The sequence below is a fragment of the Streptomyces olivaceus genome, from assembly GCF_000721235.1.
In the GTDB taxonomy this organism is placed as follows: domain Bacteria; phylum Actinomycetota; class Actinomycetes; order Streptomycetales; family Streptomycetaceae; genus Streptomyces; species Streptomyces olivaceus.
In genome coordinates, this window is record NZ_JOFH01000012.1 from 1 (window position 1) to 57085 (window position 57085).

The following is a 57085-nucleotide window of genomic DNA, read 5'->3' on the forward strand; positions in this document are numbered from 1 at the left end:
ACCCCGCCCCGCCCCGCGGCCCCGCCGCCTCCCGCCGTGCCTCCGCCTCCCGCGGCCCCGCCGACGGTGCCCGGCTCCCCGCCCGACGCCGGCGGGCCCGGCCGCCCCGGCGCTCCCACCGGGACCGGGGTGCCGCTTCCTCCCGACCCCGCCACCCGCGTCGAGCCGGACCCCGCGGCCCGGATCGAGCCCGGGTCCGGCCCCCGTGCCGACCTCGGGCCCGCCGCCCGTACCGGGCGAGTGCAGCGGGCCGATGTGCGGACGGGGACCGCCGCGCCGCTCCGTACCGGTGCCTTCCCGCCGGCCCCGGCTCCTGCGCCGTACCGCCCCGACGCGCCCGCGGGTACCGCCGCGCCGCAGCGTCCCGGGGCCGGTGCGGACCCCGGCCGCCCGGACTCCCCGCCGCGTCCGACGGCCCCGCCCCGGCCCGGCGTTCCGCCCCGCCCGGCACAGGCACCGACCGCGTACGGGACCGGCACGGCCGGCTCCGCGGAGGCCGGCCCGGATGCGTCGGACTGGTGGGCTCCCGCCGCCGACCGGCACCTCCGCGGCGAAGCGGACGCCGCCCGCCCCGGCGACGGCACCCGCGGCGGAGGACCGACGACGGACGGCGAGCCGTCGGACCGGGGACCCGGGAAGGCGGCCGGCGCCCCGCCGAACACCGAAGGCGGCGCCCGGCCCCCGTACCCGCGCTTCCGGCTCGGTCGTCCCCCCGCCACCGACGCCCCGCCGCCGCGGGCCTCCGCCCGCTTCCCGGACGGCCCACCGACCGTCGGCCGCGAGGCCACGGACGCCCGCGAAGCCCCCGCCGACCGCGCCACGGCCCCGGCCGCGCCGCCGCCCGCGCCCCGCACCGCCGGGGACCCCGCCGCTCCGGCGCCGGTCACCCCCTCCGCACCCGGCACACCCGGGCGCGCACGGGATGCCGCCGCGCCGCAGGGCCCCGGTCCGTCGGACCGGACCCCGCATCCGGCCGGCCCGCCCCGGACGCCCCCGCACCGCCCGGGCGCCCCCGCGCAGGCCGCCACCGAGACGACCCGGCGGCTGCGGCCCGTCCCGGCCGGGCCCGAGGACGAGGGCCGGTCCCGGGAGGAGGCCCCGCGGACGGACACCCCCGGGCGGCGGGCGGGCACCGGGCCCGACCCCGCGCTCTCGTGGGGCAGCGCGCCGACGGCGTACGGCGAGGGGCGGCCCCGTGTCTCGTTCGGCGAGCCCGAGGGATACGACGGGTCCGGCCGGCCCCGCCCGCTCGGCGGACGGCTGCGGCCCCAGGCCCTCGCCGCCGCGGTCTGCCTCGTACTGGGCGCCGGACTCCTCACCGGAGCCGTCACCGGCAGCTGGCTCGCCGGGGACTCCGGCGACGACGGCGCGCGCGGTGCGTTCGCCGAGGCCGGGGAGCTGTGGCACAGCGTGCCCGTCGACCAGCTCTTCCCGCCCACCGTGCAGGGCCGGGGCGCCGGACCCGGCGGAGCCGACCGCACCTGGACGCGGGTTGCCGTCGCCCCGGACGGCGGCTGCAAGGGGGCCTTCGACGGGCTGCTCGCCAAGGTGCTCGACCCGGTCGGCTGCTCGCGCCTGCTGCGCGCCACCTACACCGACGCCACCCGGAGCCACGTCACCACCGTGGGCCTGCTCTTCACCAAGGCCGACGCCGCCGCGATGACCGCCCTGGCGAACCGGTTCGAGAAGGAGGGGCTGGGCCGCCGCACCGACCTCATGCCGCTGCCGTACGCGGCCGAGGACACCGTCGCCGCCGGGTTCGGCGCGCGGCAGCGGGCCTCCTGGACCGTCTCCGTGCTCACCGACGCCCCCGTCGTCGTCTACGCCGTCTCCGGCTGGGCCGACGACCGCACCGTCGACGAGCCGGAACCCGCCGAGGAGGCCACGGAGTCCGGCGCCGCGTCGGCCCCCGCCCAGGCCGGCCTCGGCCACGAGGCGCAGGGACTCGCCGACCGCGTCGAACGCGCCCTGCGCAAGAACGTCGGCCAGGCCACGGAGCAGCCCTCGTGAACACCCACCGCGCCCGCCGGACGGGCGGCACTCTGAGCCTCCTGCTGGCCGCCACCCTCGTCCTCGTCCCCGTGCCCGCCGCGCACGCCGACGGCATCCGCGCCCAGCAGTGGGCCCTGGACGCCATGCACACCCAGGACGCCTGGCGGACCACCAAGGGCGCCGGCGTCACCGTCGCCGTCCTGGACACCGGCGTCGAGGCCGGCCACCCCGACCTCACCGGCAACGTCCTCGCCGGCAAGGACCTGGTCGGCTTCGGCGCGAGCGAGGGCGACCGCGCCTGGGCCCGGCACGGCACCGCGATGGCCGGGATCATCGCCGGTCACGGCCACGGCGCCGGCAACACCGACGGCGTCATGGGCATCGCACCGGAAGCGCGGATCATGCCCCTGCGCGTGATCCTGGAGGACGGCGACCCCTCCCGCGCCAAGGCCCGCAAGACCCGCGGCAACGCCCTCGCCGAAGGCATCCGCTGGGCCGCCGACAACGGCGCCGACATCATCAACCTCTCCCTCGGCGACGACTCCGCCTCCGCCCACCCCGAGCCCGCCGAGGACGAGGCCATCCAGTACGCCCTGCAGAAGGGCGTGATCGTCGTCGCCTCCGCCGGCAACGGCGGCGAGAAGGGCGACCACATCTCCTACCCGGCCGCCTACCCGGGCGTGATCGCCGCGACCGCCGTCGACCGCTACGGCACCCGCGCCTCCTTCTCCACCCGCCGCTGGTACGCCACGGTCAGCGCCCCCGGCGTCGACGTGATCATCGCCGACCCGGACCACCGCTACTACGAGGGCTGGGGCACCAGCGCCGCCTCGGCCTTCGTCTCCGGGGCCGCCGCCCTGGTGAAGGCGGCCCACCCGGACCTCACCCCGGCCCAGGTGAAGTCCCTCCTGGAGGACACCGCCCGCAACGCCCCGGCCGAGGGCCGCGACGACTCCCGCGGCTTCGGCTTCGTCGACCCCGCCGCCGCCATCGAGGCGGCCGGACGGCTGAAGCCGGAGGGCCTGAAGCCGGCGGCGTACGGCGACGAGTACTTCGGCCGGGGACCGGACGGCGACGCGGCCGGCGACGAGACGTCGGCCTGGGCCGCTCCGCTGGCCGGTGGCGCGGGCGGCGTCCTGGTGGTCGCGGCCGTCGTCCTGTGGCGGGGCCGCCGCGAACGCCACGACGGCGCGCCCGACGGAGCGGGCCGCTACGACGCCGGCCGCTACGACGCCTTCTGACCCGCGCCCGAGCCGCTGCCCCCGCTCCCGCTCCCGCCCTCGCCGGCGTCCGCGCCGACCGCGGAGACCGCCGCACGCGCCGCCGCCTCGGTCAGCGAGACCCCCTCCGCCTGGGTGGTACTGCCCCGCGACACCACCGCCACCAGGTACTCCCGGCCGCCCGAGGTGACCCGCCCGACGCTGTTGACCACCCACAGACCGGTGGTGCTGCGCCGCAGCCAGCCGTTCTTCAGCGCCCAGCCGGAGCCCTCGGCGCCGTCGTCCGCCGCCGCGGACACCCCCCACCGCTGATCCTCGGCGATCCGCCCCATCAGCCCCGTCGCATACGCCCGTGAGGCCCCGCTCAGCTCGGACCCGTCCGCCACGAACACCTGGCGCAGCAGCACCACCTGGTCCGCCGCCGTGGTCTGCGTCAGCCCCCACAGCGGGCCTGTGCCGCCCCGCGTGTCCGTGAGCCCGAACCGCTCGTTCGCGGCGTCGAGCCCCTCCGCCCGCCCGATCTCCCGCCACAGCGCCGACGCCGAGTCGTTGTCGCTGTCCTCGATCATCTCGACGGCGTACGCCTTCTCCGCCGCGGTCAGCGCGCGGTCCGCGTCCTGCGCCCGGAGCAGCAGCGCCGCCAGGATGTCGACCTTGACGATGCTCGCCGTGTCGAAGGCCCCCGTCCCGTAGGACGCGCGCACGCCGGAGCCGGGGTCGAGCACCGCGGCCGACACCTCGGCGCCCTCCGGCACGTCCACCGACGCCATGGCCGAGGCCAGCAGGGCGTCACGGTCCACGACCGGTTCGACCGTCTCCACCGATGCCTCCCCGCCCGACGGTGCCGAGGCCGACGACGATACGGCGCCGCCCGCACCCGGGCCCGCGTGCCCCTGCCAGTACACGGCGCCGGCGCCGGTGGCGGCCACGACGGCGAGTGCGGTCAGCGCGGACCGGACCGGGACGCGCCGCCGCCGGGCACGCCGGTCCCGCCGGCCTCCGGAGGACTCCATGACGGCGATGGTCCGGGCGGTACCTGTGCGGGGCGTTGGCCGGACGTTAAATCCGGGTCAGATCTGTCTGAGAGCGCGGTGAGACGAGCCGCGAGAGGGCGGCGGGGCGGCGGGCCTCAGGGCCGTGAACGGCGGGGAGAGGCGCCGTCCGCAGGCCGGCCGGACCCCGATAGGGTCGGGAACCGTGGCGAACAAGAACATCCCCGACTCCGCGTTCTCCGACGACGACGGTTCCGCCGACCCCGCACTGGGCGCGGCGCTCGCCGCCTGGGCCGAGGACCGCACCGCACTCGCCCCGGTACTGGCGGCGCTCAGGGAGGCCCGGCTGCTCGTCCCCGTCGTGGCCGTCCTCGGCGAGGCCGAGGAGGACGAGAAGGGGCTGCGCCGCGAGAAGACCAGCGACATGGCCGTACCCACCCTCAAGGCCGGCGGCCGCACCGCGCTGCCCGCCTTCACCTCCACCGCCTCGCTCGCCCGCTGGGACCCCGCGGCCCGCCCCGTCGCCGTCCCCGTGCACCAGGCGCTGCAGGCCGCCGCGCACGAGAAGGCGGACACGGTCGTACTGGACCTCGCCGGGCCGGTGCCGTTCGAGCTGAGCGGGCCGGTGCTGCTGGCCCTGGCCGAGGGCCGCGCGTCGACGGACCCGCTCACCGACCCGGCCGTCGCCGACGCCGTACGCGGCGTCCTGGCCGCCGAGCCCGCCGTGCTCCGGGCCCACCTCGGGCGGGGCCGGGCCGACGGCACCCTGGCGCTGGTCCTGGCCCCCGGGCACGACGACCCGGCCAAGGCCGCCCGCGCCGTCGCCGAGCGGCTGGCGGCCGACGAAACGCTGCGGGCCCGCCTGGTGCGCGGCCTCGACCTGGCACTGCTGCCGGCCGGGGCGACGCCGCCGGGCGAGCCCGTCTACGTACGGGGACAGGGTCAGCCGTAGACCGGCCCCGTGTACTTCTCGCCCGGACCCTGACCCGGCTCGTCCGCCACGAGCGAGGCCTCGCGGAAGGCCAGCTGGAGGGACTTCAGGCCGTCCCGCAGCGGGGCCGCGTGGAACGAGCTGATCTCGGTCGCGGTCGCGTCCAGCAGACCGGCCAGCGCGTGCACCAGCTTGCGGGCCTCGTCCAGGTCCTTGTGCGCCTCGCCCTCCTCGGTCAGGCCCAGCTTCACGGCGGCGGCGCTCATCAGGTTGACGGCGACCGTCACGATCACCTCGACCGCGGGGACCTCCGCGATGTCGCGGGTCATGGCGTCGAAGTCGGGCGTCTCAGGAGGGGTCTCACTCATGCCGCACACGATAGGGCCCCGCACCTCCCCTCTTGACAGCAGGAGGGGCGGGTGACACCGGGTTCGCGCACCGGTGGTGGAGCTGCTAACCTTGTGTAACGACCGGTCGGACACGCACGCTCACGGCAGCGGGTCCGGCCCACAAGTGGAGGCTTCGAACTCCCACCTGGCCGTCCTCAGGGCGGCGGGTCACCGGTCAGGCGGTCCCTCCTCAGCGGCGGTGACCGGCCCGAAAGCGCGCCCCGCGATCATCGCGACGGTGCTCCGGTAGCAGTTCGAGGAGCCCCGCCTGTGATCGGCCGGGGCATTTTTCGTGTGTCGGCGCGGTTAGGTCTATCGAACACAGACGTTACGCGGCTGTCCGCCAGACCGTCGCGTGGTGCTACCGAGGAGGATCCATCAGCGCCGAGCCCCGCATCAACGACCGGATTCGCGTTCCCGAGGTGCGACTTGTCGGTCCCAGTGGCGAGCAGGTCGGGATTGTCCCGCTTGCCAAGGCCCTGGAGCTTGCGCAGGAGTACGACCTCGATCTCGTCGAGGTCGCGGCGAACGCCCGTCCGCCCGTGTGCAAGCTCATGGACTACGGGAAGTTCAAGTACGAGTCGGCCATGAAGGCCCGTGAGGCGCGCAAGAACCAGGCGCACACGGTCATCAAGGAGATGAAGCTCCGGCCGAAGATCGACCCGCACGACTATGACACCAAGAAGGGTCACGTCGTCCGGTTCCTCAAGCAGGGCGACAAGGTCAAGATCACGATCATGTTCCGCGGCCGCGAGCAGTCCCGCCCCGAGCTGGGCTACCGACTGCTGCAGCGTCTCGCGGAGGACGTGGCCGACCTCGGGTTCGTGGAGTCGAACCCGAAGCAGGACGGCCGAAACATGATCATGGTCCTCGGTCCGCACAAGAAGAAGACCGAGGCGATGGCCGAGGCTCGCCAGGCGCAGGAAGCCCGCAAGGCGGACGCGAAGGCGAACCCCGGCAAGTCGCAGAACGCCGCGGAGGCCGACGCCGACGCCGACGTCGACACCGAGGTAGAGGCCCAGACCCCGGCCCCGGCCGAGGCGTGATCCCGGGGGACGTCAGTCCCAGGACATAACCGATACACAAGCGACGTTCCACCGTGCCCGGTTTCACGACCGGGCACCGGAACGCCACCGACGAGGAGAGAACGGCGCCATGCCGAAGAACAAGTCGCACAGCGGTGCCAGCAAGCGCTTCAAGGTCACCGGCTCCGGCAAGGTGCTCCGTGAGCGCGCCGGCAAGCGCCACCTGCTCGAGCACAAGTCGTCGCGCCTGACGCGTCGCCTCACCGGCAACGCCGAGATGGCCCCGGGCGACGCCAAGAAGATCAAGAAGCTTCTCGGCAAGTGAGGTACGGCGCCACCGAGCGCCGTACCTCAGGACCGGGACCCAATCGACACCGGGCCGCGTGAGGACCACCGCGGCCCCGCTACAAGGAGTTAACAAGTGGCACGCGTCAAGCGGGCAGTCAACGCCCACAAGAAGCGCCGGGCGATCCTCGAGCAGGCCTCCGGCTACCGCGGTCAGCGTTCGCGCCTGTACCGCAAGGCCAAGGAGCAGGTCACCCACTCGCTGGTCTACAACTACAACGACCGCAAGAAGCGCAAGGGTGACTTCCGCCAGCTGTGGATCCAGCGCATCAACGCCGCTGCCCGCGCCAACGGCATCACGTACAACCGCTTCATCCAGGGCCTGAAGGCCGCCAACGTCGAGGTCGACCGCAAGATCCTCGCCGAGCTGGCCGTCAACGAGCCGAACGCGTTCGCCGCGCTCGTCGAGGTCGCGCAGAAGGCTCTGCCGAGCGACGTGAACGCGCCGAAGGCGGCGTGACGCTGCGCCGGCTTCAGCCGGTTGTCGAAGGGACCCGCAGGCTTGGAGCCTGCGGGTCCCTTCGGTTGCCGCCCGGTCCGGTCCGTTCTCGGCTGCGGGTTCGTTGCGGCTGGTCGCGCCCACGCGGCGGAGCCGCACATGTCGGAGTCCCGCGCCCCTTCGGGGCGCGTCGCAGTCCACGACGATTCAGATGTGAAGGTGAGCAAGAGTGCGTCCTGTCAGCCCCGAGCTGATCTCCCCCCGGTCTCCCCGTGTTGCTGCCGCGCGGCGGCTCGGGAAGCGGAACTTCCGGGGGAAGGAGCGGCTGTTCCTGGCTGAGGGGCCGCAGGCCGTGCGGGAGGCGGCGGGGCACGGGGAGACGCTCGTCGAGCTGTTCGCCACCGTGGACGCCGCCGAACGGTACGCCGACATCATCGGTGCCGCCCGGGACGCCGGGGCCCGCGTGCACCTCGCCGCCGAGCAGGTGATCGGGGACATCTCCACCACCGTCACCCCGCAGGGGCTGGTCGGCGTCTGCCGGTTCCTGGACACCCCGTTCGACGAGGTCCTCGCCGCTCGTCCCAAGCTCGTCGCCGTCCTCGCGCACGTCCGCGACCCCGGCAACGCCGGCACCGTACTGCGCTGCGCCGACGCCGCCGGCGCCGAGGCGGTGGTACTCACCGACGCCTCCGTCGACCTGTACAACCCCAAGGCCGTGCGCGCCTCCGTCGGCTCCCTCTTCCACCTGCCGGTCGCCGTGGGCGTCCCCGTCGAGCGGGCCGTCGCCGGGCTGCGGGAGACCGGCGTGCGGGTGCTGGCCGCCGACGGGGCGGGCGAGCACGATCTCGACGCCGAGCTGGACGCCGGGGCGATGGGCGGGCCCACGGCCTGGGTCTTCGGCAACGAGGCCTGGGGGCTGCCGGAGGAGACCCGCACCCTCACCGACGCCGTTCTGCGGGTTCCCATCCACGGAAAGGCCGAGAGTCTGAACCTGGCCACCGCCGCGGCCGTATGTCTCTATGCGTCGGCGCGTGCACAGCGCGCCGCCGGAGGGTGCCGCTCCGTCACCAACGCCTAGTAGGGTGACCAGCTCAAGGCCCCCGCGCGGCTGAGAGGTGGGATACGGGGATGGGCGTCGGCACGAGCAGCGCGCCGGGAGCACGGGGTGCGTCGCGTCCGCCCGCCCCCCGCACGCCGGGGGATTCCGCCGGCCTCGGCCTCGACCCGGACCAGCTGCCCGACGGCCTCGTGATCGCCGACGAGCACGGCCGCGTCGTCTGCTTCAACGCGGCCGCCGCCCGCATCACCGCCACCCCGGCCGCCTCGGCCCTCGGCCGGCGGCTGGAGAAGGTCCTCCCGTTAGAGGACCTGGAGGGCCGCCGCTGGTGGCAGCTGACCGACCCCTACGGCGGCCTCGCCATCCGGGTCGGCCAGCCCGAGCGCAACCTCCTCCTCCCCGGCGGCCGCGAGGTCCTCGCCGCCGCCCGCTACGTCCGCACCGAGCCCCTCGGCCCCGTCCACCGTGTCGTCGTCACCCTGCGCGACACCGAGGCCCGCCGCCGCACCGAGCGCAGCCACGCCGAGCTGATCGCCACCGTCGCCCACGAGCTGCGCTCCCCCCTCACCTCCGTCAAGGGCTTCACGGCGACGCTGCTGGCCAAGTGGGAGCGGTTCACCGACGACCAGAAGCGGCTGATGCTGGAGACCGTCGACGCCGACGCCGACCGCGTCACCCGGCTCATCGCCGAACTCCTCGACATCTCGCGGATCGACTCCGGCCGCCTTGAGGTGCGCCGCCAGCCCGTCGACCTCGGCGTGGCCGTCGGACGGCACATCCAGGCGTACGTCGCCGCCGGCCAGGAGGCCGACCGCTTCCTGCTCCGGCTCGCGCAGCCGCTGCCCGACCTGTGGGCCGACCCGGACAAGATCGACCAGGTGCTCAGCAACCTGCTGGAAAATGCCGTGCGGCACGGCGAGGGAACTGTCACCATCGACATCACGCCCACGGCGTCACCCCGGGAAGGGGAGGACGCCGGCACGTCGGTCACCGTGAGCGACGAGGGGGCGGGCATCCCGGAGGAATCCATGAACCGCGTCTTCACCCGCTTCTGGCGGGGCAGCAAGCGCGGTGGCACCGGCCTCGGGCTCTATATCGTCAAGGGCATCGTCGAAGCCCACGGCGGCACCATCACGGTCGGCCGCGCCCCCGGCGGGGGCGCCGAGTTCCGATTTACGTTGCCCGTGGCGGCCCCGGCCTACCTGGCCTGAGCACCGCGGGCGCATTCACCTTTCGCAACCCCGTTAGACTCGGCCTTCGGCACCTTTGTGTCCCGCGGACGGAACCGCCCACGGCGAGACGCTCCGTCCACGAGCCGGTGACCACGAGCCGGTGACGGGGACCATCAGCATGGGGGCACCTCCCAGCGTCAGCTGGGGGACAATCGGAAGCACGGGAAGAGATGTCGGCACCGAATAAGTCGTACGACCCTGTCGAGGTCGAGGCGTTGAAACCGGAAGAGATCGAGCGCATGCGGGACGAGGCGCTCGCCGCCTTCGCCGCCGCGGACTCGCTCGACGCGCTCCAGGAGGCCAAGGTCGCCCACACCGGCGGCGCCTCGCCGCTGGCGCTGGCCAACCGCGAGATCGGCGCCCTGCCCCCGCAGGCCAAGGCCGAGGCCGGCAAGCGGGTCGGCATGGCCCGCGGCGCCGTGAGCAAGGCGTTCGCCGCCCGCCAGGCCGAGCTGGAGGCCGAGCGCGACGCGCGCGTCCTGGTCGAGGAGGCTGTGGACGTCACGCTGCCCCACGACCGCGTGCCGGCCGGCGCCCGCCACCCGCTGACCACGCTCTCCGAGCGCATCGAGGACATCTTCGTCGCCATGGGCTACGAGGTCGCCGAGGGCCCCGAGGCCGAGGCCGAGTGGTTCAACTTCGACGCCCTCAACATCGGCCCGGACCACCCGGCCCGCGGCGAGGCCGACACCTTCTTCGTCGAGGGCCCCCGGGGCGGCACCGAGTCCGGCGTCGTGCTGCGCACCCACACCTCGCCCGTCCAGATCCGCTCCGCGCTCTCGCGCGAGCTGCCGGTCTACGTGATCTGCCCCGGCCGCGTGTACCGCACCGACGAGCTGGACGCCACGCACACCCCCGTCTTCCACCAGGTCGAGCTGCTCGCCGTCGACGAGGGCCTGACCATGGCGGACCTCAAGGGCACCCTGGACCACATGGTCCAGTCGCTGTTCGGCGCGGAGATGAAGACCCGGCTGCGGCCGAACTTCTTCCCCTTCACCGAGCCGTCCGCCGAGATGGACATGCTCTGCTACGTCTGCAAGGGCGCGTCCGTCGGCAACCCCGACCGGCCCTGCCGCACCTGCTCCAGCGAGGGCTGGATCGAACTGGGCGGCTGCGGCATGGTCAACCCGCGGGTGCTCACCGCCTGCGGCATCGACCCGGAGAAGTACAGCGGCTTCGCCTTCGGGTTCGGCATCGAGCGGATGCTGATGTTCCGCCACAACGTCGAGGACATGCGAGACATGGTCGAGGGCGACGTCCGGTTCACCCGGCCGTTCGGGATGGAGATCTGATGCGGGTCCCGCTTTCCTGGCTGCGGGAGTACGTCGACCTGCCGGCCACCGAGACCGGCCGCGACGTGCAGGCCAAGCTGATCTCGGCCGGCCTCGAGGTCGAGACCGTCGAGCACCTGGGCGCCGACCTCAAGGGCCCCCTCGTCGTCGGCCGGGTGCTGACCATCGAGGAGCTGGAGGGCTTCAAGAAGCCGATCCGCTTCTGCACCGTCGACGTCGGGCAGGCCAACGGCACCGGCGAGCCGCAGGAGATCGTCTGCGGCGCCCGGAACTTCGCCGTCGGCGACAAGGTCGTCGTGGTCCTCCCCGGCGCCACCCTGCCCGGCGGCTTCTCGATCAGCGCCCGCAAGACCTACGGCAAGGTCTCGCACGGCATGATCTGCTCCGGCGACGAGCTGGGCATGGGCGACGACGGCAGCCACGGCATCATCGTGCTGCCGCCGGAGACCGAGGTCGGCAAGGACGCGATCGAGCTGCTCGAACTGGTCGACGAGGTGCTGGACATCGCCGTCACCGCCAACCGCGGCGACTGCCTGTCCCTCCGCGGCGTCGCCCGCGAGACCGCCGTCGCCTACGGCCTGCCGCTGCGCGACCCGGCCCTGCTCGACGTGCCGGGACCCAACGCCTACGGCTACCCGGTGAAGATCTCCGACCCCGCCGGCTGCGACCGCTTCACCGCCCGCACGGTGACCGGCCTCAGCGCCGAGGCGCGCTCCCCGATCTGGCTCCAGCGCCGGTTGCAGAAGGTCGGCATGCGCCCGATCTCGCTGGCCGTCGACGTCACCAACTACGTGATGACGGAGCTGGGCCAGCCCCTGCACGCCTACGACCGCGGCCTCGTGCAGGGCACCATCGGCGTGCGCCGGGCCGAGGAGGGCGAGCGGATCGTCACCCTCGACGGCGTCGAGCGGAAGCTGCACGCCGAGGACCTGGTCGTCACCGACGACCGCGGACCCATCGGCCTCGCGGGCGTCATGGGCGGCGCCAACACGGAGATCGCCGACCACGGCGACACCGAGAAGGCCACCAGCGACGTGGTCATCGAGGCCGCCCACTTCGACCAGGTGTCCATCGCGCGCACCGCCCGCCGGCACAAGCTCTCCTCCGAGGCCTCCCGCCGCTTCGAACGCGGCGTCGACCCGCAGGCCGCCGCCGCGGCCGCGCAGCGCACCGTCGACCTGCTCGTACTGCTCGCGGGCGGCACCGCCGAGTCGGGCGTCACCGAGATCAGCGCGCCGCCCGTGCCGCACACGATCACCGTGGCGGCCGACCACCCGGACAAGGTCGCGGGCGTCGCCTACGGCCGCGAGACCGTCGTACGGCGCCTCCAGGAGGTCGGCTGCGACGTCTACGGCCAGGACGAGCTGATCGTCACTGTGCCGTCCTGGCGGCCCGACCTCACCGACCCGAACGACCTGGCCGAAGAGGTCATCCGCCTGGAGGGCTACGAGAACCTGCCCTCCACGCTGCCCAGGCCCCCGGCGGGCCGCGGCCTGACCTCCCGGCAGCGGCTGCACCGCCGCGTCGGGCGGGCGCTGGCCGGTGCCGGCTACGTCGAGGCGCTGAACTACCCGTTCCTCGGCGAGCAGGTCTTCGACCAGCTCGGTCTCGACGCCGACGACCCGGCCCGCCGCGTCGTCAAGCTGGTCAACCCGCTCAGCGACGAGGAGCCCGCGCTGCGGACCTCGCTGCTGCCGGGGCTGCTCGGCGCCCTGCGCCGCAACGACGGCCGGGGCGCGCACGACCTGGCGCTCTTCGAGACCGGCCTGGTCTTCCACCCCCGCGACGAGCAGCGCCCCGCCGCCGTCCTGCCCGTCGACCGGCGCCCCGGCGAGGACGACCTCGCCGCGCTGGACGCCGCACTGCCCGACCAGCCCCGGCACGTCGCCGTGGTCCTGGCCGGCGCCCGCGAGCAGGCCGGCTGGTGGGGCAGGGGCCGTCCGGCCGACTGGGCCGACGCGGTCGAGGCGGCGCGCCTCGTGGCCCGGGAAGCGGGGGCCGAGCTGATCCTGCGCAAGGGCCAGTACGGGCCCTGGCACCCCGGGCGCTGCGCCGAGCTGATCGTCGTGGTCGACGGTACGGAGCGCGTCGTCGGACACGCGGGTGAGCTGCACCCGCGGGTCGTCAAGGCGCTCGGGCTGCCCGCCCGGACCTGTGCCACGGAGCTGGACCTCGACGCCGTCGAGCGGGCCGGCGACGACACCCCGCAGGCGCCGGGCATCTCCACCTTCCCGGTCGCCACGCAGGACGTCGCGCTGGTCGTCGACGCGTTCGTCCCGGCCGCGGACGTCGAGGCCGCGCTGCGCGACGGCGCGGGTGAACTCCTCGAGTCCATCCGGCTGTTCGACGTCTACGACAACGCGGAGCAGCTCGGCGAGGGGCGCAGGTCCCTGGCGTACGCGCTGCGTTTCCGTGCGGGGGACCGGACGCTGACGGTCGACGAGGCGTCGGCGGCGCGGGACGCGGCGGTCGCCCTCGCGGGCGAGCGGGTGGGAGCAGTGCTCCGGAGCTGACGGTCCGCCCGAGGGGCGTGGGGTTTCCGCCGGTTGGCGGCTGCGGGTACGTCGTGGTCGCTCGCGCGGTTCCCCGCGCCCCTCGTCGGCGTCGGCGCAGCGTTCCTGAAGAGGCGCGAGCCGGTACGACGGCGCGAGCCGTCACGACGCGTCGCGGCCGAGAACGCACCGCACCCCTCCACGCGCCCGGCGGAGCCGTCCGCCCCGCCACGGAGTGTCGGGCAGGCGGCCGGGCGGACGGCGTGGACGCGGGCCGCCGCACTGTACGAGGGGGAGCCGGCGGCCCGGCCGGCCTCTTTCGAGGCCCTTCAGTCAACCGGCCCGGCACGCTCCGCGACAGCGCGCACACGCTGCGGATGCGCGTACTCCGTTCACACCCCGTGTGAAGTCACCGCCCCGCGCGGTGCCCGACGCACTACGCTGTCGGGCACCGAGTCACCGGGGGCACCCATGCAGCCCAACACCCTGCTCGACGCGATCCTCGACGAGGCCGGGATCTCCCACGCGGGACTGGCCGCGCACGTCAACCAGGCGGGACGCGCCCGCAGGCTCGCGTTGAGATACGAACACACCGCCGTCGCACGGTGGTTGAAGGGGCAGCGGCCGCGCGGCCAGGTGCCCGACCTGATCTGCGAGGTCCTCGCGGCCCGCCTGCACCGCCCCGTCACCCTCGACGACATCGGCCTCGGCGTGCCCGGCGAACCCGCCGCCCCGCACACCGGCTCGCTGTCCGGGTTCGTGGAGCGCGCGACCGCCCTGTGGCGCTCCGACCAGCAGCAGCGCCCGCACATCCTCGGCGCCCCCGCGCTCACCGGCACGCCCGCGGTGATGCCGGTCTGGGAGTGGGAGAACCCGCCCGAGGACACGGACGTCTCCCGCGGCGGGCGGCACCGGGTCACGGCGGCCGACCTGGAGATGGTGCGCTGCGCCCGTACGCACTACGAGCAGATGTACCGCAAGGCCGGCGGCATCGCGACCCGCGCCCGCATTGTCGGCTTCCTCAACTCCGAGGCCGCGCCGCTGCTGCGCGGCGGCTACACCGACGCGACCGGACGGCAGCTGCACCGGGCCACCGGGGGCCTGGTGGCGGTCGCCGGCATCTGCGCGTACGACTCCGACGCGCACGGTCTCGCGCAGCGCTACTTCCACCAGGCGCTCCGGCTCGCCAAGGCCAGCGGCGACCGCGGGCTCGGCGCGTACGTCATCGCGCTCCTGGTCAACCAGGCGCTGTTCATGCGGGAGTACCGGCAGGCGGTCGCCTTCGCCGAGGCCGCCCTGCGCACCGCGGGCCGGCACATCACCCCGGCGCTCGCCTCCGACCTGTACGCGATGCAGGCCAAGTCGTACGCGCATCTCGGCGACGGCACCAGCGCCCTGGCCCGCATCCGCCGGGCCGAGCAGGCCGCCGAGCGCATCCGGCGCGGGTACGAGCCGGACGAGACCGGCTACGTCCAGCCCGGCCTGGTCAACGTCCAGGTCGCCGAGGCCCTGCTGAGCCTCGGTGAGCTGGCGGCGGCCGGGGAGCACGCCGAGGCCGCCGTCGACAACCCCGCGCACGACCGGGGGCGCGTGCACCGGCTCGCCATGCTGAGCACCATCGAGCTGCGCCGGGGCAATGCCGACAAGGCGGTGGCCGTCGCGGTGCAGATGGCCGAGCAGGCCCGCGGGATGGAGTCCCAGCGCCTGCGCGACCGGCTCCGCGCGGTGCGCGAGCACCTGGTGCGCAGCGGCTGCGCCGGCACGGCCGAGGCCGCGGAACTCATCGACGGCGCCCTGCGCGTCCCCCTGTGAGGCGCCGCCCTGCGCCGTGAGCGGCCGCCGTGCGCCTGCTGCCTGTTCGCTGCTGCTGCGATATTGCCACCTACTCAAGGAAAGGTGGCAGAACCGTGCAGTGGACGAAGCAGAGCGAACAGAATGTGTACTCAAATCGCTGGTTCAGCGTCAATCTCGCCGACGTCGCTTTGCCGGACGGCCGGCATCTCGACCACTTCCTCATCCGGATGCGCCCGGTGGCCGTGGCCACGGTCGTCAACCACGCCGACGAGGTGCTCCTGCTCTGGCGGCACCGCTTCATCACCGACAGCTGGGGCTGGGAGCTCGCGGCCGGCGTCGTCGAGGACGGCGAGGGCATCGAGGCGGCGGCGGCCAGGGAACTGGAGGAGGAGACCGGCTGGCGACCGGGACCGCTGCGCCACCTCATGAGCGTGGAGCCGTCGAACGGGCTCACCGACGCCCGGCACCACGTCTACTGGGCCGACGAGGGCACGTACACCGGGCACCCCGTGGACGACTTCGAGTCGGACCGCCGGGAATGGATCTCGCTCAAACTCGTTCCCGACCTCGTCGCCCGGGGGGAGGTCCCGGCCGCCAACATGGCGGCCGCGTTACTCCTGCTGCACCACCTCAGGCTCGGACAGGACGCCCCGCCCGACCCGGGGCTCTAATGGCCGAGGGCCTGCCAGACGGCGACGGCGAGTGCGCCCAGGGCCGTGACGACCGCGACCGAGGGGAGGGGCCAGCGGGCGTGTTCCAGGGCGGTCAGGCGTGCGCTCAGTTCCGCCAGCTCCTTGGCGGTCTCCTCGGTGCGGTGGGAGAGCAGGGCCAGTCCGCCCTCGACGCGGGCGTAGGCCACATCCAGCCGGCGTCGTAACTCTGCGAGTTCTCCCTGGACGACGGAATGCTCGGGATCGGCGGTCACGAACCGCTCCTTTCCATCAGGCGTCTCACGTCCCTTGCATGTGCGTGCCGAGTCAACTCGCCTGGTGGACGTGTGGGGAGAGTGTGCGGGCGGCATATGCGAGCCCGGCGCGCACACGCCGTGCGAACGGCGCGGGCCCGGCACCTTCGAAGGTGCCGGGCCCGTCGGGCGTCGCTGCGCGTAACCGGCCGCAGGAGTGGGTCGCCTATCCGTGCCCGGTGTCCGCGCCGGCCCGGGCGCGCGGCAGGTCGCTGCCCGGAGGCGTGGTGAGTCCGTACTGGGCGGCCTGCGCCTGGAACATGGCGCGGTAGAGGCCGTCCCGCCGGGCCATGAGGTGGTCGTGATCGCCGTGTTCGGCGATGTGCCCGTGGTCGAGTACGTAGATGTGGTCGGCGGTGGCGGTCGCGGCGAGGCGGTGGGTGATGAGGACGACCGCGGTGCCGCCGTCGGCGAGGGTGCGCAGGCGTTCGAAGGCTTCGATCTCGGCGTGGGGGTCGAGGGCGGAGGTGGGTTCGTCGACCAGGAGGACGGGGGCGTCGCGGTAGCGGCTGCGGGCGTTGGCGAGCTTCTGCCACTGGCCGCCGGACAGTTGGACGCCGCGGTCGTAGCCCTTGAAGACGATGGAGTCCCAGCCGTGGGGGAGGCCCTCGACGAGTTTGCGGATGTCGGCGGCGTGCGCGGCCTCCTCGACGCGGGTCATGTCGCGGGGGCGGTCGCCCGCGCCGATGGCGATGTTGGTGGCGGCGGTCATCTGCCACTGGGGGTAGTCCTGGGCGAGGAGCCCGACGGAGCGGAAGATGCCCGCCCGGTCGGCGTCGCGGGCCCCGACGCGCTCGCCGTCGGGGCCCTCCCACCAGACGTCGCCGCCGGTGGGCAGCAGGAGGCCGGCGAGGATCTTGGCGAGGGTGGTCTTGCCGGAGCCGTTCGCGCCGACGAGCGCGGTCACCTGCCCGCGCTCCACGCGCACGCTCACGTCGCGGAGGGACGGGGTGGTGGCGCCCGGGTAGACGAAGGACACCTTCTCGACGGTGACGGCCCGGACGGGTTCCGGCAACGGCGTGCCGGTGGCGGGGATGGCGTGCCGGGCGGCGACCCGGGTGGCCTCCTCGGTGTCGCCGAGGTGCAGCATCTCCTCGTACATCCGGTTGACCTGCTGGACGAGGGAGCGCAGGCGGGCGGTGGAGGTCTGGATGGCGACCACGGCGGTGCCACCGACCGCCAGGGGAAGGCCGCCGCTGGTCAGCAGCCACCACAGCACCCCGTAGCAGCCGAGGGAGGCGATGCCGGAGAACGCGCCGGCGACCAGGTCGGTGTACGCCTGTGCGCGGGCCAGACGCCGCTGCTCACTCTCCATCAGGGAGGACATCTCCTCGTAGCCGTGCAGCAGCAGCCTGCCGGCCGAGTGGGCGCGGATCTCGCCCGCCGCGTGGGGGAGCGTCAGGTACTGCAGGAGCGTGGCGACCGCCCGCCGGTGGTCGACCCAGTGCCGGCGCGAGAAGTACTCCCGCCGGGCGGAGCGCACCGCGCCCCATCCCTTGGGCAGGGCGATGGCGAGCAGCATCGGCAGCAGCGCCCAGTGCAGCGAGGCGAGCACGACGGCGGAGGCCACCATGCTGATCAGTACGCCCGCCACACTCACCGAAAGACCCAGCATCCGCCGCGCCGAGTCGGTGCCGAACTTGCCCGCCTCCAGGATGCGCTGGACCTCCGGCTGTTCGGTGGCCGTCACCTCCACCCCGGTGACGGCCCGGTAGTAGTCGGTGGCGACGGCCCGCTCGACCTGCGGCTCCAGCCGCCCCGACATCGCCGTCGTCCACGCGGCCAGCAGCGCCGTGCCGACCGAGACCACCGCGAGCACGACCAGGGCGGGCAGCGACTGGCGAAGTTTGTCCGCGGTCGGGCCCTCCGCGAACAGTTCGGTCAGCACGCGGTTGACCGCCACCAGCCCCCACGCCGCGGTGACCCCCTGGCCGACCTGCGAGACCACCAGCCCGGACAGGGCCCTGCGGTCCACCGCCCACCCGGCCCGCAGCACCACGGCGACCATGCGGGGCAGCGCGGAGGCCATCTGCCCGAACGTCATGCGCGTCAGCGCGCCCTCGTGGTGGACGAAGGCATGGTTGTAGCGCAGGCGCCCGCCGAACAGCTCCTGCTCCGCCGCGGACACGCCACCGGCGGGAGGCGGCGACTTGCCGGGATCGGCATCGTCGTGCAGTGGGGACATCGTGCTCCTCCGATCGAAGTGGACGCGCACGCCGCACAGCATCCTCACGGTTCGGCGGAGGATCGGGGAGGGAGGAGAAGGGGCGCGCGGACGCGGTCACCGAGACCGGCCGTGCAGTGCGATGCGCCGGGAACCGGTGCTCGAAACAGCGCCCGCGAACTCCCGGGCCAGGCGGTCCCCAGCCAGGTCGCGGCCAGGGACTTCCCAGCCCGGGAACGACTGCGGGCTCCGAGCCGGCGTCCCGGCCCGGAGCCCGCAGTCGAAACGTCAGGCGTACGTGTAGAAGCCCGACCCCGTCTTGCGGCCGAGGCGGCCCGCGTCGACCATGCGCTGGAGCAGCGGCGGAGCGGCGTACAGCGGCTCCTTGTACTCCTCGTACATCGAGTACGCCACGGAGGCGACCGTGTCCAGGCCGATCAGGTCGGTCAGCTTCAGCGGGCCCATCGGGTGGGCGCAGCCCATCTCCATGCCGTTGTCGATGTCCTCGCGGCTGGCGATGCCCGACTCGAACATCCGGATCGCGGAGAGCAGGTACGGGATCAGCAGCCCGTTCACCACGAAGCCGGAGCGGTCCTGCGCGCGGATGGCGTGCTTGCCCAGCACCTTCTCGGTGAACAGCTGCGCCCGGCTGAGGGTGCCCTCGGAGGTGGTCAGCGCGGGGATCAGCTCGACCAGCTGCTGCACCGGGGCCGGGTTGAAGAAGTGGATGCCGATGACGTGGTCGGGGCGCGAGGTGGCGACGGCCAGCTTCACCAGCGGGATCGAGGAGGTGTTGGAGGCCAGGATCGCGTCCGGGCGGGTCACCACCTGGTCGAGGACCTGGAAGATCTCGGTCTTGACCTGCTCGCTCTCGACGACGGCCTCGATCACCAGGTCACGGTCGGCGAACTCGCCGAGGTCGGTGGTGAAACTGAGGCGCGCCTGCGTCGCGTCCCGCTCCTCCTCGGAGAGCTTGCCGCGCTCGGCGGCCTTGGTCAGCGAGTTGTACAGCCGGGTGCGGCCGATCTCCAGAGCCTCGCCCGTGGTCTCGGCGACCATGACCTCCAGGCCGGCGCGGGCGCACACCTCGGCGATGCCCGCCCCCATCTGACCGCAGCCCACCACGCCGACGCGTGCGATATCTCCCGAGATGGCGGTCACATCGTCCCTTTCGCTGACTCCACGGCTCGGTGCAGGCGCACCGGGGGCTCCGGTGCCTGCTCCGATCGAGCACGTTACCTCCGAATGGTCACGGATCCGTTCCCCGGGTCGGGCATGCTGAGGCCCCGTACACGATCCGTGACCGTGCGGATCCGCAGCGTTCAGGAGGTCTTCCCATGGGCGGTGTCTCGCGCCGTGCCTTCACGGTGGCGGCGTTGTCGGCGTTCACCATGGCGCCACGGGCGTCCGCGGCCCCGGGTCCGGCCGCCGCTTCGGAGGGGCCGTCGGCCGGGCGCAGCGCCGCCGCCGGGATGCGGGGCATGTGGCTCGCCACGGTGACCGGCCGCGACTGGCCGAGCCGCGCGGGGCTGCGGGCCGCCGAGCAGCGCGCGGAACTGGTCGCGCACCTCGACAGCGCGGTCCGCCACAACCTCAACACGGTCGTCTTCCAGGTGCGGCCGACGGCGGACGCCCTGTGGCCCTCGAACCACGAGCCCTGGTCGCAGTACCTGTCGGGCAGCCAGGGCCGCGACCCCGGCTGGGACCCGCTGGGCACGGCGGTGAAGGAGGCCCACGCCCGCGGCCTGCACCTGCACGCCTGGTTCAACCCGTACCGCGTCGCCCTGCGCGACGACCCGAGCCTGCTGGTGCCCGGGCACCCGGCGCGCAAGCACCCCGACTGGGTGGTGCCGTACGGCGGGCAGCTCTACTACAACCCCGGCCTGCCCCAGGTCAGGGCCTTCGTGCAGGACGCCATGATGGACGCGGTCGAGAAGTACGCCGTAGACGGCGTCCACTTCGACGACTACTTCTACCCCTATCCGGTGGCGGGCCGGAGCTTCGACGACGCCGGGGCGTACCGCACCTACGGCAGCGGCTTCGGCAGCCGCGCCGCCTGGCGGCGGGACAACGTCGACCGGCTGGTGCGCGAGATGGCGGAACGCGTCAGGAAGGCCAGGCCGTCCGCCCGGTTCGGGGTGAGCCCGTTCGGCGTGTGGCGCAACGCCGCCACCGACGAGCGCGGCTCGGACACCCGGGCCGGGGTGCAGACCTACGACGACCTGTACGCCGACACCCGCACCTGGGTGCGCGAGGGCTGGATCGACTACGTGGTGCCCCAGCTGTACTGGAGCATCGGCCAGGAAGCCGCCGACTACGCGAAGCTGCTCGCCTGGTGGAACGAGGTGGCCGAGGGCAGCCGGACACACCTGTACGTGGGGGAGGCGCTGTACAAGTCAGGTGACCCGGCGCAGTCCGCCGCCTGGCAGGACCCGGCCGAGGTCTCCCGGCACATCACACTGGCCGCGCGGTACCCGCAGGTGCGCGGACACGTCTACTTCTCCGCGAAGGACGTGGCCGAGGACCGGAGTGGCGCGATGGCGCGGGTGGCCGCCGACCACTACACCGGGCCGGCCGCCGTCCCGCGCTGAACGGCCGAGTACGCCGCCGTGCAGACGGGAATGTGACGACAGGCCCTACGGCCGGCGCTCCGGGTGCCGGATCTCGGAGTCCGGGCCGGGCGAGCAGACCGCCTCGTGCCCGTCCTCGAACCGGACCCGGTACGGGGGAGACCCCCGCTCGCCCATGACCTCGACGATCTCGGCGACCTTGTCGTGCTCTCCGACCACCCGTCCGTGCCGGACCAGCTGGTCGCCCTTGTTCGCGTGCATGCGTGAGGCCTCCTCACCTGTGTGCCGCCGGGCGGTCCTACCCCCGGGACCGCTGGGTGACCGCGATGCACACCAGTACGGCCGCGGCCGTCAGCGGAGCGGCCACCGTCAGGTGCTCGCCCAGGAGAAGTACCGACCACACCAGTGTGAGCAGCGGCTGGGCCAGCTGCAACTGGCTGGCCTTGGGGATGCCGATCGCGGCCATGCCCCGGTACCAGACCACCAGGCCCAGGAACTGCGAACCCGCCGCGACCCACAGCATCCCGGCCACACTGTGCGCCGTCAGGTGCACCGGCTCGTACGCCAGGGCCACCGCCGCCATCGGCACCGTCAGCGGCAGGCACAGCACCAGCGCCCAGCCGATGACCTGCCAGCCCGGCATCACCCGGGCCAGCCGCCCGCCCTCGGTGTACCCGGCGGCGCAGACCAGCAGGGCCCCGAAGAGGTAGGCGTCGGCCGAGGTCAGCGCGCCGCCGCTCTGCTGCACCGTGAAGGCGATCACGGCCGCCGCGCCCGCGAGTGCCGCGATCCAGAAGGTGCGCGAGGGGCGGGTGCCGATGCGCAGGGCCGACAGCAGCGCGGTGGTCAGCGGGAGCAGGCCGACCACGACCGCGGCGTGCGCGGTGGTCGACGTCTGCAGGGCCAGGGTGGTCAGCAGCGGGAAGCCGAGGACCACACCCGCGCCGACCACCGCGAGCCCGGCCCGGTGCCGCCGCTCGGGCGGCGCCACGCGGAGCAGCAGCAGGCAGGTGCCCGCGATCGCCGCGGCGAGGATGCTGCGCACCGCGATCAGGGACCACGGGCCGAAGCCCTCCAGGCCCCAGGCGGTGGCGGGGAAGGTGAGGGAGAAGGCGACGACACCGAGGGCGGCCTGAAGGGTCCCGAAGGACCGGCCCCCGGTGGGCGGGCTCCCGGCGGACGGCCCGTCGGCGGACGAGGCTGTCGCCCCGCCGACTGCTATCCCGGACGGAGCGGTAGCGCTACTCTTTGCTCTCATGTATGAGCGTAGCAGCGTCGCTGAACTGGTGGACACGTTGCGACGTGAGCTGGACCGCTACTCTCCCGGTGGAAAGCTCCCGTCGAGCCGTGCCCTCGTCGACCGGTTCCGGGTGAGCCCGGTGACCGTCTCCCGCGCCCTGGCGCAGCTGGCCGCCGAGGGGCTGGTCGTCACCCGGCCCGGCGCCGGGGCCTTCCGGGCCCGGCCGCGCGCCTCGGCCGCGCCCGCCGGGGACACCTCCTGGCAGGAGGTCGCCCTCAGCGCCGACGGCGCCGCCGACCTCGTACCCCGCTCCGTCGACGCCTCCGGAGTGCTGGTCTCGCTGGCCGCCCCGGCTCCCGGGGTCGTGGAGTTCAACGGCGGCTACCTTCACCCGTCGCTCCAGCCCGAGCGGGCGATGGCGGCGGCCCTGGCCCGCGCCGGGCGGCGGCCCGGAGCATGGGGGCGGCCGCCGATGGAAGGGCTGCCGGAGCTGCGGGAGTGGTTCGCGCGCGGTATCGGCGGCGCCATCACCGCCGCGGAGGTGCTGATCACCGCGGGCGGTCAGTCCGCGCTGACCACCGCCCTGCGCGCCCTCGCCCCGCCCGGTACCGCGGTCCTGGTCGAGTCGCCGACGTACCCCGGCATGCTGGCCATCGCCCGGGCGGCCGGACTGCGCCCGGTGCCGGTTCCCGTGGACGGCGACGGGGTGCGGCCCGCCCTGCTCGCCGACGCCTTCCGGGCGACCGGCGCCCGGGTCTTCGTCTGCCAGCCCCTGTGCCAGAACCCGACCGGGGCCGTGCTCGCCCCCGAACGGCGCGGCGAGGTGCTGCGGATCGCGCGGGCGGCGGGCGCCTTCGTGGTGGAGGACGACTTCGTGCGGCGGCTCGTGCACGAGGACGCGGGCCCGCTGCCCGCGCCGCTCGCCGCGGACGACCCGGACGGCGTGGTCGTCCACGTCTGCTCGCTCACCAAGGCGACCTCGCCCAGCTTCCGGGTCAGCGCCCTGGCGGCGCGCGGCCCGGTCCTGGAGCGGCTGCGGGCCATCCAGGTCGTCGACACCTTCTTCGTGCCCCGGCCCCTGCAGGAGGCCGCGCTGGAACTCGTCGGCTCGCCCGCCTGGCCGCGTCATCTGCGGGCGATCTCCGCCCAGTTGAAGGCCCGCCGGGACGCGATGACCTCCGCGCTGCGCCTGCGGCTGCCCGAGGTCGCGCTGCCCCACGTCCCGTCCGGCGGGTACCACCTGTGGCTCCGGCTGCCCGAGGGCACCGACGAGCTCGCGCTCACCGCCGCCGCCCTGCGCGCCGGGGTGGCGATCACGCCGGGCCGCCCCTACTTCAGCGCCGAACCGCCCGCCGCCCACCTCCGGCTGAGCTTCGCGGCGGTCGCGAACACCGGCGAGATCACCGAAGGCGTACGACGCCTGCGCGCCGCCTGCACGGAGGTGCGGGGCGGCTGACGGGCACCTGAGGCTGTCGGAGAGGGGAGCGGGGGCGGACCCGCGGGATCCGGCCCTCCTGCGTATCCCGCGGGCAACTCCCCTTGACCAGTGCACGGTTGCGCAGCACCATCACGGCATGGCGCTTCGGGTCACGTTCGTCGCCGCGGCACGCGGCTCACCGCTGCTCGCCGAGCGCTTCGACGACGAACGACCGCTGGACCGGGCCGGATGGGACGAGGTGCTGCGCGTGGCGGGCAGCCTGCTGCCGCTGGCGGCGGCCGAGTTGCGCTACTGCTCGCCGACGCCCCGCAGCCGCGCCACCGGGGACGCCCTCGGGTTTGCGCCCCTGGTGCAACTCGCCCTGCGGGACTGCGACATGGGCCGCTGGCGAGGGCTGACCCTGTCCGAGGCCATGGCCCACGAACCCGGGGCGGTGGACGCCTGGCTCGCCGATCCGCGCTCGGCACCGCACGGCGGGGAGCCGCTGCTCGGTTTCATCGGCCGGGTCGGCAACTGGCTCGACACCCGCCCCGGCGACGACGGCGACCGCATCGTCGCCGTGGCCGAGCCCTCCGTGATCCGGGCCGCGCTGGTCTACGTCCTCAAGGCGCCGCCCTCGACGTACTGGAACCTGGACGTCCACCCCCTGTCGGCGACCGCCGTCACGGGCGGCGCGGGCCGCTGGAGCCTCCGTTTCGAGGGGGCGCCGGCCCAGGGGACTGCGCCCGGGGTGTTTCGCGAAGGTAATCCGTTGTGAGCAGCAGGTCCTTGGCCGGGCCGCCGACCCGCCACACGGTCCGCCAGCGGTCCCGGTCCCGCACGGTGAACTCGCCGCGGTAGAGGTCGGCGGCGCACGGATGGTCGGCCACATGACGGCCGGAGGTCAGGTCCAGGCCGTGGAAGGGGCGCCCGTCGGCGAAACGGACCTCGGCCGACCCGGGTCCGCCGCCGGGCAGGTACCGCAGCGTCCGCTCGGCGGGCCGGGTCACCCCCTGCCAGGTGAAAGCGCCCGACTCCCGGCTGAGGAGCCCGCCGCCGTCCAGCGCCTCGAACGCGGTCGCCCCCTCGAAGTGCCCCTCCAGGCCGCCCGCCAGGTCCCGCACCGACCGCTCGGTGCGCCACCGCCCCGCGAGATACGCCAGCACGTCCGGCACCGGCCACCACTCGCCCATGTCCACCCCTCGCTCTCCCGTCCCGTCCCCCGTGCGCCCCTCCATCTTGCCCCCTGTCCCCTACGGGAGTGGATTGCATAAACGTGCAGCGAAACGTATAGTCATGCCATCGAGGATGGAGGATGTCATGGCGGTACGTGCGGCGGTGGCCGGTGCGAGTGGGTACGCGGGTGGTGAGCTGCTGCGTCTGCTCCTGGCCCACCCCGAGGTCGAGGTCGGCGCGCTGACCGGCAACTCGAACGCGGGACAGCGCCTGGGCGCGCTGCAACCGCACCTGCTGCCGCTGGCCGACCGGGTGCTGGAGGCGACGACGCCCGAGGTGCTCGGCGGTCATGACGTGGTCTTCCTCGCGCTGCCGCACGGCCAGTCCGCCGCCGTCGCCGAGCAGCTCGGCCCCGACGTACTGGTCGTCGACATGGGGGCCGACTTCCGGCTCAAGGACGCGGGCGACTGGGAGCGGTTCTACGGCTCCCCGCACGCCGGCACCTGGCCCTACGGCCTCCCCGAACTGCCGGGTGCTCGCGCCGCGTTGGAGGGGTCCAGGCGTGTCGCGGTGCCCGGTTGCTACCCCACCGCCGTGTCCCTGGCGCTCTTCCCGGCGTACGCCGCCTCGCTCGCCGAGCCCGAGGCCGTGGTCGTCGCCGCCTCCGGCACCTCCGGCGCAGGCAAGGCGGCCAAGCCGCACCTGCTGGGCAGCGAGGTCATGGGCTCCATGTCCCCGTACGGCGTCGGCGGCGGCCACCGGCACACCCCCGAGATGATCCAGAACCTCGGCGCGGTCGCCGGCGAGCCGGTCACCGTCTCCTTCACCCCGACCCTCGCGCCGATGCCCCGCGGCATCCTCGCCACCTGCACCGCCAAGGCGAAGCCCGGTGTGACCGCCGAGTCGGTCCGGGCCGCCTACGAGAAGGCCTTCGCCGACGAACCGTTCGTGCACCTGCTGCCCGAGGGCCGCTGGCCCGCCACCGCGTCCGTCCACGGTTCCAACGCCGTGCAGATCCAGGTCGCGTACGACGCCGCCGCGGGCCGCATCATCGCGATCAGCGCCATCGACAACCTGGCCAAGGGCACCGCGGGCGGTGCCGTCCAGAGCATGAACATCGCCCTGGGTCTCGCCGAGACCACCGGACTGACGACGATCGGAGTCGCGCCGTGAGTGTGACGGCAGCAAAGGGATTCACGGCGGCCGGCATCGCCGCCGGAATCAAGGAGAGCGGGGGCCCCGACCTGGCCCTCGTGGTCAACACCGGTCCCCGGCGCTCCGCCGCGGGCGTCTTCACCTCCAACCGCGTCAAGGCCGCGCCGGTCCTGTGGTCCGAGCAGGTCCTCAAGGCCGGGCAGCTGAGCGCCGTCGTCCTCAACTCCGGCGGCGCCAACGCCTGCACGGGACCCAAGGGCTTCCAGGACACCCACGCCACCGCCGAGAAGGCCGCGGAGGTGCTCGGCACGGGGGCGGGCGAGGTCGCCGTGTGCTCCACCGGGCTCATCGGCGTCCTGCTGCCCATGGACAAGCTGCTCCCGGGGGTCGGTACGGCCGCCGGACAGCTCTCCGAACACGGCGGCGAGAAGGCCGCCATCGCCATCAAGACCACCGACACCGTCCACAAGACGTCCGTCGTCGGCGGGGACGGCTGGACCGTCGGCGGCATGGCCAAGGGCGCCGGCATGCTCGCCCCCGGCCTCGCCACCATGCTCGTCGTGCTCACCACCGACGCCGACCTGGAGAGCGAGGACCTGGACCGCGCCCTGCGCGCCGCCACCCGGGTCACCTTCGACCGGGTCGACTCCGACGGCTGCATGTCCACCAACGACACCGTGCTGCTGCTCGCCTCCGGCGCCTCCGGCGTCACTCCGGAGTACGACGCCTTCGCCGAGGCCGTGCGCGCCGTCTGCGACGACCTCGGGCAGCAGCTGATCCGTGACGCCGAGGGCGCCAGCAAGGACGTCAGGATCGAGGTCGTGAACGCCGCGACCGAGGACGACGCCGTCGAGGTGGGCCGCTCCGTCGCCCGCAACAACCTCCTCAAGTGCGCCCTCCACGGAGAGGACCCCAACTGGGGCCGCGTCCTGTCCGCGATCGGCACCACCTCCGCCGCCTTCGAGCCCGACCGGCTCAACGTCGCCATCAACGGCGTGTGGGTCTGCAAGAACGGCGGCGTCGGAGAGGACCGCGAGCTGGTCGACATGCGCTACCGCGAGGTCCACATCGTCGCCGACCTCGCCGCGGGCGACGCCACGGCCACCATCTGGACCAACGACCTCACCGCCGACTACGTCCACGAGAACAGCGCGTACTCGTCATGAGCAACGGACCCACGCGGAAGCACACCGCGCTCCCCAAGGCCCAGATCCTCGTCGAGGCGCTGCCCTGGCTGACCCGGCACCACGGCAAGACCGTCGTCATCAAGTTCGGCGGCAACGCCATGGTCGACGACGACCTCAAGGCCGCCTTCGCCCAGGACGTCGTCTTCCTGCGGCACGCCGGCCTCAAGCCCGTCGTGGTGCACGGCGGCGGCCCGCAGATCAGCGCCGCCCTCGACCGGGCCGGCATCGTCAGCGAGTTCAAGGCGGGCCTGCGCGTCACCACCGAGGACGCCATGGACGTCGTACGGATGGTGCTGGCCGGGCAGGTGCAGCGCGAACTGGTCGGGCTGCTCAACCAGCACGGGCCGCTCGCCGTCGGCCTCACCGGCGAGGACGCGCACACCATCACCGCCACCAAGCACCAGCCCCGCATCGAGGGCGAACTGGTCGACATCGGCCGGGTCGGCCAGATCACCGAGATCGACACCGGAGCCGTCGAGACCCTGCTCGCCGACGGCCGCATCCCGGTCGTCTCCTCGATCGCCCGCTCCCAGGACGACGGCCACGTCTACAACGTCAACGCCGACACGGCGGCCGCGGCACTCGCCGCCGCGCTCGGCGCCGAGACGCTCATGGTCCTCACCGACGTCGAGGGCCTCTACGAGGACTGGCCGGACTCCGACGAGGTGATCAGCCGCCTCACCGCCACCCAGCTGGAGAAACTGCTGCCCGACCTGTCGTCCGGCATGGTGCCGAAGATGGAGGGCTGCCTGCACGCCGTGCGCAACGGCGTCACCACCGCCCGCGTCATCGACGGCCGGGTCCAGCACTCGATCCTGCTGGAGATCTTCACCGACGAGGGGATCGGCACGATGGTCGTGCCGGACGGACAGGGGGAGCCGTGAGCAACACCGGAAGCCCGAACGCAGGGGGAGCCGTGGGCAACGAGGCGCTGACCGAGCGGTGGCAGGGCACGCTCATGAACAACTACGGCACGCCCCGCCTGCCCCTGGTGCGCGGCGAAGGTGCCCGGCTGTGGGACGCCGACGGCAAGGAGTACCTGGACTTCGTCGGCGGCATCGCGGTCAACGCGCTCGGCCACGCCCACCCGGCGGTGGTGGACGCAGTGAGCCGCCAGATCGCCTCCCTCGGCCACGTCTCCAACCTCTTCATCGCCGAACCGCCCGTCGCCCTCGCCGAACGGCTGCTCCAGCACTTCGGCCGCGACGGCAAGGTCTACTTCTGCAACTCCGGCGCCGAGGCCAACGAGGGCGCCTTCAAGATCGGCCGGCTGACCGGCCGGCCGCACATGGTCGCCACCGACGGCGGCTTCCACGGCCGCACCATGGGCGCGCTCGCCCTCACCGGCCAGCCCGGCAAGCAGGAGCCGTTCCGGCCGCTGCCCGGCGACGTCACGCACGTGCCGTACGGCGACCCGCAGGCGCTGGCCGCCGCGGTCACCGAGGAGACGGCGCTCGTCATCATCGAGCCGGTCCAGGGCGAGAACGGCGTCGTCGTCCCGCCCCCGGGCTACCTGAAGGCCGCCCGCGCCATCACCGCCGCGACCGGCGCGCTGCTCGTCCTGGACGAGGTGCAGACCGGTGTCGGCCGGACCGGGCACTGGTTCGAGTACCAGGCACACGAGGGCGTCCTGCCGGACGTCGTGACCCTCGCCAAGGGGCTCGGCGGCGGACTGCCGCTGGGCGCCACGGTCGCCTTCGGCCGGGCCGCGGACCTCCTGAAGCCCGGCCAGCACGGCACGACCTTCGGCGGCAACCCCGTCGCCTGCGCCGCCGGACTGGCCGTCCTCGACACCATCGCGGGCGACGGACTCCTCGACAACGTCAAGCGGCAGAGCGAGAAACTCCGCGACGGGGTCGAGGGCCTCGGCCACCCGCTGATCGCGCATGTCCGGGGCGCGGGCCTCCTCCTGGGTATCGTGCTCACCGAGCCGCTCGCAGCCCAGGTGCAGCAGGCGGCCCAGGACGCCGGGATCCTCGTGAACGCGCCCGCACCCGATGTCGTACGGCTGATGCCGGCGCTGAACCTCGGCGACGACGTGGTGGACGCGTTCCTCGGGGCGCTGCCCGGCATCCTTGACCAGGCCGCCGACGCGGCCCACGGGGACGGACGAGCCGGAGAATGAGACGACGATGAGCCAGGCGCAGGAGCACGAGCAGACGGCCGGGCCCGCCCTGCCGCAGACCCGCACCGCACGCCACCGGCGGATCGTGGACATCCTCAACCGGGAGGCGGTGCGCAGCCAGAGCCAGCTGGCGCGGCTGCTCGCCGACGACGGACTGACCGTCACCCAGGCGACGCTCTCCCGCGACCTGGACGAGCTGAACGCGGTCAAGATCCGCAACACTGACGGCGACCTGATCTACGCGGTGCCCAGCGAGGGCGGCTTCCGCACCCCGCGGGCCCCGCTCGGGGAGTCGGCGAAGGAGGAGCGGATGCGGCGGCTCTCCGCGGAGTTGCTGATCTCCGCGGAGGCCTCGGCCAACCTCGTGGTCCTGCGCACCCCTCCGGGGGCGGCGCAGTTCCTGGCGTCGGCGATCGACCAGGCGGAACTGCACGACATCCTGGGGACGATCGCGGGCGACGACACGCTGATGCTGATCAGCCGCGAGCCCACGGGCGGTCAGGCCCTGGCGGACCACCTGCTGCGCCTGGCCCAGAACGCGGGATGAGGCGGCGGCGCCGCACCGCCCCCAGCTGCGGGCGGTCGTGCCGCTGGGGCGGCACGGGTGGGCGCAGCGGCACCCCGCGAACGCGGCGAGTGACACGCCGGTACCTCAGCAGCAGCGCGGGGTACGCCGGAGAACGCCGGTACGTGAAAGCAGCGCGGGGTACGCCCGAGAACGCCGGTACGTCAGCAGCAGCGCCGGGTACGCCCGAGAACGCCGGTACGTCAGCAGCAGCGCCGGGTACGCCGGTACGTACGTCAGCGACAGCCGCAGCGCCCCGTCACCCCAGCCACCCCGCCAAGCCCCCCGTGCACCGCACCTCGTCCCCCGCCGTGACCAACAGCCCCTCCACCCCCTCCAGCGACTCCAGCCACCGCAACCCCTCCCGCGACCCCATCGCGAACGCCGCCGTCGCCCAGCAGTCCGCCCACGTCAGCCGGGGCGCCACCACCGTCACGGACAACAGGTCCGTCACCGCCGACCGCCCGGTGCGCGGGTCGACGACATGCGCACCCCGCTCCGCGGAGCCGGACGTCGCCACCGCCAGCTCGTTCGCCCCCGACGCCGAGACGACCGCCGCGAGCCCGCCCGGCCGCAGCGGGTCCGACACACCGACCCGCCAGGGCCGCCGCGCCCCCGGCGCACCGAGCAGCTGGACGTCCCCGCCGCCGTTCACGCTCACGCCCGTCGCCCCCGCCGCCGCGATCCGCCGGGCCGCACGCTCCACGGCCCAGCCCTTGACGATCCCGGTCGGGTCGAGCCGCCCCTGGTACCGGGTGCTGAACCAGCCCCCGCTCACCCGCTCCGCCTCCGCCGCCAGCTCCAGCACCTCGGCGACCTCGGGCGCGCACGCCTCGACGGTCAGTTCCCCGTGCGCCAGCAGGGAGATCTCGCTGCCGTCCCGGTAGGTGCTGAACACCTCGTCGGCCCGGTGCAGCCCGGCGACCGCCTCGTCCAGGGCCGCCCGGACGGCCGCGGGTTCCCCGCCGCGGGCGTCGAAGGAGAAGACGGTCCCCATCGTCTCCTCCACATGACGCACCGCGGCGGGAGCCTGTGCGGACTCGGCCACGGCGTCAGCCACCGGCCTTGTCCAGAGCCGACTGGAGGGACTGCTGGTATCCGGCGCTGGTGTAGGTGGCGCCGGAGACGGCGTCGATGTCGGCGGTGCCCGCGGTGACGGCGGCCTGGTTGAGTTTGGGGACGGCGTCGGCGGTGACCTGGTCGCTCCGTCCGCCCTTGGGCGCCTGGAGGGTCTCGGCGTTCGTGATCTTCCCGCCGCTGACGGTGACCCGCACCTGCACGGGCCCGTACTGGGTCTGCGTCACGTCACCGGTGAGCACCTGCGTGCCCCGCCCGGCCCCGCCCGCGCCCGTCTCGTCGGCGGATCCGGCCGCAGCCGCCTTGTCGAGCGCCGACTGGAGGGACTGCTTGTATCCGGCGCTGGTGTAGGTGGCGCCGGAGACGGCGTCGATGTCTGCGGTGCCCGCGGTGACGGCGGCCTGGTTGAGTTTGGGGACGGCGTCGGCGGTGACCTGGTCGCTCTGCCCACCCTTGGGCGCCTGCACGGCCTCGGCCGCGGTGACCTTGCCGCCGCTCACCGTGAGCCGGACCTGCACGGGCCCGTACTGGGTGTCGGCCGCGTCACCCGTGACCGTACCGGTCCCGGCCCCCCGGCCGCCCTGCGGCGCCTCGGCGGCGGCGGGCGGGGCCGCACCGCCCGCGGCGGAGGCGGAGCCGGGGTCGGAGGCCGGTTTCAGCGACAGCAGCAGCACGATCCCGGACACGGTCGCGGCGCCGGCGAGTACGGCACGCCGAACAGGGTGGCTCTTCTTCATCGGTCCTGGACTCCTACTGTCCGTCGCTCACATCTCGAACGACTCGTGGTGGATACGGCGGGCGGGGACCCCGGCGCCGCGCAGTGCCTCGAACACCGACTGGGCGAAACCGGGCGGCCCGCACAGGAAGACGTCGTGGCGGTCGACGTCCGGGATCTTGCGGCTCAGGGAATCCGCGGAGATGTCCGGCCGCGCCCCGCCCGGGCTGTTGACCGCGTACATCAGCCGTGCCCCGCGCTCCTCGGCGATCCCGGCCAGCTCGTCCCAGAGCGCAAGCTCCTGCGTGCTGTTGGCCCGGTAGAGCAGCGTGATGTCCCCGGACGCGCCGGGCAGCGTCTCGAACAGCGCCCGCATCGGCGTGATCCCCACCCCGCCGGCCACCAGCAGCACCTTGCCGCGGCTGCGGCGCTGGGCGGTGAGGGCGCCGTACGGGCCCTCCGCCCACACCCGGGTGCCGGGCGTCAGCTCCCGCAGCCGGGCGCTGTGGTCGCCGATCGCCTTCACGGTGATCCGCAGCATGTCCGGGCGCGGCGCCGCCGAGAGCGAGTACGGGTGCGAGCTGAACCGCATCCCCGGCGCCAGGAACCGCCACCGGAAGAACTGCCCGGCCTCCGCGCCCATCCGGTGCAGCCGGCGCCCGCCGATCAGCACCGACACGATGCCGGGCGTCTCCTCGATCACCGCCTCCACCCGCATCCGGTGCCGCAGGTTGAGGCGCAGCGGCGTCAGGACCCGGTACCAGAGCACGAGCGCGGTCACCGACCCGTACAGGACGTACCAGACGGTCCTGGCGAGCGGCTCGACGGCGAAGTCGTTGCCGGTGGTCAGCTGGTGCCAGAAGGTCAGGAACACCGCCGCGTACGTGAGCAGGTGCACGTGGTACCAGGCGTCGTAGGGGATGCGGCGGCGCACCGGGCCCGCGGACAGCAGGCCGATGAGGACGAGCAGGCCGGTGCCGACGGCCGCCTTGCCCATGTCGGGCAGCTGGTTCACGGAGGCCACCGTCTGCGCGACGATGTCGCCGAGGCCCTTGCCTGCCTGGGCCGCGTAACCCCACATGATCAGGAAGACGTGGGCCAGGACCAGGCAGAGCGTGTAGCGGCCGGTCATGGCGTGCCAGCGGGCGACCCGGTCCGAGCCCACCCGGCGCTCCAGTGCGGGCACCCGGGCCATCTGGAGCACCACGAGGGCCATCAGGTACCCGGCGAGCAGCCCGGTGATCCGGCCCGCGTTCAGGATCATGCCGGTCTGGTCGGAGATGGCGGGCGTGTTGCGCCACCACAGCCACAACACGCCCGCCGCGCCCGCCCATACGGCGAGCAGCAGGGGGACGGCGGGGGAGCGGCGCGGACGGATGCGCCGCATCGTCTGACGGCGGGCGGCACGGCCGCCGGCGAGCGTGGTGGTCACGGTTCCTCCGTGGGACTTGGCCCTGGCCCACCGAGTGGGACGTGGCCCTTGGCCCACAGATACGCACCGCACCGGCCGAGCGTTCAGCCACCGGACGGCCATGCCGCCCGGGTTCAGTAGCGCGTGACCGCCGTCGCCCCGCCGGAGGTCCCGACGACGATGTGCGGGCGTTCGCGCGGGTCCGCCCAGCGCAGCACGCGCCGCATCGCCTCCGCCGGCACCGACACGCAACCGGCCGTCGCCCCGCGCCCGTTGACGTGCAGGAAGATGCCCGCGCCGCGCCCGCGCACCGGACGGTCGTAGTTGAAGCCGACGACCAGGGCGTGCGCGTACTGCTCCGCGTAGGTGATCAGGTGCTCGGCCTCGGCGGCCCGGCAGTCGGCGGGGCGGGGTTCGGTCCAGCGGTTGTAGGAGCGGGAGGCGTTGTCCTGGCACCACCAGGAGTCCTCGCGCACCGGGCGGTACCGGTACGCCGTGCCGGGCGGCGCCGCCTCGACGCCGAAGGCGTACGGCAGGTCGTACAGCCCGGTCGGGGTGGTGTTCGTGCCCTGCGCGCGGGTGGCCCCGTCGGCGAGTCCGGCGGCCCCGAAGCGGGCGGGCGCGGACCCGGCCCGCACCCACCGTCCGTCCGCGCCGCCCTCGCGGTCCCACCACGTGAGCGTGCCGGTCGTGGCGCCGGTGTCCGGCGCGACGGCGGTGATCAGCTGGGTGCCGCCGCCGGTGTCCGCCATCCGGTCCGGCAGCGGCCGGGGAGCCGGCCCGCGGGCGGGGACGGCACCCACCAGGAGGAGGGAGGCGGACACGAGGGCGGCGACGGCACCGGGGCGCATGGGTCAGACGCTAGAGGGAGGCAGCGGAAGCGGCAGCCCGGGGAGGCCGTCAATGCTGGAGGCCACGTGCTCCTTCTTGGTGAAGTACGCGTTGAGTGAGGCGTCGTCCTCGCGGGCGAACCGCTTGCCGTGCAGGTCCCGGTCGGACTCGTACGCCATGAAGGGGACGGCGTAGCCGCAGGTGTCGCGGACCAGTTCGGCGGAGACGACGACGACCGCGCGCAGCCCGTGCGCGGTGGGGTCGATGCCGGGGAAGTGGGTGAGCAGCTCGGGGAAGCGCGGGTCGTCGCGGAAGACCGGTTCGCCGCGGCCGTGCACCCGCACGATGTTCGGCGGGCCCTGGAAGGCGCACCACATCAGGGTGATCCGACCGTTCTCCCGCAGATGGGCGATGGTCTCGGCGTTGGAGCCGGCGAAGTCGAGGTAGGCCACGGTCAGGTCGTCGAGCACCGCGAAACTGCCCGTGAGGCCCTTGGGGGACAGGTTGACCGTGCCGTCGCCGGACAGCGGAGCGGTGGCGGTGAAGAAGAGGGGCTGCGCCTCGATGAAGGCGCGGAGTCTGCCGTCTATGCGCTCATAAGTCTTTCCCATGTCTAACGATTATGAGGGGTCGTCCGGTACGTGTCCGAGGAATTTCCGCCGGTCCCGCCATCCGGACGAGGGCGAAGGCGAGTGCGAGGGGCGAGGGCGCGCATGCGGATGCGAGGGGCGGGGGCGGGTGAGGGAAAAGCCGTGGCCGTCCCGGCCGGCGATCCACGGGGCGGCCACGGCGCCCGTGCCCGGTCAGGAGTACGGCAGAGTGGCGCTCGGCGTTCACCCTCGCCGGAGTTTTCCCGCTCCGCGCCGGAGATGCCTGCCTCAGACCGGAGACGCCGACTCCGGATTGACGAATCATGCAAGCCTCTGCATACTCATGCATGCGTACTTCAACGGCCCGAGGAGCGACCAAGTGAGCAGCAACAGCGGTGACGTCCGGCTCTGGGGCGGCCGTTTCGCCGACGGTCCCGCCGAGGCCCTGGCGAAGCTGTCCGCGTCCGTCCACTTCGACTGGCGGCTCGCGCCCTACGACATCGCCGGTTCGCGCGCCCACGCGCGCGTGCTGCACACCGCGGGGCTGCTCACCGAGGACGAGCTGACCCGGATGACCGCCGGGCTCGACCGGCTGGAGGCGGACGTCGCCGACGGCTCCTTCACCGGCACCATCGCCGACGAGGACGTGCACACCGCCCTGGAGCGCGGCCTCCTGGAGCGGCTCGGCCCCGACCTCGGCGGCAAGCTGCGCGCCGGCCGCTCCCGCAACGACCAGGTGGCCACCCTCTTCCGCATGTACCTGCGCGACCACGCCCGGACCGTCGGCGCCCTGATCGCCGACCTCCAGGACGCGCTGATCGGCCTCGCCGAGGCGCACCCGGACGTCGCGATGCCCGGCCGCACCCACCTCCAGCACGCCCAGCCGGTGCTCTTCGCCCACCACGTGCTCGCCCACGTCCAGGCGCTGGGCCGGGACGCGGAGCGGCTGCGCCAGTGGGACGAGCGCACGGCCGTCTCGCCATACGGCTCGGGCGCCCTCGCGGGCAGCAGCCTCGGTCTTGACCCCGAGGCGGTCGCCCGGGACCTCGGCTTCGAGCACGGCAGCGCCGGCAACTCCATCGACGGGACGGCCTCGCGCGACTTCGTCGCCGAGTTCGCCTTCATCACCGCGATGATCGGCGTCAACGTCTCCCGGATCGCCGAGGAGATCATCATCTGGAACACGAAGGAGTTCTCCTTCGTGACTCTCCACGACGCCTTCTCCACCGGCTCCTCGATCATGCCGCAGAAGAAGAACCCCGACATCGCCGAGCTGGCCCGCGGCAAGTCCGGCCGCCTCATCGGCAACCTGACCGGTCTGATGGCGACCCTCAAGGCCCTCCCGCTCGCGTACAACCGCGACCTCCAGGAGGACAAGGAGCCGGTCTTCGACTCCATCGACCAGCTGGAGATCCTGCTGCCCGCCTTCACCGGCATGATGGCCACCCTCACCGTGCACCGCGAGCGGATGGAGGAGCTGGCCCCGGCCGGGTTCTCGCTGGCCACCGACATCGCCGAGTGGCTGGTCAGGCAGGGCGTCCCGTTCCGCGTCGCGCACGAGGTGGCCGGCGAGTGCGTCAAGGCCGCCGAGGCCGAGGGCAAGGAGCTGGATGAGCTGACCGACGAGCAGTTCGCCAAGATCTCCGCCCACCTCACGCCCGAGGTGCGCACCGTCCTCAACGTCCCCGGCGCCCTCGCCTCCCGCAACGGCCGCGGCGGCACGGCACCCGGCGCGGTCGCCGTCCAGCTCGCCGAGGTGAAGGCGGACGTGGCCGAGCAGCACACCTGGGCCAACGCCGAGCGGTAGCGGCCCGTGTGGCCGACGGGCATCGCGGATACGTTGGTCAGCAGTCAGCGCAGCCCCACCGGCTGCGGCAGCCGACCGAAACGGAGCCCGCGATGCCCTTCGCCCGCCTGGCCGCGGCGACCACCCCCACCTGTCACATCGGGCTGGGGCTCGCCGCCGTCGGCCGTCCCGGCTACATCAACCTCGGACGGGACCGTGACCTGCCGGCCGACCGCACCGTCGAGGCGATGCGCGAGCGCACCCACGACCTCCTCGACGCGGCCTACGCCCAGGGCGTGCGGTACTTCGACGCGGCCCGCTCCTACGGGCGCTCGGAGGAGTTCCTGGCCGGCTGGCTGCGGGAGCGCCCGGACGTGGACGACGTGGTCGTCGGCAGCAAGTGGGGCTACACCTACACCGCCGACTGGTCGCCCGACGCCGAGCAGCACGAGGTCAAGGACCACGGCGTCGCCACCTACGAACGCCAGCGCGGGGAGACCGACGCCCTGCTCGGCGAGCGCCTCGACCTCTACCAGATCCACTCCCTCACCCCCGACAGCCCGGCGCTGACCGACAAGGACCTGCACGCGAGGCTGGCCGAGGCCGTCGCACGGGGCGCCACCGTCGGCTTCTCCACCAGCGGTCCCGCCCAGGCCGACGCCATCCGCGCCGCCCTCACCGTGACCGTCGGCGGCGAGCCCCTCTTCCGTACCGTCCAGTCGACGTACAACGCGCTCGAGACCTCCGCCGAACCCGCGCTGGCCGAGGCGCACGCGGCCGGACTCACCGTGATCGTCAAGGAGGGCATGGCCAACGGCCGCCTCGCCGGGCCCCAGGCCCCCGCGGCTTTGCGGACCGTCGCCGAGGAGACCGCCCTCGGCTGCGACGCGGTCGCCCTCGCGCTGGTCCTGCGCCGGCCGTGGGCCGGGGTCGTCCTCTCCGGCGCCGCGACCGTGGGCCAGCTCGGCTCGAACCTGCACGCCGCCGCCGTCGACCTCGACGACGACCAGGTGGCCCGCCTCGGTGCGCTGGTCGAGGAGCCGGCCGCCTACTGGGCGCACCGCGGGCAGCTGCCCTGGCACTGACCCTCCTCCGGATGCCGTGACCCACCCCGAGAGGTGAGTCACGCACGCCCTGGGTGAGACATTGCTGTCTCATTCGGGTTACTGTTGTCTCATGGCTGTCGATCGAGACCAGGTACTGCGCAGCGCCGCCGCCCTGCTGACCCGGAAAGCGACCTCGACCATGGACGAGGTCGCCAGGGCCGCCGGGATCAGCCGGGCCACCCTGCACCGGCACTTCGCCGGGCGCGACGCCCTCGTCCGGGCGCTGGAGGCGCTGGGCATCGCCGAGTGCGAGGCCGCCCTGGAGGCCGCCCGGGCCGACGAGGGCCCGGCGGCCGACGCGGTGCGCCGGCTGGTCCGCGCGATCGAGCCGTCCGCCGGTCTGCTCGCCTTCCTCTACACCGAGAACCAGCTCTTCGAGGGCGAGGAGCAGAACAGGGGCTGGGCCCGCATCGACGCCGGGCTCACCGAGCTGTTCCGCCGGGGCCAGGAGAGCGGCGAGTTCCGCATCGACCTCACGCCCGTCTGGCTCACCGAGGCGCTCTACGGCCTGCTGGCCTCCGGCGCCTGGGCCGTGGCCGAGGGCCGCGTGGCCCGCAACGACTTCACCCACATGATCGCCGAGCTGCTGCTCGGCGGCGCACTCAGGAGAGAGGAACCATGAACCGCACCCCGCAGCCGGCCCACCAGGCCGAGGCGGTGAAGCGCCCCGGCCGCTGGCTGGCGCTGTGCGTACTCGTACTGGCCGTGCTGCTGGTGGCCGTCGACGCGACCGTCCTCGGTCTCGCGACGCCCTACATCAGCGAGGATCTCGCCCCCTCCGGCACCCAGCTGCTCTGGATCGGCGACGTCTACTCCTTCGTCATCGCCGGTCTGCTCGTCTCGATGGGCAGCCTCGGCGACCGCGTCGGCCGCAAGCGCATCCTGCTCGTCGGCGCGACCGCGTTCGGCGCGGTGTCCGTCCTCAACGCCTACGCGCACACGCCCGAGGTGCTGATCGTCGCCCGGGCCCTGCTCGGCGTCGCGGGTGCCACCCTGATGCCCGCCACCCTCGCCCTGATCCGCAACCTCTTCCACGACCCGCGCGAACGCAGCCTCGCCGTCGGTATCTGGGGCGCGGCGGCCTCCGCCGGTGCGGCGGTCGGCCCGGTCGTCGGCGGCTTCCTGCTCGAGCACTTCTGGTGGGGCTCCGTCTTCCTGATCAACCTGCCCGTGATGGCCGTCCTGGTCGTCGTCGGCGTCCGACTGCTGCCCGAGTCCCGCAATCCCGACCCCGGGCCCTGGGACCTGCCCAGCGTCGTCCTCTCCCTGGCCGGCATGGTCGGTGTCGTCTACGCCGTCAAGGAGGCCGCCGCACACGGGTTCGCCCCGGCCACGCTCGCCGCGGGTCTGCTGGGCGCCGCCGCGCTGTACGGCTTCGTCCGGCGGCAGCTGGCCATGCCGGTGCCGCTGATCGACATGCGGCTGTTCCGCAACCGCGGCTTCAGCGGTGCGGTCCTGGCCGACCTGCTCACCATCCTCGGTCTGTCGGGGCTGGTGTTCTTCCTCTCCCAGTACCTGCAACTCGTCCAGGGCAGGCGCCCGTTCGAGGCGGGCCTGGCCGAACTGCCCGCCGCCGTCGGTGCGGTCGCGGCCGGCCTGATCGCGGGCCGCGCGGCCCGGCGCTTCTCCGTCCGCGCGGTGGTCAGCGGCGGACTCGCCGCCGTCGGCCTGGCGCTCGCCGCACTGACCGTGGTCGGCCGGCACACCGGCTATCCGCTGATCGGCGCGGCCCTGCTGGTCGTCGGCCTCGGCGCGGGTTTCGCGTTCACCGTCACCGCCGACGTGATCCTCTCCAGCGTGCCCGGGGAGCAGGCGGGCGCCGCCTCCGCGGTCTCCGAGACGGCGTACGAACTCGGTGCCGCCCTCGGTATCGCGGTGCTCGGTTCGATCGTGACCGGTGTCTACCGCGACTTCACGGGCCCCGCCGGGACTCCGGACGCGGCGCACGAGTCACTGGGCGGCGCGGTTCAGGCCGCGGCCGGGCTGCCCGCCCCGACCGCCGGCGCGCTGCTCGACTCGGCCCGCCAGGCCTTCGTCGACGGGCTGGCCCTGGCCGCGGGCGTCGGCGCCGCCGTCCTGCTGGCCGCCGCCGCGGCGTCCTGGTACCTGCTGCGCGGCCAGCGACTGGAGGACGGGGTGGAGCACCCGTAGCCGCAGGGGCGACGCGAAGGGGCGGGCCGCTCGACGAGCGGCCCGCCCCTTCGCGTGCGCGATGCCCGCGCGCGGCCCTACGCCGCCTTCGCCTTGCTGGCGTACATGTCCACGTACTCCTGGCCGGACAGCCGCATGACCTCGGTCATCACGGAGTCGGTGACGGCCCGCAGGACGTAGCGGTCACGGTCCATGCCCTCGTAGCGGGAGAACTCCAGCGCCTCGCCGAAGCGGACCGTGACCCGGCCCGGCCGGGGCAGGCCCGCGCCGCCGGGCTGGAGCTTGTCGGTGCCGATCATGGCGAACGGGACCACCGGGGCGCCGGTCATCAGGGTCAGCCGGGCGATGCCGGTGCGGCCCCGGTAGAGGCGGCCGTCGGGGGAGCGGGTGCCCTCCGGGTAGATGCCGAAGACCCGGCCCTCGTCCAGCACCCGGCGCCCGGTCATCAGCGCCGCGACCCCGCCCCGGCCGCCGTCCCGGTCGACCGGGATCATGCCGACACCGGTGAAGAACCAGGCCATCAGGCGGCCCTTGAGGCCCTTGCCGGTGACGTACTCGTCCTTGCCGATGAAGAAGACCTGCCGGTCGCAGACGAGCGGAAGGATCATCGAGTCGATGAAGGTGAGGTGGTTGCCGGCCAGGATCACCGGGCCGTCGCCCGGGATGTTCTCCGCACCCTCCACCCGAGTGCGGAACATCAGGCGCATGATCGGGCCGAGCACTGCCTTGATGAACACGAAGCGGGACAACGGGTCCTCCGGTGTCGGGGATGCGGTATGAGTCTGTGCAGGTGAGGACATTACTCGCGGTCCGGGGTATCACGCACCTCGGGTCACCCGGGTCTTACACCGTGTTGACGTGCGTTCACCTGCGGCGCCGCGGTGTTGCCCGGCCGTAACGCCTTCACCGGGATGTGAGACGGGCCGCCCTCGCGGGCCGCCGGCGCGGTCGGGGTGCGCGCCCGGCCCCGGAGCGGAGCACGGACCGGCACGGGCCACGTACGGCACGCCGTACGGGGAGCGTCACCGGTCCCTGCGGCGTTCACCTGCTTTCCTCCCGACTACCCCGTCCCGCCGCCGCCAAGCAGACGGCCCGTCAGGCGTCGTCGGCCGTCCACCCGCGCGTCCACTTCCTCCGACGGTCGGCCACGCGTCCGTCTTCTCTCTCCCCGGCCGGTCGTCCGCATGTCAGCCGTCCGGCCGTCGACCGTCCGCCCGTACGACATCCGCACGCGTCCGCGTGTTCCGGCTGCCGTCTCCCGTTGGTCATGTACGCGCCCCTACGATCGGCCCGCACCGATGCACCGATGGACAACGGCAGGAGGCCCCATGGGAACACAGGAGTCGGACGAGCGGGCGGGCGGCGGCACGGGACGGCGGGCGCTCCTGGGCGCAGCGGTGCTCGGCGCGGGCGGAGCGGTACTGGGTCTGTCCGGTACGGCGAGAGCCGCCGGCGGCGGACCCGGCGGCGGACACCGCGGGGGACTGAAGGGCCTGCCCGTCCCGACCGTCATCGGGCACCGCGGCGCCAGCGGCTACCGCCCCGAGCACACCCTCGGCTCCTACGAACTGGCCCTCGACCTGGGCGCCGACATCGTCGAGGCCGGTGACCTCGTCCCCACCAAGGACGGCCACCTCGTCTGCCGGCACGAACCCGAGATCGGCGGCACCACGGACGTCGCCGACCATCCCGAGTTCGCCGGCCGCAGGCGCACCAAGTCGCTCGACGGCGTCGCCACCACCGGCTGGTTCACCGAGGACTTCACCCTCGCCGAGCTCAAGACGCTGCGCGCGACCGAGCGCATCCCGGCCAACCGCCCGCACAACACCCTCTACGACGGCCGCTGGGAGATCCCCACCTTCGAAGAGGTGCTTCGCTGGCAGGACGAGCAGACCCGCCGGCGCGGCAAGCAGGTCTGGATCTACCCCGAGCTCAAGCACCCCACCTACTTCCGCAAGCTGGGCCTCGGCACGGAGGAGCGGCTCGCGCGGCTGCTGCGCGAGTACGGCAAGGACCGGCAGAACTCGCCCGTCGTCATCCAGTCCTTCGAGCCCACCAGCGTCCAGCGGATGAACAGGCTCGTCGGCAACCCGCTCGCCGTCCTGCTCTCCGGCGCGGACAGCCGCCCGTGGGACTTCGTGGAGGCCGGCGACCCGCGCACCACCGCCGACCTCGTCACGCCGGAGGGGCTGAAGGAGATCGCCTCCTACGCGCAGGGCATCGGCCCGACCCTGGACCTGATCGTCCCCAGGGACTCCGCCGGCCGGCTGACCGAGCCGACGGCGCTCGTGCGCGACGCGCACCGCGCGGGCCTGATCCTGCACCCGTACACCATGCGCAACGAAAACCCCTTCCTGCCTGCGGAGTTCCGCAAGGGTGCCGACCCCGACGGCTACGGCGACGCCTTCGGCGCGTTCCGGGCCTACTTCGCCACCGGCATCGACGGGATCTTCACCGACAACCCGGACACGGGCGTGCTGGCCCGCGAGGACTTCGTCAACGGCTGAGCGCCCGCCGCCGGTTGGAGTGAGCTTCGGCCGCCCGGGCAACCGGCCGCCCGGGCGGCCGCGTCGAGGTGCATATGACGGACGACCTGGTCACCTCGCTGTCCCCGCTGCTCGCCGCCGAAGCCTCGGCCGAGGCATATGCGTCCGGGGTGGAGCCCGGCGACCTCGAACAGGCGGTCTGGCTGCGCCTCCTGGAACGCCTGGAGGCCGAGGGACCGCCTCCCGACCCGCACCGCTGGCTGCGCAGCGCCGTACGGACCGAGGCCCGCCGCACCCGCCGCAGCGCCCGGCACGAGCGGCCCTACGAGAGGGAGCCCGCGGGCGCCGCCGACCACGATCCCGAGCAGCTGGCCCTCACCGCGGCGCGGCACCGGGCGCTGCGCGACGCCGTCCGCCGGCTGCCCGGCCGCTGCCCCCGGCTGCTGGAGGCGCTGCTGTCGCCCAGGGACCTCACATACCGGGAGATCGCGGGGGAGTTGGGTATCTCACAGGGCAACCTTGGCCCGGAACGTTCCCGATGTCTGGGATGTCTTCGACGATTGCTTGCGCCGGAGGTTGCGGCCCGCTGAGGACGGGGATAGGAGTGGGGGACCACAGGTGATCAGGTGAGCGGGAGGCATGCGCACATGGGCATGAGCGTGACCATCTCGGCGGCGACCGAAGAGGACGTCGAGCAGATCTTCCGGCTGCAGTACCTCTGCTTCCAGAGCGAGGCTGCGCTCTACGGCAACTACCGCATCGATCCGCTGGTCCAGAGCCTGGACTCCGTGCGCGAGGAGGTCGTCACCGACTGCGTCCAGGTGGCGCGGCTCGGCGAGGAGGTCGTCGGCTCGGTGCGCGGACGGGTGAACGAGGACGGGGCCGCCGCCATCGGCAAGCTGTGTGTCCACCCCCGGCTGCAGGGGCACGGCATCGGTGCCCGCCTGCTGCGGGCCGCCGAGTCGGCCCTCGCCGACCAGCGCGGTGCCAAGCGCTTCCGCCTGCACACGGGGCACCGCAGCGAGGGCAACCTGGGGCTGTACCGGCGCGTCGGCTACGAGACGGTGGGCACGGTGCGCGGCGCGGACGGCGTACCGATGATCATCCTGGAGAAGGCGGCCGGGGCGTACGCCGCCACGGCCTGAGGCGCCCGCGCCGCGGACCGGTAAGCGCCGGGGCCCCTCCGGGCGGACGGGGTCCCTCCGGCCGGACGGAACCTACGCGGTGCGGGCCCGGCGCAGCCAGTACATCGCCGACAGGGGCAGCAGCACGGGGATGAAGAGGTAGCCCATCCCGTAGTCCGACCACACGGTCGCGTCGGGGAAGGCGGACGGTTCCACCAGCGTCCAGGTGCCGACCGTCAGTACGCCCACCAGCTCGGCGGCGCAGCACACCAGCGCCGCCCTGCGGGCCGTCTCGCCACCGCGCACCAGCGTGTACGTGATGAAGCCGTAGACGACGCCCGCGAGCGCGGACAGGGTATAGGGGAGCGGCGCCCGGTCGAACTCGGTCGCGATCTGGTACGCGGACCGCGACACGGCGCCGACGACCATCACGCCGTACAGCCACACCAGCAGGATGCCGGGCCCGCCGATCAGCCGCTTGCGGGCCCGCTTCTCCTCCGCGGTCCCCGTGCCGGCTTCCCCGGACGTCGCCACCATGTCAGCCTCCCCAGATGTCGTAGAGCCGCACCTGCAGGACGGCGAGGACGACACCACCGGCGGCGACCGTGATCGAGCCCCAGCGGGTGCGCTCGGCCAGCGACATGAAACCCGCCGCGGGCACGCAGGCGAAGGCGCCCAGCAGATACGCCACGAAGATCGCCGTGCCCTGCGCCGGTTCCTCGCCTCGCGCCAGCTGCACGACCCCGACCACCAGCTGGACCAGCGCCAGCACCGAGACCGCGGCCATGCCGATGAAATGCCAGTCCTTCGTCGGCTGGTCACGGTAGGCCGCCCAGCCGCACCAGGCGGCGAGCAGCAGCGCGGCGACACCGGTCACCAGCGTCAGGACGTCAAGCATGGCAGCGAGCCTATTACGGCCCAAAAGGCCCGCCGTCCCCGGCCCCGCGCGCACCACGGCGACGGTGTCCCCGGCGGTGCCGGACCGGTGCGGCGGCCCCGTAGGGTCGAGGGCATGAAGCTCCACGCACAGGCCCTCCTGTTCGACAACGACGGAACCCTCGTCTCCTCCCTCGCCTCCGTGCAGCGCTGCTGGACGCGGTGGGCCGGCGAGTACGGGATCACCGCCGAGCAGTTCGGCCGGGTCGAACTCCACGGGCGTCCGGCCGCCGAGATAGCCGCCGACCTGCTGCCCGCCGCCCTGGTCCCGCAGGCCGTCGCGCGCATCGAGCAGCTGGAGGTCGAGGACGTGCCGAACGGCGGCGTCCACCTGCTGCCCGGCACCCGGGACTTCCTCGACGCGCTCCCGGCCGACCGCTGGGCCGTCGTCACCTCGGCCACCCGCCGTCTCGCCGAGGCCCGCCTCGACGCCGTCGGCATCCTCCCCAAGACCCTCGTCGCCGCCGACGACATCACCCGCGGCAAGCCCGACCCCGAGCCCTACCTGCTCGGTGCCCGCGCGCTCGGTGTCGACCCGGCCGCCTGCGTCGTCTTCGAGGACGCCCCCGCGGGTCTCCAGGCCGGCCGCGCCGCCGGCATGCGGACCGTGGCGTTGGCCACAACCCACCGCCCCGACGAACTCGACGCCGACCTGGTGGTCACCGACCTGTCGGCCCTGTCCGCGCTGGTCACCCGAGCGGGCGTCGAGATCTCCGTACGGGGCTGACGCCCGGACGCCCGTCGGCCGCCGGCCGGCCGGTGTCCAGCACGGTGTCCAGCATCCGGACATCGGCCCCCGGACCGGAAGACGCGTCTGCTTTACTGAACGTATGAGCACGACGAGCGACCGCACCCATGCGACCGAGGCGACGACCACGCCCGGTGCTCGTTGTATGCCTCCCTGTGCGTGTCGAATGTGCGCCTTCTAGAGGGCCCCTGCAGCACCTGAGCCTCGCGCCCCGAAGCGAGCGCCCGCTCACGCCCGTGCCGGCGCCCCGCGCCCGCGGCTGAGCCACGTCCCGCGCACACGTTCCTCCCGGGCCCGGCCGCCACCGCCACCGCGGGAACCGTGCCGCGTCGCGACGGACCCGAGCCCCCGAAGAACAACGCCCCGTGCCCGGCGCCCACCACCGCGCCGCGCACTCGACAGTGACGGAAACCCACGTGATCACCACATCGGGCCTCACCAAGGTCTACCGCTCGCGCGGCCGCGAGGTCACCGCCCTGGACGGCGTCGACCTGCACGTCCGCGAGGGGGAGGTGTACGGCGTCATCGGCCAGTCCGGCGCCGGCAAGTCCTCGCTCATCCGCTGCGTCAACCTCCTGGAGCGCCCCACCGCCGGCACGGTCACCGTCGCCGGCCAGGACCTCACCGCGCTGGCGGGCCGGGGCCCCCGCGCGGGCCGCGAACTGCGGCAGGCGCGCAGCCGTATCGGCATGGTCTTCCAGCACTTCAACCTGCTCTCCGCCCGGACCGTGCAGGACAACGTCGAACTCCCGCTGGAGATCCTCGGCAAGTCCGGGAAGGAACGATCCCGCAAGGCGCTGGAACTGCTCGACCTCGTCGGCCTCGCCGACAAGGCCAAGTCCTACCCCGCCCAGCTCTCCGGCGGCCAGAAGCAGCGCGTCGGCATCGCCCGCGCCCTGGCCGGCGACCCGAAGGTGCTGCTCTCCGACGAGGCCACCAGCGCCCTCGACCCGGACACCACCCGCTCCATCCTCCAACTGCTGCGCGACCTGAACCGCCAGCTGGGACTGACCGTCCTGCTCATCACGCACGAGATGGACGTCGTCAAGAGCATCTGCGACTCGGCCGCCCTCATGGACCGGGGCCGCATCGTCGAGTCCGGCACGGTCGGCGAACTCCTCGCCACCCCGGGCTCCGAGCTGGCCGCCGCGCTCTTCCCGGTCGGCGGCGACGCCTCCGGCGACGACCGCACCGTCCTCGACGTCACCTTCCAGGGCGAGGCCGCCACCCAGCCCGTCATCTCCCAGCTCTCGCGCACCTACAACATCGACATCTCCATCCTCGGCGCCGCCATCGACACCGTCGGCGGCCTCCAGGTCGGCCGGATGCGCATCGAACTGCCCGGCCGCTACGAGGACAACGTCGTGCCCGTCGGCTTCCTGCGCGAACAGGGCCTGCAGATCGACGTGGTGAACGAGGTGCCGGACGACTCCGGCGCGCCGGACGCGGCGGCCGCCCCGGCCCCGCTCGCCAAGGAGGGCGCGAAGTGACCTGGTCGCAGATGCAGCCGCTGCTCGAGCAGGCGTCCTGGGAGACCCTGATCATGGTCGGCTGGTCCACCCTGATAGCCGTCGTCGCCGGCCTCCCGCTCGGCGTGCTCCTCGTCCTCACCGACCGGGGCGGACTGCTGCAGAACGTCGTGCTGAACAAGGTCATCGGCCAGGTCGTGAACATCGGCCGCTCGATGCCGTTCATCATCCTCATGGTCGCGCTGATGAGCTTCACCCGCTGGGTCACCGGCACCACCATCGGCAGCGAGGCCGCGATCGTGCCGCTCGCCATCGGCGGCATCCCGTTCTTCGCGCGGCTCGTCGAGACCGCCGTGCGCGAGGTCGACGGAGGGCTCGTCGAGGCCGTGCAGTCCATGGGCGGCAACACCTGGACCATCGTCCGCAAGGTGCTGGTCCCCGAGGCGCTGCCGTCCCTGATCGCCTCCACCACCACCACGGTCATCGCCCTCATCGGCTACTCCGCCATGGCCGGCACCGTCGGCGGCGGCGGCCTCGGCGACCTCGCCGTCCGCTACGGCTACCAGCGCTTCGAACCCGGCTTCATGTGGATCACCGTCGCCCTCCTCGCCGTCGCCATCTCGATCATCCAGTTCGCCGGCGACTACGCGGCCCGCGCCCTGCACCGCCGCGGCGGACAAGGGGGCGCCGGACCCCGGCTCCGGCTACTCAGGGCCAAGGAGCCCGCGGCGGCCGACGTCGGCAAGGTCGCCTGACCGGGACCCCCACCAGACTCCCCGCCGTTACCCCGGCCGGGGCCGCATCACCTCAGGAAAGGCACTTTTCGTGCGTAACACCGCCAAGATCACCACCGCCGTCCTCGCCGCCGGAGCCCTCACCCTCGGCCTCTCCGCGTGCGGCTCGGACAAGGACGCCGCCTCCGACACCTCCGGCCCGCTGGTCGTCGCCGCGAGCCCCACCCCGCACGCCGAGATCCTCGACTACGTCAAGGAGAACCTGGCGAAGGACGCGGGACTCGACCTGGAGGTGAAGGAGTTCACCGACTACGTCACGCCGAACACGGCGACGGAGGACGGCTCCGTGGGGGCCAACTACTTCCAGACCCAGCCCTACCTCGACGACTTCAACAAGAAGAACGGCACCCACATCGTGTCCGTCGTCGACGTGCACCTGGAGCCCCTCGGCCTCTACTCCCACAAGGTGAAGAAGGCCGACGACCTGAAGAGCGGTGCGACCGTCGCCGTCCCCAACGACACCGTCAACGAGGGCCGCGCCCTGCAGCTGCTGGCGGCCAACAAGATCATCACCCTCAAGGACGGCGTCGGAACCGCGGCGACCCCCGCGGACATCACCGGCAACCCGAAGAAGCTCGAGTTCAAGGAGCTGGAGGCGGCCCAGACCCCGCGCTCCCTCGACGACGTGGACGCGGCGGTCGTCAACGGCAACTACGCCATCGAGGCCGACCTCAAGCCCGCCCAGGACGCCCTCGTCCTGGAGAGCGCCAAGGACAACCCGAACAGCAACCTGCTGGCCGTCAAGGAGGGCCAGGAGGACGACCCGCGGGTGAAGAAGCTCGCGAAGCTGCTGAACTCGCCCGAGGTGAAGAAGTTCATCGAGGACAAGTACGCCGGCGCCGTCCTGCCCTCCTTCTGATCAGCTCGCTCCGGCCACCCCGGGGAACACGCCTTCGAGCCGAACCCCGCGTCACCCACCGGGTCCGCTCCGTGCCGACGGGGTGGACCCGGTGGTGTGGTTGAGTGCTTTCATGCTGCATGCTGGGCAGTTCGAGCAGGCCCTGACGGTTACCCAGGTTACGGAGCGGCGCATGACGAGCACCTTCCCCAACATCTCCATCAACACGGAGCGGTTGGTGCTGCGCCCCCTCGACGAGGACGACGTGCCGGCCCTGGCCGCGATGATGAACGACGAGCAGGTCGCCGCCTGGACCCACGTCCCCCAGCCCTTCACCGAGAAGGACGCCGGCGTCTGGATCGGCGACCACGCCCCCGCCGAACGCGCCGCCGGACGCGGTCTCGACCTGGCCGTCACCGAGTTCCTCACCCAGCGGCTGGTCGGCGTCGTCCGGCTGACCCGGACCGACTGGCACGTACGGTCGACCGAACTGTCCTACATAGTCGCGCCCTGGGCCCGCGGCGAGGGATACGCCTCCGAGGCGGCGCTCGCCACCGCACAGTGGCTCTTCGGCGACCAGAAGTTCGAACGCGTCGAGCTGCGCACCGCCGCCGACAACACCGCCTCCCAGCAGGTCGCCCAGAAGATCGGCTGCATCAGCGAGGGCGTGCTGCGCGGCGCCTGCATCGCGCGGGCCCGCACCGACGACGGCGTCTGGACGGACGTACGCACCGACTTCATCGTCTGGAGCCTGCTCCCCGAGGACCTGGAGGGCACGACCGGTCAGCCGGTCGGCAGCGACGGTTTCACGGCCTTCACCGACTGGAACTGATTCCCCGGAGCCGCACCCGCCTCGCCGCCGCGCGCCCCGAGCCGCACCAGGTACTCTCACGGGGCGCCCCCGCACCGCCAGGGCCTGGCGCGGCCACGACCTGCGAAAACCTGGAGACTGACGACGATGGCCGACCGGGTCACGGTGATCGGCTGGGACGGTTCGCCGCTGACCGCCGCGGCACGCTCCGCACTGGGCGCGGCCACCCTCGTGGCCGGCGCCGCCCACCACCTGGCGCTTCCCGAGGTGCCGCCCGCCGCCGAACGCATCCGCCTCGGCAGCGTCGCCCTCGCCGCCCGCCGCATCGCCGCCCACCGCGGGACCACGGTCGTCCTCGCCGACGGCGACCCCGGCTTCTTCGGCGTCGTACGCACCCTCCGGGCCCCCGAGTACGGCCTGGAGGTGGAAGTGGTCCCCGCCGTCTCCTCCGTGGCCGCCGCCTTCGCCCGCGCCGGCATGCCCTGGGACGACGCCCACGTGGTCGTCGCCCACCCCCGCACCCTGCGACGCGCGGTGAACGTGTGCCGGGCCCACACCAAGGTCGCGGTCCTCACCTCACCCGGCGCCGGACCCGCCGAACTCGGCCTGCTGATGGAGGGCGTCCACCGCACCTTCGTCATCTGCGAGGAACTCGGCACCACCCGCGAGCGGGTCACCGTCGTCACCTCCGACAAGGCGGCCGACCACACCTGGCGCGACCCGAACGTCGTCATCGTGGCCGGCGGGAGCACCGGGCCGGGCGCCGCGGCCGACGGGGCCGGCTGGATCGCCGGCCGGGACCCGGCCGCCGGACCGCGCGGCTGGTCGCTGCCCGCCGAGGCGTACGGCGGCGAACTGGGCGAGGGCGAGACCGACCTGCTCCGCACCGCCCAACTCGCCCGGCTCGGACCGCGGCCGGGCGACCTCGTGTGGGACATCGGCTGCGGCGGCGGAGCCTTCGCCGCCGAGGCCGCCCGCGCGGGCGCCGCCGTCATCGCGGTCGACCGCGACCGGGACGCCTGCGCCCGGACCGAGGCCGCCGCACGGCACTTCGGGGTCCAGGTGCAGACCGTCCACGGCACCGCGCCGCACGTCCTGGAGAACCTGCCCGAACCGGACGTCGTGCGGGTCGGCGGCGGGGGAGCGGCCGTGGTCTCCGCGGTCGCCGACCGGCGGCCCCAGCGGATCGTCGCCCACGCCGCGACCCGCGACGCGGCCGAACTCGTCGGCAGGGACCTGACGGAGCACGGCTACCGGGTCGAATGCGCGCTGCTGCAGTCCGTCGGACTCGACACCCGGGCCTGGACGGAGACGGAGCGGAGCGTCGCGTTCCTGCTCAGCGGGGTCCTCCCGGACCGCGCCCCGTGATCGGGTTGTCGTACTGCCGGGGTAGGCTGGCGGATTGTTGTACCGCATGGGGGCACCTGGGGCTTCGTCGCCCAATGTCCTGAAAACCGGTCAGTTATGGGCGGTATGTGGTACGGCAGAACCGGAGGACGCGCAACGTGGCGCAGTCCACAGCGGGCCGTCGCGGATCAAGCTGTCGTGGCGGGGGAACGGCCGCGACAATGCCACTGAATGGCTTTGTCGTCTTTTCCCGCGGGTCGTTCGTGCCGCTGGGCACGCACGCTCGTTCTCACTGTGGGGCGGTCGGTGCGCCGTCCCGGGCGAGCTGGTCGTAGAAGCACTAACCGATGGGCGAGGGGTTACGCATGACCGACACCGGCCAGATCCCGGGCGAGGGGCTGCCGGAGAACGCAGGCATGGTGGAGCAGCCGGGCGTCCCCGCACCCGGCGCGTACACCTACCTCTCCGAGGCCGACGCCGAGGACGAGGACCTGTTGTTGCTGCCGGGAGCCCAGAGTGCTTGGGGCAACGAGGTCGCGCCGCCCGCGCCGGAGCCGGTCGTCGAGACCGTGCACCAGCCGGGCCCGCACGAACTGTCCGGCCGTGACAGCGGTTCGGTCGACCTCGGTGGCGTCCGCCTGCCCGACCCCGCGTCCGCCCCGGTCCAGCCGCGCAGACCCCTCCACCTCGGCCCGCCGATCCCGGACGCCTCCGCGAGCCCGGTGCGTTCCCTCGCCGACCGCGGCCCCGCCGCCGCGCCGGTACGGCACCCCGGCCCGCCGGCCGCCGTCCCCGAGTACCTCGACGCCCCGCAGACCGCCGCGATGCCTCCGCAGTCGGCGGCGCCGTGGGGGGCGCAGGCCGCACCGCAGACGGCCCCGGCCCCGGCGAGCGCCGGGGCGGGCGATGCGGAAACGGTTGTTCCGGTACCGGACCAGGAGCCCGAGCCGCTGGGCGCGGCCCAGGCCCTCGTGAGCCGCGTGGCCACGGAGGCCGTGACGGCGACGGGCGGTGCGGAGGATCCCGGGCAGCCCGGGACGCAGGCCGGGGCGGGTCCGGCAGAAGCTCCGGAGCCGACGACCGGGGAGGGTCACGAGGCTCCGCAGCCCCAGGAGTTCCCCGGACAGCAGGTGGCTGAGGACGGGACGGACGGCGCCGAAGAGGGCGTAGCCGCACAGGCCGCCGGGGGCGTGGCCCCGCAGGCGCCGCCGGCGCAGGACGCCCCCGCGTCGCAGGGGGCCGGGATCCCGGCCCCGCAGGCGTCGCCGGAGGCCCCGCTTCCCGAGCCGCCCGTGGCCCAGGACGACCAGTCGGCCGACGCGCCCGTGCCCGCCGGACCGCCGAGTGCGCCCGCGGACACCCTCACCCCCGAGGCGACGGCACCGGACACCGCCGTCGGCCCTGCCGGGCCGGACGCCGCGAGCGCAAGGGCGCCGGAGGCCGTTGCGCCGGAGGCGCCGATGGGCGCCGCGCCGTCGGCCCCGGACGCCGTCGCTCCCGAGGCGGTCGCCCCGGACGCGGTCGTCGCGGGAGCCGTGGGCGAGGAGGCCGTTGCCGCGGAGGCCGTCGCTCCAGGAGTGGTCGCTCCGGAGGCCGTTGGCCCGGACGTCGCCGTCCCGGGGGCCGTCGCTCCCGAGGCCGTCGAGCCCCAGCCCGCCGGACCCGAGCAGTCCCCGGAGCCCGGGGCATCGGAGGTCGCCGACCGGCCCGAGCCGGTGGCGGACGCGGACGTACAGCCCCGGCCGCCGGTGCCTTCCGCACCGCAGGAGGTGGCGCACCCGCATCCGGACGGCCCGTCCGCGTCGCAGGAGATGGCGGCGGTCCAGCCGGACTCCGCGTCCTCGCCCGAGGCCGCCACCGCCCGCCCCGACGCGCAGCCGGGCGCCGACCAGCCGGTCGTGGAGCACGCGCCCGCCGACCATGCCGTCGTCGGCCAGGCCGTTCCCGGGCAGCACGCTCCCGGTGAACCGGTCGCCCAGGCGGACCCGCAGGAATCCGCCCCGGTCACCCCGGAGCCCGACGGCTTCGATGCGTCCGCCGATGCCGGCCCCGACACCCCCGCGGTCACCGACACCACCGCGGTCACCGAGACCCCCGTGGCTCCCGAGCCTCTCGTGGTTCCCGAGCCCGCACCCGGCCTCCGCTCCGACGCGCACCTCACCGCCGAACACCCCCCGGCACCGGACGCCCCGCGGCCCGCGCAGGGCCCGCAGTCACTCGTGGGCCCCGATGTACCCGACGTACCGCAGGAAGTGGCCGTGGCACCCAGCACGTCCGAACCCGCGGAGCCCGACGCGGCTCCGGCCCCCACGGCCGAGCAGCAGCCCCTGCCCGAGCCGCCGCAGGGCGCCGGGGAGCCCGGTGCCGACGAGGTTGAGGCCCAGTTCCCGCCCGTCGAGGGCGGCCAGGTGCCCACCACTCCGGCCGGGCCCGAGGCCGTCCCGGTCACTCCCGAGGTCCCCGCCCCGCGCGAGACCGGTCCCGAACTCGCCCAGAACGCCGACGACCTGGCCACCCGCGCCGCCGACCAGGAGGACGAAGCGGACCAGATCCTCGTGGACGTACCGGAGGTGCGCCGGCCCACCGGCCCGGCGGCTCCCGCCTACGACGACGCCGAGCGTGCCGCCGTCCTGAAGGTCATGCGTGAACGCCGTGACATCCGCAACGGCTTCCGCAGCGACCCCATCCCCCACGAGGTGCTGCTCCGCGTGCTGGAGGCCGCCCACACCGCGCCCTCCGTCGGCCACTCGCAGCCCTGGGACTTCGTCGTCATCCGCTCCGAGGACACCCGCCGCGCGATGCACGAACTGGCGATGCGCCAGCGCGACGCCTACGCGAAGTCGCTGCCCAAGGGGCGGGCCAAGCAGTTCAAGGAACTGAAGATCGAGGCCATCCTCGACACCCCCGTCAACATCGTCGTCACCGCCGACCCGACGCGGGGCGGCCGGCACACCCTCGGGCGCCACACGCAGCCGCAGATGGCGCCGTATTCCTCCGCGCTCGCCGTCGAGAACCTCTGGCTCGCCGCCCGCGCCGAGGGCCTCGGCGTCGGCTGGGTCAGCTTCTTCGACGAGCGTGAGATGGTCCGCGCCCTCGGCCTGCCCGAACACCTCGACATCGTCGCGTACCTGTGCGTCGGGTACGTCGACGAGTTCCCGGACGAGCCCGAGCTGATGCAGGCCGGCTGGTCCAAGCGCCGCCCGCTGTCCTGGGTGGTCCACGAGGAGACGTACGGCCGTCGTGCCCTGCCGGGCGAGGCGCCGCACGACCTGCTCGCCGAGACCGTCGCGCAGATCCGCCCGCTGGACGCCAAGGCGCTCGGGGAGGCCTGGGAGCGGCAGAAGCGCATGACCAAGCCGGCCGGTGCGCTCGGCATGCTGGAGATCATCTCCGCCCAGCTGTCCGGCCTGTCCCGGCAGTGCCCGCCGCCCATCCCGGAGCCCGCGGCCGTCGCCGTCTTCGCCGGCGACCACGGAGTGCACGCCCAGGGCGTCACCCCCTGGCCGCAGGAGGTCACCGCCCAGATGGTCGCCAACTTCCTGGGCGGCGGGGCGGTCTGCAACGCCTTCGCCACCCAGGTCGGCGCCGAGGTGTGCGTCGTGGACGTCGGTGTCGCCACCGACCTGCCCGCCACGCCGGGCCTGCTGCCCCGCAAGATCCGCGGGGGCACCTCCGACATGACCACCGGCCCCGCGATGACCCGCGAGGAGGCCAAGCAGGCCGTCGAGGTCGGTATCGAGACCGCCCGCGACCTGGTCGCGGCCGGCAACAAGGCGCTGCTCACCGGCGAGATGGGCATCGCGAACACCACCGCGTCCGCCGCGCTCATCTCCGTCTTCACCGGCGTCGACCCGGCCGAGGTCACCGGCCGCGGCACCGGCATCAACGACGAGACGCTGGCCCGCAAGACCGAGGTCGTCCGCCGCGCCCTCGAACTCCACCAGCCGGACCCCGCCGACCCCGTCGGTGTCCTGGCCGCGGTCGGCGGCTTCGAGCACGCGGCCATGGTCGGCCTGCTGCTCGGCGGCGCCTCCCTGCGCACGCCGGTGATCCTGGACGGCGTCAGCGCCGGTGCCGCCGCCCTGGTCGCCCGCGCGATCGCCCCGGAGGTGCTGGCCGCCTGCATCGCCGGCCACCGCAGCGCCGAGCCCGGCCACGTCGCCGCGCTCAACAAGCTGGGCCTGCGTCCGCTGGTCGACCTCGACCTCCGCCTCGGCGAGGGCACCGGCGCGCTGCTCGCCCTGCCGATGGTGCAGAGCACGGCGCGGGCGATGCACGAGGTGGCGACGTTCGACTCGGCCGGAGTCACCGAGAAGTAGCCTGCGGCGGGGAGGGACCGGCGCGGCACCCGGGCGCGCATGCTCCGCCGCCGCAGGCGGACCGCGCCGGGCGGTCCCGCCGGCGCGCGACCGCCCCGTCGGCCGCCGGCCCCTCCCGCCGTATGCCGGACACGCCTCGTACCGCCCCCGCACGTCTCCTAGAATCCGCACGTATCCCCACGTCAGACACATCAGGCACGTCTCACGCACGGCACACGCGTCCTGCGCGCCGGACACGTCCGACACGCCAGTCACATCAACCACGTCACATCAACCACGTCAGGGCCGCTCCGGAGCCGAAGCGCCCACCGCACCGCCAGGACGAGGAGCCCGCCCTCATGGCCGAACATCCCGCCTACCCCGTAGGCCTCCGTCTCACCGGCCGTCGTGTGGTCGTCCTCGGCGGCGGGCAGGTCGCCCAGCGCCGCCTGCCCGCGCTCATCGCGGCGGGCGCCGACATCCGCCTGGTGTCCCCCGAGGCGACCCCGTCCGTCGAGGCGATGGCGGACACGGGCGAGATCACCTGGGAGCGGCGCCCGTACACGGAGGGCGACCTCGCGGGCGCCTGGTACGTCCTGATCGCCACCAGCGACCCGGAGGCCGCCGAAGCCGCCTCCGCGGAGGCCGAGCGGCACCGCGTGTGGTGCGTCCGCTCCGACGACGCCGACCGGGCCACGGCGTGGACACCGGCCACCGGCCACAGCGAGGGTGTCACCGTCGCCGTCCTCACCACCGACGCGCGCCACCGCGACCCCCGCCACACCGCGGCCATCCGCGACGCCGTGGTGGAGGGGCTGCGCGACGGTACCCTCGTCGCCCCGCACCGGCGCACCCGCACCCCCGGCGTCGCCCTGGTCGGCGGCGGACCGGGCGACCCCGACCTGATCACCGTCCGGGGACGCCGCCTGCTCGCCGAGGCCGACGTCGTCATCGCCGACCGGCTCGGCCCGCGCGACCTGCTCGCCGAACTGCCGCCGCACGTCGAGGTCATCGACGCCGCGAAGATCCCCTACGGCCGCTTCATGGCCCAGGAGGCCATCAACAACGCGCTGATCGAGCACGCCAAGCAGGGCAAGGCGGTCGTACGGCTCAAGGGCGGCGACCCGTTCGTCTTCGGCCGGGGCATGGAGGAGGCGCAGGCGCTGGCCAAGGCGGGCATCGCGTGCACCGTCGTCCCCGGCATCTCCAGCTCCGTCTCGGTGCCCGGCGCGGCCGGCATCCCGGTCACGCACCGGGGCGTCGCCCACGAGTTCACCGTGGTCAGCGGCCACGTCGCCCCCGACGACGAGCGCTCCCTGGTCGACTGGCCGTCCCTCGCGAAACTGACCGGCACGCTCGTGATCCTCATGGGCGTCGACAAGATCGGCAAGATCGCCGAGGCCCTCGTCGCGCACGGCAAGTCCCCCGACACCCCGGTCGCCCTCGTCCAGGAGGGCACGACCGCCGCGCAGCGCCGGGTGGACGCGACCCTCGCCACCGTCGGCGAGGTGGCCGTCGCGCAGGAGGTCAGGCCGCCCGCCGTCATCGTCGTCGGCGAGGTCGTCGCCGTGGGCCCGCACGGGACGGTCTGACATGGCCGGCCTCATCACGATCGACGACCCCGACGACCCGCGCCTGCACGACTACACCGGCCTGACCGACGTCGAACTGCGCCGCCGCCGCGAACCCGCCGAGGGCCTGTTCATCGCCGAGGGCGCCAAGGTCATCAGACGGGCCGGCGAGGCGGGCTACGCGATGCGCTCGATGCTGCTCTCCGCCAAGTGGGTCGACACCATGCGCGACATCATCGACGAGGCCCCGGCCCCGGTGTACGTCGTCGACCCGGCGCTCGCCGAACAGGTCACCGGCTACCACGTGCACCGCGGCGCGCTCGCCTCCATGGCGCGCAAGCCGCTGCCCACCGCGGCCGGCCTGCTGACCGGCGCCCGCCGTGTCGTCGTCATGGAGTCCGTCAACGACCACACCAACATCGGGGCGATCTTCCGTTCCGCCGCCGCGCTCGGACTGGAAGCCGTCCTGCTCTCACCGGACTGCGCGGACCCCCTCTACCGGCGCAGCGTCAAGGTCTCGATGGGCGCCGTCTTCTCCGTGCCCTACGCCCGCCTCACCACCTGGCCGGCCGGTCTCGAAACGGTCCGGGACGCGGGCTTCACCCTCCTCGCCCTCACCCCGGACGAGCGCGCCGAGCCTCTCGACGAGGTCGCCCCGCACCGCATGGAGCGCGTGGCCCTCATGCTGGGCGCGGAGGGCGACGGGCTGACCCGGCGGGCCCTGGCGGCGTCCGACGCGTGGGTGCGCATCCCGATGTCCCACGGCGTCGACTCCCTGAACGTGGGAGCGGCGGCCGCGGTCGCCTTCTACGCGGTGACGGCCGGCCGCCCATCCCCGTAGAGCCGGTTCCCGGCACGGCCCACGGCCGAGCCGGGCGCGACCGCGGCCGGCGTCAGCTCTCTGCGCCGCCGGGAAGGCCGCCCGGAACGCCGCCGGGCCCGTCCACCCGTTCCTGCTGCGCCGCCCGCACGCCGCCGTGGTCGTCGCCGAGCCCGCGCGACGGCCCCTGGCAGCCCTGCGCGGCGGCGATGCCCAGGGCGACGAGCAGCGTCACCACCACGAACACGAACAGCCGCTGCCGCAGCAGCCGCGGATTGGCGGGCCGCCGCCAACGGGTCCCCGTGGTCCTCCGCGCCGTACGGCCGCTCCCTCCGCGCGACGCGGGCCGTCCCCCGTCGGTGCGGGACGAGGCCCGGCCGGAGGTGTCCCTGGACCCGGACGCGGGCCGGGAC

53 protein-coding genes (1 of these 53 cut by a window edge) are annotated in these 57085 nt (G+C 73.8%); 36 read left to right on the forward strand and 17 right to left on the reverse strand.

Going from position 1 to position 57085, the window contains the following annotated elements; translation table 11 throughout:
• Both IG94_RS44195 and mycP read left to right on the forward strand, forming a co-directional pair.
• Positions 1-2010: hypothetical protein (locus IG94_RS44195; protein ID WP_346009423.1), on the forward strand; the 2010-nt coding region annotated here is incomplete at its 5' end.
• Positions 2007-3233 (forward strand): type VII secretion-associated serine protease mycosin, encoded by a 1227-nt coding sequence (gene mycP, locus IG94_RS0114465; RefSeq protein WP_052410690.1) that lies wholly within the window; start codon positions 2007-2009, stop codon positions 3231-3233. The genes IG94_RS44195 and mycP, both read left to right, overlap by 4 nt.
• Here mycP and IG94_RS0114470 read toward each other — a convergent pair.
• Complete coding sequence (locus tag IG94_RS0114470; protein ID WP_031035544.1) at positions 3218-4225, reverse strand: serine hydrolase; 1008 nt, start codon at positions 4223-4225, stop codon at positions 3218-3220. The two genes, mycP and IG94_RS0114470, sit on opposite strands and share 16 nt — an antisense overlap.
• Before the next feature lie 184 nt (positions 4226-4409).
• Between IG94_RS0114470 and IG94_RS0114475 the strand changes: the two genes are divergently transcribed.
• Complete coding sequence (locus IG94_RS0114475; protein ID WP_031035547.1) at positions 4410-5156, forward strand: SseB family protein; 747 nt, start codon at positions 4410-4412, stop codon at positions 5154-5156.
• Here the strand turns inward: IG94_RS0114475 and IG94_RS0114480 are convergent.
• Positions 5147-5503, reverse strand: coding sequence for a DUF1844 domain-containing protein (locus IG94_RS0114480; RefSeq protein ID WP_031035549.1), 357 nt, complete (start codon positions 5501-5503; stop codon positions 5147-5149). The two genes, IG94_RS0114475 and IG94_RS0114480, sit on opposite strands and share 10 nt — an antisense overlap.
• 398 nt (positions 5504-5901) lie before the next feature.
• Here IG94_RS0114480 and infC point away from each other — a divergent pair, with 398 nt between their 5' ends.
• From infC to IG94_RS0114525, 9 genes are all read left to right on the forward strand, one after another.
• Positions 5902-6570: a translation initiation factor IF-3 gene (gene infC, locus IG94_RS0114485; protein ID WP_107060554.1), complete on the forward strand. Its 669-nt coding sequence runs from the start codon at positions 5902-5904 to the stop codon at positions 6568-6570.
• Positions 6571-6679: 109 nt separating this feature from the next.
• Positions 6680-6874, forward strand: a complete 195-nt coding sequence (rpmI, locus tag IG94_RS0114490) for a 50S ribosomal protein L35 (RefSeq protein ID WP_007829094.1) — start codon at positions 6680-6682, stop codon at positions 6872-6874.
• Positions 6875-6970: 96 nt separating this feature from the next.
• Positions 6971-7354 carry a 50S ribosomal protein L20 gene (gene rplT, locus IG94_RS0114495; protein ID WP_031035556.1) on the forward strand — a complete coding sequence of 128 codons (384 nt, stop codon included), beginning with the start codon at positions 6971-6973 and terminating at the stop codon, positions 7352-7354.
• Between the two features lie 208 nt (positions 7355-7562).
• Entirely contained in the window at positions 7563-8411 is an 849-nt protein-coding gene (locus tag IG94_RS0114500) for a TrmH family RNA methyltransferase (protein WP_031035558.1), read from the forward strand.
• Positions 8412-8461: 50 nt separating this feature from the next.
• A complete protein-coding gene (locus IG94_RS0114505; protein ID WP_031035560.1) occupies positions 8462-9601 on the forward strand; it encodes a sensor histidine kinase in 1140 nt (379 codons plus the stop codon).
• A gap of 191 nt (positions 9602-9792) precedes the next feature.
• Positions 9793-10914 carry a phenylalanine--tRNA ligase subunit alpha gene (gene pheS, locus IG94_RS0114510; RefSeq protein ID WP_078535832.1) on the forward strand — a complete coding sequence of 374 codons (1122 nt, stop codon included), beginning with the start codon at positions 9793-9795 and terminating at the stop codon, positions 10912-10914.
• Complete coding sequence (pheT, locus tag IG94_RS0114515) at positions 10914-13427, forward strand: phenylalanine--tRNA ligase subunit beta (protein ID WP_031035563.1); 2514 nt, start codon at positions 10914-10916, stop codon at positions 13425-13427. Before pheS ends, pheT begins: the two co-directional genes overlap by 1 nt.
• Positions 13428-13877: 450 nt before the next feature.
• Positions 13878-15218 carry an NsdA family TPR-like regulatory protein gene (locus IG94_RS0114520; protein ID WP_031035565.1) on the forward strand — a complete coding sequence of 447 codons (1341 nt, stop codon included), beginning with the start codon at positions 13878-13880 and terminating at the stop codon, positions 15216-15218.
• 95 nt (positions 15219-15313) lie between these two features.
• Entirely contained in the window at positions 15314-15871 is a 558-nt protein-coding gene (locus IG94_RS0114525) for an NUDIX domain-containing protein (protein WP_031035567.1), read from the forward strand.
• On the opposite strand, the gene IG94_RS0114530 is transcribed toward IG94_RS0114525, so the two are convergent.
• The 3 genes from IG94_RS0114530 to IG94_RS0114540 all read right to left on the reverse strand — a co-directional run bounded on the left by IG94_RS0114530 (position 15868) and on the right by IG94_RS0114540 (position 19489).
• Positions 15868-16125, reverse strand: coding sequence for a hypothetical protein (locus IG94_RS0114530; RefSeq protein ID WP_031035569.1), 258 nt, complete (start codon positions 16123-16125; stop codon positions 15868-15870). The genes IG94_RS0114525 and IG94_RS0114530 overlap by 4 nt on opposite strands.
• 205 nt (positions 16126-16330) lie before the next feature.
• The gene (locus IG94_RS0114535) at positions 16331-18349 is read right to left on the reverse strand and encodes an ABC transporter ATP-binding protein (RefSeq protein ID WP_052410691.1); all 2019 of its coding nucleotides are present in this window, start codon (positions 18347-18349) and stop codon (positions 16331-16333) included.
• 267 nt (positions 18350-18616) lie between these two features.
• Entirely contained in the window at positions 18617-19489 is an 873-nt protein-coding gene (locus IG94_RS0114540; RefSeq protein ID WP_031035572.1) for a 3-hydroxybutyryl-CoA dehydrogenase, read from the reverse strand.
• Between the two features lie 176 nt (positions 19490-19665).
• Between IG94_RS0114540 and IG94_RS0114545 the strand changes: the two genes are divergently transcribed.
• Positions 19666-20919, forward strand: coding sequence for a glycoside hydrolase family 10-like protein (locus tag IG94_RS0114545; protein WP_031035574.1), 1254 nt, complete (start codon positions 19666-19668; stop codon positions 20917-20919).
• Positions 20920-20964: 45 nt separating this feature from the next.
• Here the strand turns inward: IG94_RS0114545 and IG94_RS0114550 are convergent, their stop codons facing one another.
• Positions 20965-21159, reverse strand: coding sequence for a DUF1918 domain-containing protein (locus IG94_RS0114550; protein ID WP_031035577.1), 195 nt, complete (start codon positions 21157-21159; stop codon positions 20965-20967).
• Between the two features lie 37 nt (positions 21160-21196).
• Positions 21197-22156, reverse strand: coding sequence for a DMT family transporter (locus IG94_RS0114555; RefSeq protein WP_031035578.1), 960 nt, complete (start codon positions 22154-22156; stop codon positions 21197-21199).
• Here IG94_RS0114555 and IG94_RS0114560 point away from each other — a divergent pair.
• Positions 22155-23594 carry an aminotransferase-like domain-containing protein gene (locus tag IG94_RS0114560; RefSeq protein WP_052410692.1) on the forward strand — a complete coding sequence of 480 codons (1440 nt, stop codon included), beginning with the start codon at positions 22155-22157 and terminating at the stop codon, positions 23592-23594. The two genes, IG94_RS0114555 and IG94_RS0114560, sit on opposite strands and share 2 nt — an antisense overlap.
• Before the next feature lie 118 nt (positions 23595-23712).
• Positions 23713-24333 (forward strand): histidine phosphatase family protein, encoded by a 621-nt coding sequence (locus IG94_RS0114565; RefSeq protein ID WP_043483649.1) that lies wholly within the window; start codon positions 23713-23715, stop codon positions 24331-24333.
• Here the strand turns inward: IG94_RS0114565 and IG94_RS40440 are convergent.
• Entirely contained in the window at positions 24239-24748 is a 510-nt protein-coding gene (locus IG94_RS40440; RefSeq protein WP_078892310.1) for a DUF6314 family protein, read from the reverse strand. The two genes, IG94_RS0114565 and IG94_RS40440, sit on opposite strands and share 95 nt — an antisense overlap.
• Positions 24749-24875: 127 nt before the next feature.
• On the opposite strand from IG94_RS40440, the gene argC reads away from it, so the two are divergent.
• Genes argC through IG94_RS0114590 form a run of 5 tightly spaced genes read left to right on the forward strand, consistent with a single transcriptional unit; the run spans position 24876 to position 29745 of the window.
• Positions 24876-25904 (forward strand): N-acetyl-gamma-glutamyl-phosphate reductase, encoded by a 1029-nt coding sequence (gene argC, locus IG94_RS0114570; protein ID WP_031035584.1) that lies wholly within the window; start codon positions 24876-24878, stop codon positions 25902-25904.
• Entirely contained in the window at positions 25901-27052 is a 1152-nt protein-coding gene (argJ, locus tag IG94_RS0114575; RefSeq protein WP_031035586.1) for a bifunctional glutamate N-acetyltransferase/amino-acid acetyltransferase ArgJ, read from the forward strand. The genes argC and argJ overlap by 4 nt, the downstream gene beginning before the upstream one ends.
• Positions 27049-27957: an acetylglutamate kinase gene (gene argB / locus IG94_RS0114580; RefSeq protein WP_031035588.1), complete on the forward strand. Its 909-nt coding sequence runs from the start codon at positions 27049-27051 to the stop codon at positions 27955-27957. The genes argJ and argB overlap by 4 nt, the downstream gene beginning before the upstream one ends.
• A gap of 32 nt (positions 27958-27989) precedes the next feature.
• A complete protein-coding gene (locus IG94_RS0114585; RefSeq protein WP_031035590.1) occupies positions 27990-29198 on the forward strand; it encodes an acetylornithine transaminase in 1209 nt (402 codons plus the stop codon).
• A 7-nt stretch (positions 29199-29205) separates the two neighbouring features.
• Entirely contained in the window at positions 29206-29745 is a 540-nt protein-coding gene (locus IG94_RS0114590; RefSeq protein ID WP_031035592.1) for an arginine repressor, read from the forward strand.
• A gap of 277 nt (positions 29746-30022) precedes the next feature.
• Here IG94_RS0114590 and IG94_RS0114595 read toward each other — a convergent pair whose 3' ends face one another.
• The 5 genes from IG94_RS0114595 to IG94_RS0114615 all read right to left on the reverse strand — a co-directional run bounded on the left by IG94_RS0114595 (position 30023) and on the right by IG94_RS0114615 (position 34408).
• Positions 30023-30760 (reverse strand): FAD:protein FMN transferase, encoded by a 738-nt coding sequence (locus tag IG94_RS0114595; protein ID WP_107060564.1) that lies wholly within the window; start codon positions 30758-30760, stop codon positions 30023-30025.
• A gap of 55 nt (positions 30761-30815) precedes the next feature.
• Positions 30816-31577, reverse strand: coding sequence for an FMN-binding protein (locus tag IG94_RS0114600; protein ID WP_031035596.1), 762 nt, complete (start codon positions 31575-31577; stop codon positions 30816-30818).
• A gap of 27 nt (positions 31578-31604) precedes the next feature.
• Positions 31605-32987: a ferredoxin reductase family protein gene (locus IG94_RS0114605; RefSeq protein WP_031035598.1), complete on the reverse strand. Its 1383-nt coding sequence runs from the start codon at positions 32985-32987 to the stop codon at positions 31605-31607.
• A 113-nt stretch (positions 32988-33100) separates the two neighbouring features.
• Complete coding sequence (locus IG94_RS0114610) at positions 33101-33817, reverse strand: L,D-transpeptidase family protein (protein WP_031035600.1); 717 nt, start codon at positions 33815-33817, stop codon at positions 33101-33103.
• 3 nt (positions 33818-33820) lie between these two features.
• Positions 33821-34408, reverse strand: a complete 588-nt coding sequence (locus IG94_RS0114615; RefSeq protein WP_031035602.1) for a pyridoxamine 5'-phosphate oxidase family protein — start codon at positions 34406-34408, stop codon at positions 33821-33823.
• A gap of 358 nt (positions 34409-34766) precedes the next feature.
• Between IG94_RS0114615 and argH the strand changes: the two genes are divergently transcribed.
• From argH to IG94_RS0114635, 4 genes are all read left to right on the forward strand, one after another.
• A complete protein-coding gene (gene argH / locus IG94_RS0114620) occupies positions 34767-36194 on the forward strand; it encodes an argininosuccinate lyase (RefSeq protein WP_031035604.1) in 1428 nt (475 codons plus the stop codon).
• Between the two features lie 92 nt (positions 36195-36286).
• Positions 36287-37258, forward strand: coding sequence for an aldo/keto reductase (locus IG94_RS0114625; protein WP_031035605.1), 972 nt, complete (start codon positions 36287-36289; stop codon positions 37256-37258).
• A 91-nt stretch (positions 37259-37349) separates the two neighbouring features.
• Complete coding sequence (locus IG94_RS0114630) at positions 37350-37901, forward strand: TetR/AcrR family transcriptional regulator (RefSeq protein ID WP_031035606.1); 552 nt, start codon at positions 37350-37352, stop codon at positions 37899-37901.
• Positions 37898-39430: an MFS transporter gene (locus IG94_RS0114635; protein WP_031035607.1), complete on the forward strand. Its 1533-nt coding sequence runs from the start codon at positions 37898-37900 to the stop codon at positions 39428-39430. The genes IG94_RS0114630 and IG94_RS0114635 overlap by 4 nt, the downstream gene beginning before the upstream one ends.
• 77 nt (positions 39431-39507) lie before the next feature.
• On the opposite strand, the gene IG94_RS0114640 is transcribed toward IG94_RS0114635, so the two are convergent.
• Positions 39508-40179, reverse strand: coding sequence for a lysophospholipid acyltransferase family protein (locus IG94_RS0114640; protein ID WP_031035608.1), 672 nt, complete (start codon positions 40177-40179; stop codon positions 39508-39510).
• Positions 40180-40758: 579 nt separating this feature from the next.
• Here IG94_RS0114640 and IG94_RS0114645 point away from each other — a divergent pair.
• The 3 genes from IG94_RS0114645 (at position 40759) to IG94_RS0114655 (ending at position 43061) form a co-directional block, all read left to right on the forward strand.
• Positions 40759-41937 (forward strand): glycerophosphodiester phosphodiesterase, encoded by a 1179-nt coding sequence (locus IG94_RS0114645; RefSeq protein ID WP_031035609.1) that lies wholly within the window; start codon positions 40759-40761, stop codon positions 41935-41937.
• 74 nt (positions 41938-42011) lie between these two features.
• The gene (locus IG94_RS0114650) at positions 42012-42506 is read left to right on the forward strand and encodes a sigma-70 family RNA polymerase sigma factor (RefSeq protein WP_031035610.1); all 495 of its coding nucleotides are present in this window, start codon (positions 42012-42014) and stop codon (positions 42504-42506) included.
• Between the two features lie 57 nt (positions 42507-42563).
• Complete coding sequence (locus tag IG94_RS0114655) at positions 42564-43061, forward strand: GNAT family N-acetyltransferase (protein ID WP_031035611.1); 498 nt, start codon at positions 42564-42566, stop codon at positions 43059-43061.
• A 72-nt stretch (positions 43062-43133) separates the two neighbouring features.
• Here IG94_RS0114655 and IG94_RS0114660 read toward each other — a convergent pair whose 3' ends face one another.
• Positions 43134-43577 carry a hypothetical protein gene (locus tag IG94_RS0114660; protein ID WP_031035613.1) on the reverse strand — a complete coding sequence of 148 codons (444 nt, stop codon included), beginning with the start codon at positions 43575-43577 and terminating at the stop codon, positions 43134-43136.
• 1 nt (position 43578) lies between these two features.
• The gene (locus IG94_RS0114665) at positions 43579-43938 is read right to left on the reverse strand and encodes a hypothetical protein (protein WP_031035616.1); all 360 of its coding nucleotides are present in this window, start codon (positions 43936-43938) and stop codon (positions 43579-43581) included.
• A gap of 114 nt (positions 43939-44052) precedes the next feature.
• On the opposite strand from IG94_RS0114665, the gene IG94_RS0114670 reads away from it, so the two are divergent.
• From IG94_RS0114670 to IG94_RS0114715, 9 genes are all read left to right on the forward strand, one after another.
• Positions 44053-44703 carry an HAD family hydrolase gene (locus IG94_RS0114670; RefSeq protein WP_031035618.1) on the forward strand — a complete coding sequence of 217 codons (651 nt, stop codon included), beginning with the start codon at positions 44053-44055 and terminating at the stop codon, positions 44701-44703.
• A 437-nt stretch (positions 44704-45140) separates the two neighbouring features.
• The gene (locus IG94_RS0114675; RefSeq protein WP_031035621.1) at positions 45141-46214 is read left to right on the forward strand and encodes a methionine ABC transporter ATP-binding protein; all 1074 of its coding nucleotides are present in this window, start codon (positions 45141-45143) and stop codon (positions 46212-46214) included.
• Positions 46211-46948 carry a methionine ABC transporter permease gene (locus tag IG94_RS0114680; protein ID WP_031035623.1) on the forward strand — a complete coding sequence of 246 codons (738 nt, stop codon included), beginning with the start codon at positions 46211-46213 and terminating at the stop codon, positions 46946-46948. Before IG94_RS0114675 ends, IG94_RS0114680 begins: the two co-directional genes overlap by 4 nt.
• A gap of 70 nt (positions 46949-47018) precedes the next feature.
• Positions 47019-47846, forward strand: coding sequence for a MetQ/NlpA family ABC transporter substrate-binding protein (locus tag IG94_RS0114685; protein WP_031035625.1), 828 nt, complete (start codon positions 47019-47021; stop codon positions 47844-47846).
• A gap of 172 nt (positions 47847-48018) precedes the next feature.
• Positions 48019-48657, forward strand: coding sequence for a GNAT family N-acetyltransferase (locus tag IG94_RS0114690; RefSeq protein ID WP_031035628.1), 639 nt, complete (start codon positions 48019-48021; stop codon positions 48655-48657).
• 126 nt (positions 48658-48783) lie between these two features.
• Positions 48784-50004, forward strand: a complete 1221-nt coding sequence (cbiE, locus tag IG94_RS0114695; protein ID WP_031035630.1) for a precorrin-6y C5,15-methyltransferase (decarboxylating) subunit CbiE — start codon at positions 48784-48786, stop codon at positions 50002-50004.
• A gap of 344 nt (positions 50005-50348) precedes the next feature.
• Positions 50349-54302, forward strand: a complete 3954-nt coding sequence (gene cobT / locus IG94_RS0114700; protein WP_031035632.1) for a nicotinate-nucleotide--dimethylbenzimidazole phosphoribosyltransferase — start codon at positions 50349-50351, stop codon at positions 54300-54302.
• Between the two features lie 338 nt (positions 54303-54640).
• The gene (gene cobA / locus IG94_RS0114710; protein WP_031035633.1) at positions 54641-55873 is read left to right on the forward strand and encodes a uroporphyrinogen-III C-methyltransferase; all 1233 of its coding nucleotides are present in this window, start codon (positions 54641-54643) and stop codon (positions 55871-55873) included.
• A 1-nt stretch (position 55874) separates the two neighbouring features.
• Positions 55875-56693, forward strand: a complete 819-nt coding sequence (locus tag IG94_RS0114715) for a TrmH family RNA methyltransferase (RefSeq protein WP_031035635.1) — start codon at positions 55875-55877, stop codon at positions 56691-56693.
• Between the two features lie 52 nt (positions 56694-56745).
• Here IG94_RS0114715 and IG94_RS0114720 read toward each other — a convergent pair whose 3' ends face one another.
• Positions 56746-57085 carry the end of a serine/threonine-protein kinase gene (locus IG94_RS0114720; protein ID WP_052410693.1) on the reverse strand. The gene runs 1118 nt beyond the window's last position, so only the last 340 of its 1458 coding nucleotides appear in the window; its start codon lies beyond the right edge, outside the window — the gene reads right to left on this strand; its stop codon occupies positions 56746-56748.

Coding starts and splice junctions, on each gene's coding strand:
- IG94_RS0114470 (WP_031035544.1), bottom strand. CDS start 4,225: ATGGAGTCCTCCGGAGGCCGGCGGGACCGGCGTGCCCGGCGGCGGCGC.
- IG94_RS0114480 (WP_031035549.1), bottom strand. CDS start 5,503: ATGAGTGAGACCCCTCCTGAGACGCCCGACTTCGACGCCATGACCCGC.
- rpmI (WP_007829094.1), top strand. CDS start 6,680: ATGCCGAAGAACAAGTCGCACAGCGGTGCCAGCAAGCGCTTCAAGGTC.
- IG94_RS0114505 (WP_031035560.1), top strand. CDS start 8,462: ATGGGCGTCGGCACGAGCAGCGCGCCGGGAGCACGGGGTGCGTCGCGT.
- pheS (WP_078535832.1), top strand. CDS start 9,793: ATGTCGGCACCGAATAAGTCGTACGACCCTGTCGAGGTCGAGGCGTTG.
- pheT (WP_031035563.1), top strand. CDS start 10,914: ATGCGGGTCCCGCTTTCCTGGCTGCGGGAGTACGTCGACCTGCCGGCC.
- IG94_RS0114520 (WP_031035565.1), top strand. CDS start 13,878: ATGCAGCCCAACACCCTGCTCGACGCGATCCTCGACGAGGCCGGGATC.
- IG94_RS0114535 (WP_052410691.1), bottom strand. CDS start 18,349: ATGTCCCCACTGCACGACGATGCCGATCCCGGCAAGTCGCCGCCTCCC.
- IG94_RS0114545 (WP_031035574.1), top strand. CDS start 19,666: ATGGGCGGTGTCTCGCGCCGTGCCTTCACGGTGGCGGCGTTGTCGGCG.
- IG94_RS0114550 (WP_031035577.1), bottom strand. CDS start 21,159: ATGCACGCGAACAAGGGCGACCAGCTGGTCCGGCACGGACGGGTGGTC.
- IG94_RS0114560 (WP_052410692.1), top strand. CDS start 22,155: ATGTATGAGCGTAGCAGCGTCGCTGAACTGGTGGACACGTTGCGACGT.
- IG94_RS0114555 (WP_031035578.1), bottom strand. CDS start 22,156: ATGAGAGCAAAGAGTAGCGCTACCGCTCCGTCCGGGATAGCAGTCGGC.
- IG94_RS0114565 (WP_043483649.1), top strand. CDS start 23,713: ATGGCGCTTCGGGTCACGTTCGTCGCCGCGGCACGCGGCTCACCGCTG.
- IG94_RS40440 (WP_078892310.1), bottom strand. CDS start 24,748: ATGGGCGAGTGGTGGCCGGTGCCGGACGTGCTGGCGTATCTCGCGGGG.
- argC (WP_031035584.1), top strand. CDS start 24,876: ATGGCGGTACGTGCGGCGGTGGCCGGTGCGAGTGGGTACGCGGGTGGT.
- argB (WP_031035588.1), top strand. CDS start 27,049: ATGAGCAACGGACCCACGCGGAAGCACACCGCGCTCCCCAAGGCCCAG.
- IG94_RS0114590 (WP_031035592.1), top strand. CDS start 29,206: ATGAGCCAGGCGCAGGAGCACGAGCAGACGGCCGGGCCCGCCCTGCCG.
- IG94_RS0114595 (WP_107060564.1), bottom strand. CDS start 30,760: ATGGGGACCGTCTTCTCCTTCGACGCCCGCGGCGGGGAACCCGCGGCC.
- IG94_RS0114600 (WP_031035596.1), bottom strand. CDS start 31,577: ATGAAGAAGAGCCACCCTGTTCGGCGTGCCGTACTCGCCGGCGCCGCG.
- IG94_RS0114610 (WP_031035600.1), bottom strand. CDS start 33,817: ATGCGCCCCGGTGCCGTCGCCGCCCTCGTGTCCGCCTCCCTCCTCCTG.
- IG94_RS0114615 (WP_031035602.1), bottom strand. CDS start 34,408: ATGGGAAAGACTTATGAGCGCATAGACGGCAGACTCCGCGCCTTCATC.
- IG94_RS0114625 (WP_031035605.1), top strand. CDS start 36,287: ATGCCCTTCGCCCGCCTGGCCGCGGCGACCACCCCCACCTGTCACATC.
- IG94_RS0114630 (WP_031035606.1), top strand. CDS start 37,350: ATGGCTGTCGATCGAGACCAGGTACTGCGCAGCGCCGCCGCCCTGCTG.
- IG94_RS0114635 (WP_031035607.1), top strand. CDS start 37,898: ATGAACCGCACCCCGCAGCCGGCCCACCAGGCCGAGGCGGTGAAGCGC.
- IG94_RS0114645 (WP_031035609.1), top strand. CDS start 40,759: ATGGGAACACAGGAGTCGGACGAGCGGGCGGGCGGCGGCACGGGACGG.
- IG94_RS0114650 (WP_031035610.1), top strand. CDS start 42,012: ATGACGGACGACCTGGTCACCTCGCTGTCCCCGCTGCTCGCCGCCGAA.
- IG94_RS0114655 (WP_031035611.1), top strand. CDS start 42,564: ATGGGCATGAGCGTGACCATCTCGGCGGCGACCGAAGAGGACGTCGAG.
- IG94_RS0114660 (WP_031035613.1), bottom strand. CDS start 43,577: ATGGTGGCGACGTCCGGGGAAGCCGGCACGGGGACCGCGGAGGAGAAG.
- IG94_RS0114665 (WP_031035616.1), bottom strand. CDS start 43,938: ATGCTTGACGTCCTGACGCTGGTGACCGGTGTCGCCGCGCTGCTGCTC.
- IG94_RS0114670 (WP_031035618.1), top strand. CDS start 44,053: ATGAAGCTCCACGCACAGGCCCTCCTGTTCGACAACGACGGAACCCTC.
- IG94_RS0114690 (WP_031035628.1), top strand. CDS start 48,019: ATGACGAGCACCTTCCCCAACATCTCCATCAACACGGAGCGGTTGGTG.
- cbiE (WP_031035630.1), top strand. CDS start 48,784: ATGGCCGACCGGGTCACGGTGATCGGCTGGGACGGTTCGCCGCTGACC.
- cobT (WP_031035632.1), top strand. CDS start 50,349: ATGACCGACACCGGCCAGATCCCGGGCGAGGGGCTGCCGGAGAACGCA.
- cobA (WP_031035633.1), top strand. CDS start 54,641: ATGGCCGAACATCCCGCCTACCCCGTAGGCCTCCGTCTCACCGGCCGT.
- IG94_RS0114715 (WP_031035635.1), top strand. CDS start 55,875: ATGGCCGGCCTCATCACGATCGACGACCCCGACGACCCGCGCCTGCAC.